Annotated in this window: 53 protein-coding genes, 2 pseudogenes and 1 riboswitch (2 of these 56 running past the window's edge); of the genes and pseudogenes, 31 read left to right on the top strand and 24 right to left on the bottom strand. The window is 73.9% G+C overall.

The window, feature by feature from the left end; translation table 11 throughout:
• The 10 genes from EIZ62_RS25655 to EIZ62_RS25615 form a co-directional block, all read left to right on the top strand.
• Positions 1-1,215 carry the 3' portion of an inorganic phosphate transporter gene (locus EIZ62_RS25655; RefSeq protein ID WP_156695039.1) on the top strand. Its footprint begins 54 nt before the window's first position, so the window shows 1,215 of its 1,269 coding nt (coding positions 55-1,269); its start codon lies beyond the left edge, outside the window; its stop codon occupies positions 1,213-1,215.
• A gap of 12 nt (positions 1,216-1,227) precedes the next feature.
• On the top strand, positions 1,228-1,449 hold the full coding sequence (locus EIZ62_RS25650; protein WP_156695038.1) for a hypothetical protein: 222 nt from the start codon (positions 1,228-1,230) through the stop codon (positions 1,447-1,449).
• A gap of 121 nt (positions 1,450-1,570) precedes the next feature.
• Positions 1,571-1,710: riboswitch (cobalamin riboswitch) on the top strand.
• A gap of 85 nt (positions 1,711-1,795) precedes the next feature.
• Positions 1,796-2,746, top strand: coding sequence for a cobalamin biosynthesis protein (locus tag EIZ62_RS25645; RefSeq protein WP_156695037.1), 951 nt, complete (start codon positions 1,796-1,798; stop codon positions 2,744-2,746).
• On the top strand, positions 2,743-4,254 hold the full coding sequence (locus EIZ62_RS25640) for a cobyric acid synthase (protein WP_156695036.1): 1,512 nt from the start codon (positions 2,743-2,745) through the stop codon (positions 4,252-4,254). The genes EIZ62_RS25645 and EIZ62_RS25640 overlap by 4 nt, the downstream gene beginning before the upstream one ends.
• A gap of 100 nt (positions 4,255-4,354) precedes the next feature.
• Positions 4,355-6,400 (top strand): putative cobaltochelatase, encoded by a 2,046-nt coding sequence (locus EIZ62_RS25635; RefSeq protein ID WP_156695035.1) that lies wholly within the window; start codon positions 4,355-4,357, stop codon positions 6,398-6,400.
• On the top strand, positions 6,400-7,008 hold the full coding sequence (gene cobO / locus EIZ62_RS25630; protein WP_156695034.1) for a cob(I)yrinic acid a,c-diamide adenosyltransferase: 609 nt from the start codon (positions 6,400-6,402) through the stop codon (positions 7,006-7,008). The genes EIZ62_RS25635 and cobO overlap by 1 nt, the downstream gene beginning before the upstream one ends.
• Positions 7,002-8,351 carry a cobyrinic acid a,c-diamide synthase CobB gene (locus tag EIZ62_RS25625; RefSeq protein WP_156695033.1) on the top strand — a complete coding sequence of 450 codons (1,350 nt, stop codon included), beginning with the start codon at positions 7,002-7,004 and terminating at the stop codon, positions 8,349-8,351. The genes cobO and EIZ62_RS25625 overlap by 7 nt, the downstream gene beginning before the upstream one ends.
• A 32-nt stretch (positions 8,352-8,383) precedes the next feature.
• A complete protein-coding gene (locus EIZ62_RS32570) occupies positions 8,384-8,767 on the top strand; it encodes a cobalamin biosynthesis protein (protein ID WP_425281846.1) in 384 nt (127 codons plus the stop codon).
• Positions 8,768-8,845: 78 nt separating this feature from the next.
• Positions 8,846-9,913, top strand: a complete 1,068-nt coding sequence (gene cobC / locus EIZ62_RS25620) for an Rv2231c family histidinol phosphate aminotransferase CobC (RefSeq protein ID WP_244375967.1) — start codon at positions 8,846-8,848, stop codon at positions 9,911-9,913.
• A gap of 196 nt (positions 9,914-10,109) precedes the next feature.
• Positions 10,110-10,577: a hypothetical protein gene (locus EIZ62_RS25615; protein WP_208828043.1), complete on the top strand. Its 468-nt coding sequence runs from the start codon at positions 10,110-10,112 to the stop codon at positions 10,575-10,577.
• Positions 10,578-10,617: 40 nt separating this feature from the next.
• Here the strand turns inward: EIZ62_RS25615 and EIZ62_RS25610 are convergent, their stop codons facing one another.
• A complete protein-coding gene (locus EIZ62_RS25610) occupies positions 10,618-11,562 on the bottom strand; it encodes an SCO1860 family LAETG-anchored protein (protein WP_156695032.1) in 945 nt (314 codons plus the stop codon).
• A gap of 337 nt (positions 11,563-11,899) precedes the next feature.
• Here EIZ62_RS25610 and EIZ62_RS25605 point away from each other — a divergent pair, with 337 nt between their 5' ends.
• Positions 11,900-14,014 carry a penicillin acylase family protein gene (locus tag EIZ62_RS25605; protein ID WP_156695031.1) on the top strand — a complete coding sequence of 705 codons (2,115 nt, stop codon included), beginning with the start codon at positions 11,900-11,902 and terminating at the stop codon, positions 14,012-14,014.
• Positions 14,001-14,567, top strand: a complete 567-nt coding sequence (locus EIZ62_RS25600; protein ID WP_156695030.1) for a GNAT family N-acetyltransferase — start codon at positions 14,001-14,003, stop codon at positions 14,565-14,567. Before EIZ62_RS25605 ends, EIZ62_RS25600 begins: the two co-directional genes overlap by 14 nt.
• 27 nt (positions 14,568-14,594) lie before the next feature.
• Here EIZ62_RS25600 and EIZ62_RS25595 read toward each other — a convergent pair whose 3' ends face one another.
• Complete coding sequence (locus tag EIZ62_RS25595; protein ID WP_156695029.1) at positions 14,595-15,680, bottom strand: amidohydrolase family protein; 1,086 nt, start codon at positions 15,678-15,680, stop codon at positions 14,595-14,597.
• Between the two features lie 76 nt (positions 15,681-15,756).
• Here EIZ62_RS25595 and EIZ62_RS25590 point away from each other — a divergent pair, with 76 nt between their 5' ends.
• Positions 15,757-16,860 (top strand): pyridoxal-phosphate-dependent aminotransferase family protein, encoded by a 1,104-nt coding sequence (locus EIZ62_RS25590; protein WP_156695028.1) that lies wholly within the window; start codon positions 15,757-15,759, stop codon positions 16,858-16,860.
• Positions 16,861-17,280: 420 nt separating this feature from the next.
• On the opposite strand, the gene EIZ62_RS25585 is transcribed toward EIZ62_RS25590, so the two are convergent.
• Positions 17,281-18,060 (bottom strand): NAD(P)H-dependent oxidoreductase, encoded by a 780-nt coding sequence (locus EIZ62_RS25585; RefSeq protein ID WP_156695027.1) that lies wholly within the window; start codon positions 18,058-18,060, stop codon positions 17,281-17,283.
• 138 nt (positions 18,061-18,198) lie between these two features.
• On the opposite strand from EIZ62_RS25585, the gene EIZ62_RS25580 reads away from it, so the two are divergent.
• On the top strand, positions 18,199-19,047 hold the full coding sequence (locus tag EIZ62_RS25580; RefSeq protein WP_156695026.1) for a helix-turn-helix transcriptional regulator: 849 nt from the start codon (positions 18,199-18,201) through the stop codon (positions 19,045-19,047).
• Between the two features lie 176 nt (positions 19,048-19,223).
• Here the strand turns inward: EIZ62_RS25580 and EIZ62_RS25575 are convergent, their stop codons facing one another.
• The gene (locus tag EIZ62_RS25575) at positions 19,224-20,321 is read right to left on the bottom strand and encodes a LysR family transcriptional regulator (protein ID WP_208828040.1); all 1,098 of its coding nucleotides are present in this window, start codon (positions 20,319-20,321) and stop codon (positions 19,224-19,226) included.
• 577 nt (positions 20,322-20,898) lie between these two features.
• Between EIZ62_RS25575 and ectA the strand changes: the two genes are divergently transcribed.
• From ectA to thpD, 4 genes are all read left to right on the top strand, one after another.
• Entirely contained in the window at positions 20,899-21,444 is a 546-nt protein-coding gene (gene ectA / locus EIZ62_RS25570) for a diaminobutyrate acetyltransferase (RefSeq protein WP_208828038.1), read from the top strand.
• Positions 21,445-21,596: 152 nt separating this feature from the next.
• Positions 21,597-22,865: a diaminobutyrate--2-oxoglutarate transaminase gene (gene ectB / locus EIZ62_RS25565; RefSeq protein ID WP_156695025.1), complete on the top strand. Its 1,269-nt coding sequence runs from the start codon at positions 21,597-21,599 to the stop codon at positions 22,863-22,865.
• Between the two features lie 32 nt (positions 22,866-22,897).
• A complete protein-coding gene (locus EIZ62_RS25560; protein WP_156695024.1) occupies positions 22,898-23,296 on the top strand; it encodes an ectoine synthase in 399 nt (132 codons plus the stop codon).
• Positions 23,297-23,299: 3 nt separating this feature from the next.
• The gene (gene thpD / locus EIZ62_RS25555; protein ID WP_156695023.1) at positions 23,300-24,196 is read left to right on the top strand and encodes an ectoine hydroxylase; all 897 of its coding nucleotides are present in this window, start codon (positions 23,300-23,302) and stop codon (positions 24,194-24,196) included.
• A 117-nt stretch (positions 24,197-24,313) separates the two neighbouring features.
• Here thpD and EIZ62_RS25550 read toward each other — a convergent pair.
• The 4 genes and pseudogenes from EIZ62_RS25550 to EIZ62_RS25535 all read right to left on the bottom strand — a co-directional run.
• Positions 24,314-24,535 (bottom strand): annotated as a pseudogene (locus tag EIZ62_RS25550) (alkene reductase); the annotation flags it as partial.
• Between the two features lie 84 nt (positions 24,536-24,619).
• The gene (locus EIZ62_RS25545) at positions 24,620-25,663 is read right to left on the bottom strand and encodes an aminotransferase class V-fold PLP-dependent enzyme (protein WP_156695022.1); all 1,044 of its coding nucleotides are present in this window, start codon (positions 25,661-25,663) and stop codon (positions 24,620-24,622) included.
• Between the two features lie 56 nt (positions 25,664-25,719).
• Positions 25,720-26,419 (bottom strand): annotated as a pseudogene (locus EIZ62_RS25540) (DsbA family oxidoreductase).
• Positions 26,420-26,510: 91 nt separating this feature from the next.
• On the bottom strand, positions 26,511-27,071 hold the full coding sequence (locus tag EIZ62_RS25535; RefSeq protein ID WP_156695021.1) for a dihydrofolate reductase family protein: 561 nt from the start codon (positions 27,069-27,071) through the stop codon (positions 26,511-26,513).
• Between the two features lie 135 nt (positions 27,072-27,206).
• Here EIZ62_RS25535 and EIZ62_RS25530 point away from each other — a divergent pair, with 135 nt between their 5' ends.
• The gene (locus EIZ62_RS25530) at positions 27,207-27,803 is read left to right on the top strand and encodes a hypothetical protein (protein WP_156695020.1); all 597 of its coding nucleotides are present in this window, start codon (positions 27,207-27,209) and stop codon (positions 27,801-27,803) included.
• Here EIZ62_RS25530 and EIZ62_RS25525 read toward each other — a convergent pair.
• The 3 genes from EIZ62_RS25525 to EIZ62_RS25515 form a co-directional block, all read right to left on the bottom strand.
• Positions 27,800-28,864 carry a class I SAM-dependent methyltransferase gene (locus EIZ62_RS25525; RefSeq protein WP_156695019.1) on the bottom strand — a complete coding sequence of 355 codons (1,065 nt, stop codon included), beginning with the start codon at positions 28,862-28,864 and terminating at the stop codon, positions 27,800-27,802. The two genes, EIZ62_RS25530 and EIZ62_RS25525, sit on opposite strands and share 4 nt — an antisense overlap.
• Positions 28,865-28,935: 71 nt before the next feature.
• A complete protein-coding gene (locus tag EIZ62_RS25520; protein WP_156695018.1) occupies positions 28,936-29,409 on the bottom strand; it encodes a GNAT family N-acetyltransferase in 474 nt (157 codons plus the stop codon).
• Positions 29,410-29,510: 101 nt separating this feature from the next.
• The gene (locus EIZ62_RS25515; RefSeq protein ID WP_156695017.1) at positions 29,511-31,055 is read right to left on the bottom strand and encodes an aldehyde dehydrogenase (NADP(+)); all 1,545 of its coding nucleotides are present in this window, start codon (positions 31,053-31,055) and stop codon (positions 29,511-29,513) included.
• A 300-nt stretch (positions 31,056-31,355) separates the two neighbouring features.
• Here EIZ62_RS25515 and EIZ62_RS25510 point away from each other — a divergent pair, with 300 nt between their 5' ends.
• The 5 genes from EIZ62_RS25510 to EIZ62_RS25490 all read left to right on the top strand — a co-directional run bounded on the left by EIZ62_RS25510 (position 31,356) and on the right by EIZ62_RS25490 (position 36,267).
• Positions 31,356-32,315: a hypothetical protein gene (locus EIZ62_RS25510; RefSeq protein WP_156695016.1), complete on the top strand. Its 960-nt coding sequence runs from the start codon at positions 31,356-31,358 to the stop codon at positions 32,313-32,315.
• Positions 32,312-33,571, top strand: coding sequence for a sensor histidine kinase (locus tag EIZ62_RS25505; RefSeq protein WP_156695015.1), 1,260 nt, complete (start codon positions 32,312-32,314; stop codon positions 33,569-33,571). The genes EIZ62_RS25510 and EIZ62_RS25505 overlap by 4 nt, the downstream gene beginning before the upstream one ends.
• 29 nt (positions 33,572-33,600) lie before the next feature.
• Positions 33,601-34,233, top strand: a complete 633-nt coding sequence (locus EIZ62_RS25500; RefSeq protein ID WP_244376288.1) for a response regulator — start codon at positions 33,601-33,603, stop codon at positions 34,231-34,233.
• 76 nt (positions 34,234-34,309) lie between these two features.
• A complete protein-coding gene (locus EIZ62_RS25495) occupies positions 34,310-35,758 on the top strand; it encodes a peptidoglycan D,D-transpeptidase FtsI family protein (protein WP_156695014.1) in 1,449 nt (482 codons plus the stop codon).
• Positions 35,759-35,880: 122 nt separating this feature from the next.
• A complete protein-coding gene (locus tag EIZ62_RS25490) occupies positions 35,881-36,267 on the top strand; it encodes a hypothetical protein (RefSeq protein WP_156696597.1) in 387 nt (128 codons plus the stop codon).
• A 135-nt stretch (positions 36,268-36,402) separates the two neighbouring features.
• Here EIZ62_RS25490 and EIZ62_RS25485 read toward each other — a convergent pair whose 3' ends face one another.
• Complete coding sequence (locus tag EIZ62_RS25485; protein ID WP_208828037.1) at positions 36,403-36,735, bottom strand: hypothetical protein; 333 nt, start codon at positions 36,733-36,735, stop codon at positions 36,403-36,405.
• A gap of 47 nt (positions 36,736-36,782) precedes the next feature.
• A complete protein-coding gene (locus EIZ62_RS25480; protein ID WP_167536427.1) occupies positions 36,783-38,477 on the bottom strand; it encodes a carboxylesterase/lipase family protein in 1,695 nt (564 codons plus the stop codon).
• Between the two features lie 117 nt (positions 38,478-38,594).
• On the opposite strand from EIZ62_RS25480, the gene EIZ62_RS25475 reads away from it, so the two are divergent.
• The 4 genes from EIZ62_RS25475 to EIZ62_RS25460 all read left to right on the top strand — a co-directional run bounded on the left by EIZ62_RS25475 (position 38,595) and on the right by EIZ62_RS25460 (position 42,111).
• Positions 38,595-39,557 carry a MerR family transcriptional regulator gene (locus EIZ62_RS25475; RefSeq protein WP_167536426.1) on the top strand — a complete coding sequence of 321 codons (963 nt, stop codon included), beginning with the start codon at positions 38,595-38,597 and terminating at the stop codon, positions 39,555-39,557.
• Between the two features lie 206 nt (positions 39,558-39,763).
• Positions 39,764-40,576 (top strand): NAD-dependent epimerase/dehydratase family protein, encoded by an 813-nt coding sequence (locus tag EIZ62_RS25470; RefSeq protein ID WP_156695011.1) that lies wholly within the window; start codon positions 39,764-39,766, stop codon positions 40,574-40,576.
• 45 nt (positions 40,577-40,621) lie between these two features.
• Entirely contained in the window at positions 40,622-40,852 is a 231-nt protein-coding gene (locus tag EIZ62_RS25465) for a hypothetical protein (protein WP_156695010.1), read from the top strand.
• Between the two features lie 35 nt (positions 40,853-40,887).
• Positions 40,888-42,111 carry a TerD family protein gene (locus EIZ62_RS25460; protein ID WP_156695009.1) on the top strand — a complete coding sequence of 408 codons (1,224 nt, stop codon included), beginning with the start codon at positions 40,888-40,890 and terminating at the stop codon, positions 42,109-42,111.
• A 5-nt stretch (positions 42,112-42,116) separates the two neighbouring features.
• Here EIZ62_RS25460 and EIZ62_RS25455 read toward each other — a convergent pair whose 3' ends face one another.
• Positions 42,117-45,182: a cytochrome P450 gene (locus EIZ62_RS25455; RefSeq protein WP_156695008.1), complete on the bottom strand. Its 3,066-nt coding sequence runs from the start codon at positions 45,180-45,182 to the stop codon at positions 42,117-42,119.
• A gap of 65 nt (positions 45,183-45,247) precedes the next feature.
• Here EIZ62_RS25455 and EIZ62_RS25450 point away from each other — a divergent pair, with 65 nt between their 5' ends.
• Positions 45,248-45,862, top strand: coding sequence for a PAS domain-containing protein (locus EIZ62_RS25450; RefSeq protein WP_156695007.1), 615 nt, complete (start codon positions 45,248-45,250; stop codon positions 45,860-45,862).
• Complete coding sequence (locus tag EIZ62_RS25445; protein WP_156695006.1) at positions 45,859-46,626, top strand: SDR family NAD(P)-dependent oxidoreductase; 768 nt, start codon at positions 45,859-45,861, stop codon at positions 46,624-46,626. Before EIZ62_RS25450 ends, EIZ62_RS25445 begins: the two co-directional genes overlap by 4 nt.
• A 375-nt stretch (positions 46,627-47,001) precedes the next feature.
• Here the strand turns inward: EIZ62_RS25445 and EIZ62_RS25440 are convergent, their stop codons facing one another.
• The gene (locus tag EIZ62_RS25440) at positions 47,002-48,462 is read right to left on the bottom strand and encodes a hypothetical protein (protein ID WP_156695005.1); all 1,461 of its coding nucleotides are present in this window, start codon (positions 48,460-48,462) and stop codon (positions 47,002-47,004) included.
• Positions 48,463-48,668: 206 nt separating this feature from the next.
• Between EIZ62_RS25440 and EIZ62_RS25435 the strand changes: the two genes are divergently transcribed.
• Positions 48,669-50,528, top strand: a complete 1,860-nt coding sequence (locus EIZ62_RS25435) for an endonuclease/exonuclease/phosphatase family protein (protein ID WP_156695004.1) — start codon at positions 48,669-48,671, stop codon at positions 50,526-50,528.
• A 4-nt stretch (positions 50,529-50,532) separates the two neighbouring features.
• On the opposite strand, the gene EIZ62_RS25430 is transcribed toward EIZ62_RS25435, so the two are convergent.
• From EIZ62_RS25430 to EIZ62_RS25390, 9 genes are all read right to left on the bottom strand, one after another.
• Positions 50,533-51,255 carry an antibiotic biosynthesis monooxygenase gene (locus EIZ62_RS25430; protein WP_156695003.1) on the bottom strand — a complete coding sequence of 241 codons (723 nt, stop codon included), beginning with the start codon at positions 51,253-51,255 and terminating at the stop codon, positions 50,533-50,535.
• Positions 51,256-51,376: 121 nt separating this feature from the next.
• Entirely contained in the window at positions 51,377-51,655 is a 279-nt protein-coding gene (locus tag EIZ62_RS25425) for a DUF4235 domain-containing protein (RefSeq protein ID WP_156695002.1), read from the bottom strand.
• 8 nt (positions 51,656-51,663) lie between these two features.
• Positions 51,664-51,921, bottom strand: a complete 258-nt coding sequence (locus EIZ62_RS25420; protein ID WP_156695001.1) for a DUF3618 domain-containing protein — start codon at positions 51,919-51,921, stop codon at positions 51,664-51,666.
• Entirely contained in the window at positions 51,918-52,307 is a 390-nt protein-coding gene (locus EIZ62_RS25415; protein WP_244375963.1) for a phage holin family protein, read from the bottom strand. The genes EIZ62_RS25420 and EIZ62_RS25415 overlap by 4 nt, the downstream gene beginning before the upstream one ends.
• 287 nt (positions 52,308-52,594) lie before the next feature.
• A complete protein-coding gene (locus tag EIZ62_RS25410; RefSeq protein WP_156695000.1) occupies positions 52,595-52,801 on the bottom strand; it encodes a hypothetical protein in 207 nt (68 codons plus the stop codon).
• A gap of 110 nt (positions 52,802-52,911) precedes the next feature.
• On the bottom strand, positions 52,912-53,895 hold the full coding sequence (gene dapD, locus EIZ62_RS25405; RefSeq protein ID WP_156694999.1) for a 2,3,4,5-tetrahydropyridine-2,6-dicarboxylate N-succinyltransferase: 984 nt from the start codon (positions 53,893-53,895) through the stop codon (positions 52,912-52,914).
• Between the two features lie 138 nt (positions 53,896-54,033).
• On the bottom strand, positions 54,034-55,038 hold the full coding sequence (locus EIZ62_RS25400) for a hypothetical protein (protein WP_156694998.1): 1,005 nt from the start codon (positions 55,036-55,038) through the stop codon (positions 54,034-54,036).
• Entirely contained in the window at positions 55,031-55,630 is a 600-nt protein-coding gene (locus EIZ62_RS25395; protein WP_156694997.1) for an RNA polymerase sigma factor, read from the bottom strand. The genes EIZ62_RS25400 and EIZ62_RS25395 overlap by 8 nt, the downstream gene beginning before the upstream one ends.
• Positions 55,631-55,691: 61 nt before the next feature.
• On the bottom strand, positions 55,692-55,876 hold the 3' portion of the coding sequence (locus EIZ62_RS25390; RefSeq protein ID WP_156694996.1) for a TetR/AcrR family transcriptional regulator. It continues 355 nt past the right edge of the window; the window shows 185 of its 540 coding nt (coding positions 356-540); the start codon falls outside the window, past its right edge — the gene reads right to left on this strand; it ends in the stop codon at positions 55,692-55,694.

The raw sequence follows: 55,876 nt of genomic DNA, 5'->3' as shown, positions 1-55,876 counted from the left end.
GATTTCACGAACGGTTTCCATGACACCGCCAACGCGATGGCGACCACCATCTCGACCGGCGCGATGAAGCCCAAGACGGCGGTGGCCATGTCCGCCGTGCTCAACCTGGTCGGCGCCTTCCTGTCCGTCGAGGTCGCCAAGACGATCTCCAGCGGACTCGTCACCGAGGACGGCATCACACCAGAAGTGATCTTCGCGGCGCTCGTCGGCGCGATCCTGTGGAACCTGCTGACGTGGCTGGTCGGCCTGCCGTCCAGCTCCTCCCACGCCCTGATGGGCGGCCTGGTCGGCGCCACCGTCGCCTCCGTCGGCATCGGCGGCGTCAACGGCGGCGTGGTCGTCACCAAGGTCCTGATCCCGGCCGTCGCGGCCCCGCTGGTCGCGGGCATCGCCGCGATGCTCGCCGCCCGCCTGACGTACAAGGCGGGCAAGCACGTCGACGAGAAGACCGGCCGCAAGGGTTACCGCGCCGGCCAGATCGCCTCGGCCGGTCTGGTCTCCCTCGCCCACGGCACCAACGACGCGCAGAAGACGATGGGCATCATCACCCTCGCCCTGGTCGCCGGAGGCGTCCTCGTGCCCGGCTCGAACCCGCCGGTCTGGGTGATCGTCTCCGCCGGTCTGGCCATCGCCCTCGGCACCTACCTCGGTGGCTGGCGCATCATCCGCACCATGGGCAAGGGCCTCACGGACCTCCAGCCGCAGCAGGGCTTCGCCGCCCAGACCAGCGCGGCGGCCGTCATCCTGGCCTCCTCCAACCTGGGCTTCTCGCTCTCCACCACGCACTCCTGCTCCGGCGCCGTGATGGGCGCGGGCCTCGGCCGCAAGGGCGGCGTGGTCCGCTGGTCGACGGCGACCCGGATGTTCGTCGCCTGGGGCCTGACCCTGCCGGCCGCCGGCCTGGTCGCCGCCGCCTCCGAGTACGTCACCAAGCAGGGTGACTGGGGCGTCGCCGCCGTCGCGGTCTTCCTGGTCGCCTCCTGCGCCGCGATCTGGTTCATCTCCCGCCGCCAGGTCGTCGACCACACCAACGTCAACGAGGTGGAGCAGGAGGAGCCCGCGGGCGTCGTGACCACCGCGATCGCGGCCGTCACCCCGCCGCCCCCGGCCGGTGCCGTCGCGGTCACCGCCGAGGAGCTCAAGGCCACCATCCCCGCCCCGGCGGGTGAGGCGAACTCGACGTCCCACGCCCCGGCTCCCGCCGCCACGGTGTAAGGAAAGAACAGCATGAAGATCGACTGGGCAGCTCTCGGCTCCGTCTTCGGGGTCAGCCTCCTGGCCACCGTCGCACTGGTGGGCCTGTTCACCCTCGGCATCGTCGGCCTCTCCAAGCAGGAGACCGCCTCCGCCGGCGGGGGCTCCGCCACCCTCGCCCGCACGGGTGCCTACGCCTGCTTCGCGCTCTGCGCGGCGGCCGTGGCGTACGGGATCTTCCTGATCGTCACCTGATCGGGTCTCCCCCGGCTCTCCCCCGGCGCCCCCGGAACGACATGTCGTTCCGGGGGCGCCGTCGTACGCCGGTGTGTGCCTCGGCACAACCTCCCGCCGCAGGTCAACAGCGAGTTGACGGGCGTTCGCGGGGCGTGGTGGACTGCCGGGGCCATTACGGCGGCAGGTGAGGAAGCCGGTGCGACTCCGGCGCGGTCCCGCCACTGTGAGTTCGCCCTGACGGGCGGATGAGTCAGGAACTCCCGTCGCCGGTCACGTCGAGCCAGGGCGCGGACCCTGAGTGAGGACATCACCATGCCCGGCTGCCTTCGCGCTGCCCCGGAAGCACCCAGCACATCGAGAACCCATGCGCGGTGACCGCGTCTTCGCGTACGGCGCCGCCGCCGGGCTGGCCGCCGATCTGCTGCTCGCCGACCCCCGCCGCGGGCACCCCGTCGCCGCGTTCGGGCGCGCCGCGGGCGCGGTGGAGGGCGTGTTGTGGCGCGACCACCGCGCGTGGGGCGCACTGCACTCCGTGGTGTGCGCCGGGGGCGCGGCCGGGGCGGCGGTGCTCGTCAGCCGGGCGGTACGCGACCGGGGCGCCGTTCCCGCCGCGCTCACCGCGGCCGCCGTGTGGGCCGTCGTCGGTGGTACGACGCTGGGGCGCGAGGCCCGCGCGATCGGGGGCGCACTGGCCGCCGGCGACCTGGAGGTGGCGCGCGAACGGCTGCCGCACCTGTGCGGGCGGGACCCGCAGTCCCTGGACGGCCCCGGCATCGCCCGCGCGGTCGTCGAGTCGGTCGCCGAGAACACCTCCGACGCCGTGGTCGGCGCCCTGGTGTGGGGCGCGGTCGGCGGCGTACCGGGCCTGGTGGCCTTCCGGGCGGTGAACACGCTCGACGCGATGGTGGGCCACAAGTCCCCGAGGTACCGCCGCTTCGGCTGGGCGTCGGCGCGCCTGGACGACGTGGCCGGCTGGCCGGGCGCCCGGCTGACGGCCGCCCTGGCCGCGGTCGCGGGCGGGAACCCGCGCGGCGCGGTCCGGGCCTGGCGGGCCGACGCGGACAAGCACCCGAGCCCGAACGCGGGCCCGGTGGAGGCGTCGTTCGCCGGCGCGCTGGGTGTACGGCTGGGCGGGACGCTGTCGTACGGCGGGCGCGTCGAGCACCGGCCGGTGCTCAACGCGGCGGGCCGGGCGGTGGAGGTGGCGGACATCGAGCGGGCGGTGCGGTTGTCGCGCCGGGTGAGCGCCCTGACCCTCGCGGTGTGCGCGGGCGGGCGGCTGGCGTTCGGGGCGATGAGGCGGAGGCGTACATGAAGCGGGGTGGGGGGCTGCTCGTCGCGGGCACCACGTCCGACGCGGGCAAGAGCGTCGTCACGGCCGGCATCTGCCGCTGGCTGGTGCGGCAGGGCGTGAAGGTCGCGCCGTTCAAGGGGCAGAACATGTCCCTGAACTCGTTCGTGACGCGCGAGGGCGCGGAGATCGGGCGGGCTCAGGCCATGCAGGCGCAGGCGGCGCGCGTGGAGCCGACCGCGCTGATGAACCCGGTGCTGCTCAAGCCGGGCAGCGACCGCTCCAGCCAGGTCGTGCTGATGGGCAAGCCGGTCGGCGAGCTGAGCGCCCGCGGCTACCACGGCGGCCGCCAGCAGGCGCTGCTCGGCACGGTCGTGGAGTGCCTGGAGGAGCTGCGGAGCACGTACGACGCCGTCATCTGCGAGGGCGCGGGCAGCCCGGCGGAGATCAACCTGCGGCGCACCGACATCGTCAACATGGGCATCGCGCGCGCCGCCCGCTTCCCGGTGGTCGTGGTGGGCGACATCGACCGGGGCGGCGTGTTCGCGCAGTTCTTCGGTACGACGGCGCTGCTGGCGCCGGAGGACCAGGAGCTGGTCGCGGGTTATCTGGTGAACAAGTTCCGGGGTGACGTGACGTTGCTGGAGCCGGGCCTGGACATGCTGCTGGACCTGACCGGCCGGCGGACCCTCGGTGTCCTGCCGTACGCGCACGGGCTCGGCATCGACGAGGAGGACGGGCTGCGGGTGTCGCTGCGCGGCGCGGTCCGCGAGTCGGTCGTCGCGCCGCCGGCCGGCGAGGACGTGCTGCGGGTCGCCGTCTGCGCCGTACCGCTGATGTCCAACTTCACGGACGTCGACGCGCTGGCCGCCGAACCGGGCGTGGTGGTCCGGTTCGTGGACCGGCCGGAGGAGCTGGCCGACGCGGACCTGGTGGTGGTGCCCGGGACGCGCGGGACGGTGAGGGCGCTGGCGTGGCTGCGCGAGCGGGGCCTCGCGGAGGCGATCGCGCGGCGGGCCGCCGAGGGGCGCCCGGTGCTCGGCATCTGCGGCGGCTTCCAGGCGCTGGGCGAGCACATCGACGACGAGGTGGAGTCCCGGGCCGGTGCGGTCGAGGGGCTCGGGCTGCTCCCGGTGCGGGTGCGGTTCGCGCCGGAGAAGACACTGGCGCGGCCGGTCGGCGAGGCTCTCGGCGAGCGGGTCGAGGGGTACGAGATCCACCACGGTGTCGCCGACGTGCGCGGCGGCGAGCCGTTCCTGGACGGGTGCCGCGTCGGGGCGGTGTGGGGCACGCACTGGCACGGCTCGCTGGAGAGCGACGGCTTCCGGCGGGCGTTCCTGGCGCAGGTGGCGCGGGCGGCGGGGAGACGGTTCGTGCCGGCGCCCGGGACGTCGTTCGGGGCGCTGCGCGAGGAGCAGCTGGACCGGCTGGGTGACCTGATCGAGGAGCACGCGGACACCGACGCGCTCTGGAAGCTCATCGAGCGGGGTGCCCCGGCCGGGCTGCCGTTCGTTCCGCCGGGGGCGCCATGACGACCCGGGCGGGTCGAACGGCGGCCCCCCGCATCGCGTACGTCCCGGCCGGCAACTCCTCCGCGTCCGGAGGGAAACCACTCGAGGGAGTGATCACAGCATGAGCACCCGATACCCGTTCACCGCCGTCGTCGGCATGGACGACCTGCGGCTGGCGCTGCTGCTCAACGCGGTCAGCCCGGCGGTCGGCGGTGTACTCGTCCGGGGCGAGAAGGGCACGGCGAAGAGCACGGCGGTGCGGGCCCTGGCGGACCTGCTGCCCGAGGTGTCCGTCGTCGCGGGCTGCCGCTTCAGCTGTGACCCCGCCGCGCCCGATCCCGGCTGCCCGGACGGCCCGCACGGGACCGGCGCCGCGTCGGCCCGGGCGGCCCGCATGGTCGAGCTGCCCGTGGGCGCGTCGGAGGACCGGCTCGTCGGGGCGCTGGACATCGAGCGGGCGCTCGCCGAGGGCGTGAAGGCGTTCGAGCCGGGCCTGCTCGCCGCCGCGCACCGCGGGATCCTGTACGTCGACGAGGTCAACCTCCTGCACGACCACCTGATCGACCTGCTGCTCGACGCGGCCGCCATGGGCGCCTCGTACGTGGAGCGGGAGGGCGTCTCCGTACGGCACGCCGCGCGGTTCCTGCTGGTCGGGACGATGAACCCGGAGGAGGGCGAGCTGCGGCCGCAGCTGCTGGACCGGTTCGGGCTGACGGTGGAGGTGGCCGCCTCGCGGGAGCCGGAGCAGCGGGTCGAGGTGGTGCGCCGCCGTCTCGCGTACGACGACGACCCGGCCGGTTTCGCGGCCCGGTGGGCCGGCGAGGAGGCCGCGCTGCGGGAGCGGATCGTGGCCGCGCGGGCGCTGCTGCCCTCGGTGGTGCTGGGTGACGCGGCGCTGCGGCAGATCGCGGCGACGTGCGCGGCGTTCGAGGTGGACGGCATGCGCGCCGACATCGTGATGGCGCGGACGGCGACGGCGCTGGCCGCGTGGGCGGGGCGTACCGACGTCACGTCCGGCGACGTGCGGCAGGCGGCGCTGCTGGCGCTGCCGCACCGGCGTCGGCGCAACCCCTTCGACGCGCCGGGGCTGGACGAGGACAAGCTGGACGAGACGCTGGAGGAGTTCGGCGACGACGACCCGGATCCCGACCCGGGCCCCGGGGGCGGTCCCGACGGCGGCGGTCCCGGCGGTGGTGGTGTGCCTCCGCAGGGCGGGGAGCCGGAGAACGGGACGGACCGGGAGAGGCCGGATGGGACGTCCGAGGAGACGCCCGCGGAGCCTCCCGCAGGGGCGCCCGCACCGGCGCCCGGCGCGGGCGGCGGTTCCGAGCAGGCGCCCGTGAAGGCTGCCGAGCCGTTCCGCACCAAGGTGCTGAGCGTGCCGGGTCTCGGCGAGGGCGCGTCGGGCCGGCGCTCCCGTGCCCGTACCGAGCACGGACGGACGACCGGGGCGCGGCGGCCGAAGGGGACGCTGACCAAGCTGCACCTGGCGGCGACCGTGCGGGCGGCCGCCCCGCACCAGCGGGCGCGCGGCCGGTCCGGCGCCGGGCTGGTCGTACGGCGGGACGATCTGCGGCAGGCGACGCGCGAGGGGCGCGAGGGGAACCTGGTGCTGTTCGCGGTGGACGCGTCCGGTTCCATGGCGGCCCGGCAGCGGATGGGCGCGGTCAAGGGCGCCGTGCTGTCGCTGCTGCTGGACGCCTACCAGCGGCGCGACAAGGTCGGACTGGTGACCTTCCGCGGCGCGTCGGCCGAGCTCGCGCTGCCGCCCACGTCGTCCGTCGACGCGGCCGCCGCACGGCTGGAGCAGCTGCCGACCGGCGGGCGCACCCCGCTCGCGGCCGGGTTGCTGAAGGCGCACGACGTGCTGCGCGTGGAGCGGTTGCGCGACCCGGCGCGCCGCCCGCTGCTGGTGGTCGTCACGGACGGCCGGGCGACCGGCGGGCCGGAGCCGGTGGCGCTGGCCGCGCGGGCGGCCGGCCTGCACGCGGCGGAGGGCACCGCGTCGGTGGTCGTGGACTGCGAGACGGGGCCGGTACGGCTGGGGATGGCGGCCGAACTGGCCCGCGCCCTCGGCGGCACCGCCGTCACGCTCGACGAGCTGCGGGCGGACGCCATCGCCGGCCTCGTGAGGGATGTCAGGGCAACTACCGGGAGGGCCGCTTAATGCCGCAGGGACAGCCGACCGTCGTACCGGACGACGGTCTCACCACCCGTCAGCGCCGCAACCGGGCGCTGGTCATGGTGCACACGGGTATCGGCAAGGGGAAGTCGACCGCCGCGTTCGGGATGGCGCTGCGCGCCTGGAACCAGGGCTGGCCGGTCGGGGTGTTCCAGTTCGTCAAGTCGGCGAAGTGGAAGGTCGGCGAGGAGAACGCGCTGAAAGCGCTCGGCGAGACCGGCAAGGGCGGGACCGTCACCTGGAACAAGATGGGTGAGGGCTGGTCCTGGATCCAACGCGATCCCAAGGACGGCGAGCAGTCGCACGAGGACAAGGCGCGCGAGGGCTGGGAGCAGGTCAAGCGGGACCTCGCCGAGGAGCGGTACAAGTTCTACGTCCTCGACGAGTTCGCCTACCTGCTGCACTGGGGCTGGATCGACACGGCCGAGGTCGTCGAGGTGCTGCGGAACCGGCCCGGTCAGCAGCACGTGGTGATCACCGGCCGCAACGCGCCCGCCGAGCTGTGCGAGTTCGCCGACCTGGTCACCGACATGTCGAAGGTCAAGCACCCCATGGACGCGGGTCAGAAGGGCCAGCGGGGCATCGAGTGGTAGCACGTCTCGTCATCGCCGCGCCCTCGTCGGGCGCGGGCAAGACCACGGTCGCCACCGGCCTGATGGCAGCGTTCGCCGGCCGTGGTCTCGCGGTGTCCCCGCACAAGGTGGGCCCCGACTACATCGACCCGGGCTACCACGCTCTCGCCACCGGCCGCCCGGGCCGCAACCTCGACGCCTTCATGTGCGGTACGGGCCTGGTCGCGCCGCTCTTCGCGCACGGTGCGCGCGGCTGCGACCTGGCGGTCGTGGAGGGCGTGATGGGGCTGTACGACGGTGCCGCCGACCAGGGCGAACTGGCGTCCACGGCGCAGGTGGCCAAGCTGCTGAAGGCGCCGGTGGTGCTGGTGGTGGACGCCTCCTCGCAGTCGCGGTCGGTGGCGGCGCTGGTGCACGGGTTCGCGTCGTGGGACCCGGAGGTGCGGATCGGCGGGGTGATCCTCAACAAGGTGGCCACCGACCGGCACGAGCACCTGCTGCGGGAGGCCCTCGGCGAGTCGGGTGTGCCGGTGCTGGGTGTGCTGCGCCGTGCCCCGGCGGTGGAGACCCCGTCGCGGCACCTGGGTCTTGTGCCGGTCGCGGAGCGGCAGGCCGCGGCGGTGGAGGCGGTCGCCGCGCAGGCGGAGCAGGTGCGGGCGGGGTGCGACCTGGAGGGTCTGCTGGCGCTGGCGCGGTCGGCGCCGCCGCTGCCGGACGCGCCCTGGGAGCCGTCGCTGGAGCCGGTCGCGGGCCGGCCGGTGGTGGCCGTCGCCGGCGGGGCCGCGTTCACCTTCTCGTACGCGGAGCACGCGGAGCTGCTGTCGGCCGCGGGCGCGGAGGTGGTGCCGTTCGATCCGCTGCGGGACGAGGAGTTGCCCGAGGGGACGGCCGGGCTGGTGATCGGCGGCGGGTTCCCGGAGGTGTACGGGGCGGAGCTGTCGGCGAACGCGCGGCTGCGGAAGGCCGTCGCGGAGCTGGCCGCGTCCGGTGCGCCCGTCGCCGCCGAGTGCGCCGGGCTGCTGTACCTGGCCCGGTCGCTGGACGGGCAGCCGATGTGCGGGGTGCTGGACGCGGAGGCGCGGATGTCGCGGCGGCTGACGCTGGGCTACCGGGACGCGGTGGCGATCGGCGACAGCCCGCTGGCGGCGGCCGGGACGCGGATGCGGGGGCACGAGTTCCACCGCACGGTGATCGAGCCGGGCGCGGGCGAGGTGCCCGCGTGGGGGCTGCGGCAACCGGAGCGCCGGGTGGAGGGCTTCGTACGGGGCGGGGTGCACGCGAGTTATGTGCACACGCACTGGGCGGGCGTACCGGAGACGGCACGGCGGTTCGTGGAGCACTGCGCGGGGCTTGGCGCGCCGTGACGGTGGTCGTGGGGGTCGGGGCGGGGCGGGGCGTGTCCGTCTCCGCCGTGCTGGGGCTGATCGAGGTGAGCCTGCGGGAGGCGGGGCTGGACCTGTCCTCGGTGGGTGAGCTGGCGACGGTCGACGGCAAGGCGGACGAGGCGGGGATCGTCGCGGCGGCGGCGCGGCTGGGCGTGCCGCTGCGGACGTATCCGGCGCGGGAGTTGGCGCTGGTCGCCGTCCCGCACCCGTCCGCCGAGGTCCTCGCGGTGGTGGGGACGCCGTCGGTGGCGGAGGCGGCGGCGCTGGCGGGCGGGGGCGAACTGCTCGTCGCGAAGCGCACGTCGGGGAAGGGGCGGGTGACATGCGCGGTGGCGCGCAGGCGGTTGTTGAATGTGGGTCTCGGGTACACCGGTGGGGAGACACCGGAGTGTTAGACCCTGGTCATGGAGCGCTTCCGGGGGACCTCGCGTCCCCCGTCCCCCACCCCCCACTTCACCCACACGCTGGCGGCCATGTATACGCACACCGACACTCATGATCTGCGGCACCACGGTGACGCGGAGGTCCGGGACGAGAAGCTGACCGATCTCGCGGTCAACGTACGGACGAACACCCCTCCGGACTGGCTCCGCGAGCGGATCGCGGCCTCGCTGACCGGGCTCGCGGCCTACCCGGACGGCCGGGCGGCGCGGGCGGCGGTCGCGGCGCGGCACGATCTGCCGGTGGAGCGGGTGCTGTTGACAGCCGGCGCGGCGGAGGCGTTCGTGCTGCTGGCGCGGGCGCTGCCGGTGCGGCGGCCGGTGGTGGTGCACCCGCAGTTCACGGAGCCGGAGGCGGCGCTGCGGGACGCGGGGCACGAGGTGCGGCGGGTACTGCTGCGCGAGGAGGACGGGTTCCGGCTGGATCCGGGGGCGGTGCCGGACGACGCCGACCTGGTGATGGTCGGCAACCCGACGAATCCGACGTCGGTGCTCCACCCGGCCGCGCTGCTGGCGCGGCTGGCCCGCCCGGGGCGGACGCTGGTGGTGGACGAGGCGTTCATCGACGCGGTGCCCGGGGAGCGGGAGGCACTGGCGGGCCGTACGGACGTACCGGGCCTGGTGGTGCTGCGCAGCCTCACCAAGACGTGGGGGCTGGCCGGGCTGCGGATCGGCTACCTGCTGGCCGAGCCGGAGACGGTGGCGGTGCTGGAGCGGGCGCAGCCGCTGTGGCCGGTGTCCTCGCCGGCGCTGGCGGCGGCCGAGGCGTGCATGTCGCGGGCGGCGCTGGCGGAGGCGGAGCACGCGGCGCACCGGACGGCGGTGGAGCGGGCGCATCTGCTGGCGGGGCTGGCGGAGTTCGACGAGGTGCGGGCGGTGACGGCCGCGGAGGGCCCGTTCGTGCTGGTCCGCATGGCGGGCGCGGACGCGGTACGGGAACGCCTGCGGTCGCTGGGGTTCGCGGCGCGGCGCGGCGACACCTTCCCGGGGCTCGGCCCGGAGTGGCTGCGACTCGCGGTCCGGGACCGGGCGACGACGAACCGATTCCTCCAGGCGCTGGACCAAGCACTGGTGATGGCGGGCCACGCGCGGAGCGGTTGAGGGAGGTGGGGGTCTGGTGCGGCGGGTGAACCGGCGGCCCTGCGGGTGAACCGGGCGCACCGGGCGCGGTGCGCCGCCGGGGCGTGCGCCGGGCGCGCCGGGCCGCCGGGGTGAACCTCGTGCGACCGGCTGCGGCGCGCTCGCGCGGGCCGCTACGTTCGCTTCCGTCGACGACGGCACGTGACGGGGAGGCGCTGTGGCGGACTACGGCCGCGACGAGGACGAGTGGGCCCGACTGGTGGACGCCGGGCGGGCGTTCCTCGTCGAGCGTGCCGCTCTGCGGACGCTGACGACGTACACCGAGCTCAACGCGACGCTGGTGCGCCGCACCGGCCTGCGCGGCTTCGACTTCACGCACGCCGAGGGGCGCGCCGCGATGGGGCACCTGCTCTTCCTGATCGTCCAGGACTACGCCGCGGACGAGGCCCGGATCGCGCCGGGGCGGCCGCGGGCGATGCTCTCGGCGCTGGTCTGCTACCTCAACGCCAACAACGCGGGGCCCGGCTTCTACGCGCTGGCGCAGGAGCGCGAGCTGCTGGGTCGCGGCGCGTCGGCGCTCGCCCGGGAGAAGTTCTGGCTCGACCAGCTCCAGGAGTTGTACGCGCGGCACGGGCGGCGCCGCGGTGTCGGCGCCGGGGCGGGGCGCGGGGCTCCGGTCGGTTAGGGCGCCCCGCCCGTCGGCCGGCGGGCGGGGCGTACCGGCGTCAGCCGCGTCCGCGGGCCGCGCGGGCGCGGCGGGTGAGGGCCAGGGCGCCGGCTCCGGCGGCGAGCAGGGCGAGGGAGCCGCCCGCCAGGTAGGTCGTCATCGAACTGCCGCCCGTCTCCGCGAGGTTGGTTTCGGTGGGCCGCCCGGCCGTCTGGGGCTGGGCGTCCGCGGGCCTGGCCTGGGCGGGTTCGGCGGGCGGGGCCGCGGCCTTCGGGGGCGCCGCGGGGGTCTCGCAGGTGGCTTCGGCGAGCGTGACCGTGCCGGTGACGTCCGCGACGTTCGCCTTGAGCGGGTTCACCGACACCGTGAGGGCGAGGGCGGTGGCAGCGGCGGAGCGGGTGGTGGTCCGCGTGCCCGACAGGTCGAGCGTGACCTCGCCGGCGCCGGGGACCTCGACTCTCGTGGGCCCGCCGGTCGTGAGCGTGACGCGCTTGCCGAGGACGGTGACGGTGCCGAGGACGTTCGCTTCGGCGACCGGCTGCCGGCCGGTCTCGCAGAGCGCGCGGGCGGTGACCTTCTCGACCTCGATCAGCGACAGCAGCGGGAGGCCGGGGACGTGGAGTTCGGCGTGGGCGAGTTCGGCGCGTCCTTCCGCGCGGCGCTGGGCGGTGGTCGCCTCTGCGGTGGCGACGTCCGCCTTCAGCACGCTGACCGGCCGGCCCTGTTCGACGCCGTCGAGGGTGACGGTGAGCGCGGTCCTGCGGGCGCTCGCGGGCGCCCGCACCTCGTTGAGCGTCGCCTTGAGCGGTACGTGCACGGTCTTGTCGAGCAGGGCGACGTCGAGGTCGGTGCGGAGCACGACCGCGCTCGCGCGCCCGTCTCCCCCGCCGGTGGCGTGCGCCGGAGGCGCGGCGAGCAGCGCGGGTCCGGCGGCGAGGGTCACGGCGGCCGCGGCGGTGAGGGTGCGGCGACGGGCGGACGGGCGCATGGTGTTGCTGTTCACGGTGGTGGAACCCCCACGGGAGACATGGCGTCGCCGGCCCCCCGGCTCACGGGAACAGATGAGCGGCGGCGACGTGGGACACCGGAATTTTTACGCACGGAGAGTGAACTGGCGGAAACCTGACGTGAGTTCACCCCAAAGGGGGGTTTCCGTTCCCATATTCGAATCTTTCAGCACGGGCGTTCGCCACATTCCCACCGGTCACGCGGTGGCATGAAAAGGTCTCAACGAGCAGCCGGGCCCTACCGTCACGGTGCGTCAACACGGTGGCGAATTGCTTCTCGACACACCCGTGTTTTAAGTTAGGGCAGCCTAACCTAAAGAGATCGGGACAAGTGTGAGCATCGAGGTCTACCGGGACACCTGGGGCATCCCGCATCTCCGCGCCGCCGACGCGCTGGAACTGAGTTACGCGCAGGGGCGCACCACCGCGCTGGACCGGGCCTGGCAGCTGGAGGTGGAACGGCACCGCGCCCAGGGCACGACGGCCGCCTTCCTGGGCGCCGAGGCCGTCGACTGGGACGTCTTCGCCCGCCGCGCCCGGCTCGCCGACACCGCCCGCCGCTGCTTCGACGCGCTGGACGAGCCGACCCGTAGCTGGGTGTGCGCGTACGTGGACGGGGTCAACGCCGGGCTCGCGGCCGGCGCCCGCCGCTCACCCGAGTTCTCCGCCACCGGGCTGGCCCCCGGGCGGTGGGAGCCCTGGACCCCGCTCGCCGTGTGGCTGTCGACGCACATCCTGTTCGCGGGCTTCCCCACCAAGCTGTGGCGCGACCACGTCGCCCGCCGGCTCGGCGAGGAGCACGCCGAGCTGTTCGCCACCGACGCCCCCGGCACCACCGGCAGCAACGGCTGGCTGGTGACCGGCGACCGCACCGCCACCGGGGCGGCGATCATCGCGGGCGACCCGCACCGGTTCATCGAGGCGCCCGGCGTGTACCAGCAGATCCGGCTGGCTTGCCCGGAGTTCGACGTCGTCGGTCTCGCCGTGCCCGGTGTCCCCGGCCTCGCCCACTTCGGGCACACCGGCTCCGTCGCCTGGGCGATCACCAACGCCATGGCCGACTACCAGGACCTGTACCGCGAGCGGCTGCGGCGCACCGACGACGGTGCGGTCGAGGCGCTCGGGCCGGACGGCTGGACGCCGGCCCGCGCCCACACCGAGACGATCGAGGTGAAGGGCGGCGAGCCGGTCGAGGTCGAGGTCGTCGAGACCGCGCGCGGACCGGTGGTCATCGACGGGCCCGACGACGTCATCAGCCTGCGCTACCCGCCCCGCGTCACCCGCGAACTCGGCTTCGCCACCCTCCCCGCGCTGCTGGCCGCCCGTACCGTCGCGGACGTGGACCGGGCGTTCGACCACTGGGTGGAGCCGGTCAACGTCCTCCAGGCCGCCGACACCGAGGGCGGCACCCTCCACCGGGTCGCCGGGCACGTCCCGCAGCGCGGCCGCGACAACCGGCTGCGCGTCGTCCCGGCGTGGGAGCCCGGTCACGAGTGGCACGGCGCCCACGACCCGATGCCCCGCGAACCGGTCGACGACGTCGCCGTGATGGCCAACGCGCGGGGCCTGGCGTCCCCGCTGGGCGTCGAGTTCGCGCCCCCGCACCGGGCGAACCGCATCGCCCAGCTCCTGACCGGCCGCAAGGGCTGGACCGCCCCCGACATGGCCGACGTCCACACGGACACCCACCTCGCGTCGGCCCGCCCGCTGCTCACGCTGCTCGCGGCCCTGCCCGACCTCGGCCTGGAGGCGCGCGAGGTGCGCGACCGGCTGCTGTGCTGGAACCGCCGCATGAGCGCCGACAGCACGGACGCGGCGCTGTTCGCGGCCGTACGCGGCGCGGTCGTACGCCGCCTCGCCCAGCACCCGGCGCTCGCCGTGCTCGCCGAACCGCCCGCGTACCCGGCCGTCTTCCGGCCCTGGCTCGCACTGGTCCCGCGCGTCGCGTACGCCCTGGAGACCCTGCTGACCGGCGGGCCGGTGCCGGAGGCCGACCGGCTGGCGGCGGTCCGCGGCGCCCTGGAGGAGGTGGCCGCCGCCCCGCCCACCGAGCCCTGGGGCACCACGCACCGCCTCGCCCCCTGGGCCGCCCTGCCCGACGGCGACGAGGACCGCGCGGAAGGGGACGGCGCGGACGCGGACGGCGGGCACGGGTACGGCGCGGGCGTCTGGCCGGGCCTGGACGGCGACCACGACTGCGTCCTGTCCACCTCCAGCGTCCCGGGCGTCACCGACCTCAGCCTCCGCGGCCCGGCCGCCCGTTACGTCTGGGACCTGGCCCGGCGCGAGGACAGCCTCTGGGTGGTGCCCCTCGGCGCCTCGGGCGTCCCCGGCGACCCGCACCGGCGCGACCAGCTGCCCCTGTGGCTGCGGGGCGGGCTCGCCCCCGTCATCACCGACTGGAACCAGCTCACCGAGGAGCCCGAGGACCACCATGACCACCACTGAGTGCGTGTACGAGCGATCCGTCGACGGCTTCGGGACGGTCCGCGTCGTCCGCGTCGACCCGGCCCGTGACGCGGAACTGCTGCACGGCTGGGTCAGCGAGGAGCGCGCCCGGTTCTGGGGCATGCGGGGGGCGGGCCCGGACGACGTACGGGAGATCTACGCGCACCTCGACTCGCTCACCACCCACCACGCGTTCCTGGCGTACCACGACGGCGAACCGGCCGCGCTGTTCCAGACCTACGAGCCGGCGGCCGACCGCGTCGGCGAGTGCTACGACGTGCGGGAGGGCGACATCGGCGTCCACCTGCTGATGGCGCCCGCCGACACCCCGGTGCCGGGGTTCTCGCGGCACATGGTGTCGGTGCTGGTGTCGTTCGCGCTGACCGGCCACGAGCGGGTCCTCGCCGAGCCGGACGCCGCCAACGCCAAGGCGATCGCGCTGCTGGAGCGCAGCGGCTTCGAGCGGGGGCCGGAGGTGGTCCTGCCGGAGATCGTGCTGCCGGAGGTGCACCTGCCCGAGAAGCGCGCCCTGCTGCTGTTCCACGGCCGGTGAGCCCCACCGCCGCGGGGGCCGTGTCCGTCAGCCGACGACACGGCCGTTGACGATCACCCTGCGCGGCGCCGCGAGCACGCGGACGTCGGCGCGCGGGTCCTCGTCGTAGACGACCAGGTCCGCCGGGGCGCCCTCCTCCAGGGCCGGGCGCCCCAGCCAGGCCCTCGCCCCCCAGGACGTGGCCGACAGGGCTTCGAGCGGCGGGATGCCGGCCGTGACGAGTTCGGCGACCTCGGCGGCGACCAGGCCGTGGGCCAGGGAGCCGCCCGCGTCGGTGCCGACGAACACGGGGACGCCCGCGTCGTACGCGGCGCGCACGGTGTCGTACCGGCGCTCGTGCAGCCGCCGCATGTGGTCGGCCCAGCGCGGGAACTTGGCCTCTCCCCCGGCGGCGAGCCGCGGGAAGGTGGCGATGTTGACGAGGGTCGGCACGATGGCGACACCGCGCTCGGCGAAGAGCGGGATGGTGTCCTCGGTCAGGCCCGTGGCGTGCTCGACGCAGTCGATCCCGGCCTCGACCAGGTCCCGCAGCGACTCCTCGGCGAAGCAGTGGGCGGTGACGCGCGCGCCCAGCCGGTGGGCCTCCGCGATGGCCGCCTCGACCTCGGCGCGGGGCCAGCAGGCGCCGAGGTCCCCGGTGCTCCGGTCCAGCCAGTCACCGACCAGCTTGACCCAGCCGTCGCCGCGCCGCGCCTCCCGGCCGACGTACTCGACCAGGTCGGCGGGCTCGATCTCGTGGGCGTAGTTGCGGATGTAGCGGCGGGTGCGGGCGATGTGCCGGCCGGCACGGATGATCTTCGGCAGGTCGTCGCGGTCGTCGATCCAGCGCGTGTCGGCCGGGGACCCGGCGTCCCGGATCAGCAGCGTGCCCGCGTCCCGGTCGGTGAGGGCCTGCTTCTCGCTGGTCTCCGCGTCCACCGCCCCGTGGGCGTCCAGTCCCACGTGGCAGTGCGCGTCGACCAGTCCGGGCAGCGCCCAGCCCGTCACCGTCCTGATGTCCCGTGCGGCGGCCGGGCGTTCGTAGGTGACGCGCCCGTCGACCACCCACAGCTCGTCCCGGACGTCCTCCGGGCCGGCCAGGACCCGCCCCGTCACATGCAGCACCACGCTCATGTCGAGCACTCTACGAGGGCACACGTACCCTCGGCCAAGCAGATCCTTACGTGAACGCGACCGAAGAGAGCCACCCGTGACGCACCCCCTCCTCGACCTGGCCCCGCTGACCGCCGACCGCTTCGCGGCGATCGAGCGCCGCGTGGCCGCGCTGCTGGACACCGAGCAGGACGTGGTCGTCACCCAGGGCGAGGCGTTGCTGCCGCTGGAGGGCTGCATCCGCAGCGGCGCCCGGCCCGGCTCGACCGCGCTGAACGTGGTCACCGGCCCGTACGGGCAGACCTTCGGCGACTGGCTGCGCGACTGCGGCGCCACGGTGGTGGACCTGAAGGTGCCCTTCCACACGGCGGTGACCGCGGACGCGATCGCGGAGGCGCTGGAGCGGCACCCGGCGATCGACTTCGTGTCCCTGGTGCACGCCGAGGCCGCGACCGGCAACACCAACCCGGTCGCGGAGATCGGCGAGGTGGTACGGGCGCACGGCGCGCTGTTCTACCTGGACGCGGTGGCGTCGATCGGCGCCGAGCCCGTCCTGCCGGACGCGTGGGGCGTCGACATGTGTGTCATCGGCGCGCAGAAGGCGATGGGCGGCCCGGCGGGCGTCTCGGCGGTGTCGGTCAGCACGCGCGCGTGGGAGCGGTTCGCGGCCAACCCGGCGGCACCGCGCCGCTCGTACCTGTCCCTGCTGGACTGGAAGGAGCGGTGGATCGACGGCGGCCGCAAGGCGCTGCTGCACGCCCCCGCGCAGCTGGAGATGCTGGCGCTGGAGGCGTGCCTGGAGCGCATCGAGGCGGAGGGCCTGGACGCGCTGATGGCCCGGCACGCGTCGGCCGCCGCGGCGACCCGGGCGGGCGCGCTCGCGCTCGGCGGCGCCCTGGAGCCGTACGTGTACGAGGCGAAGGACGCCGCCCCGGTGGCGACCACGCTGCGGACGACGGGCGGGGTGGACGCGTCGGCGCTGGTGCGCGAGGCGCTGGCGGCAGAGCCGTCGCTGCCGCTGGCCGCGGGCGGCGGCGCGCTCGCCAAGGAGATGGTCCGGGTCAACCACTACGGGCCGGACGCGGACCGGGGCGTCGTGGAGTCCTCACTGGCCGCGCTCGGCGCCGCCCTGGGCCGGCTGACCGGCACGCCGGTGGACGTGCCGGGCGCCCGCCGCGCGGTCACCGAGACGTGGGCGTAACGGCGCCTGACCGCGCGGGGCGGCCGTGAGGGCTTGGTGCACGCCCCGGGGGACGGCTCACGTGGGCGTGACGGCCGCCCCGGCGGGGGCGGCGGCGCCTGACGCGTAACGGCGCTCGGCGGCACGCGGTACGGGTGGCGGGCGCGTTCGTACCCGGTGGCTCTGTCCACGAGAACGGACAGCGACACACACCGCTTCCGGAGGCACCTCCACCGGCGGCTGTTCGACGTTCGCGCGAATGAGCAGCACGCTGTCCGCACCCGCCGGGCCCGCCCGTACGTGTGCTTGTGTCGCGGGACGGAATCCGTCACGCCGGTCACCGCACTGAAGGCGCGGGGGTGCACCGCCCCGAAGGGGGCGGTGCGGCCCCGGACTGCTCCCGGGTCCGCGCGTCGGCTCGTCCGGTTCCATCGCTGGCGGTCAGCCGCGCACGTGCAGCCCGAAACCCGTGCGCCCCGCGGGTTCCAGTCCTTCCTTCAGATTCAGTGAGGGGATCTCGTAGTCGCCGAAGTTCTGCCGCCGGAACGCGATCGGCTCGGTCGACTCCAGGGTGAGCAGGCGCTGCTCCCATGCCTTGGCGACGTCCGCGTAATCGTCGCCGGTCATCCGGTCCGCGCCGTACAGCACGAACGGCGGCAGCACCTCGATGCCCGGGTAGTAGAGGATGCCGTGCTGCATCGGGAACAGCAGATCGTCGATGGGGCCGTTGATCCCGCGAGCGCCGTAGTGCGACTCCGGGCCGCCGACGGTCACTGACAGCAGGGCCCTCCTGCCCGCGAGGGTGCCCTCGCCGAAGCGTTCGCCGTACTTGGTGTCGCTGTGCTCGCCCACGCCGTAAGCGAAGCGGTAGGTGAACACCCGGTCCACCCAGCCCTTGAGGATCGCGGGCATCGTGTACCACCACAGCGGGAACTGGAAGATGATCGTGTCGGCCCACAGCAGCTTCTCCTGCTCGTCGAGGACGTCCGCGGTGAGCGTCCCGGAGTCGAAGGCCCGGCCCGAGTCCAGGGCGACCTTCAGTGGACGTGAGGCCTCGGGGCCGTAGTCCGCGGCGTCGACGACCGCCTTCCAGTTCATCGCGTACAGATCGCTCACCCGCACCTCGTGCCCGGCGTTCAACAGCGTGGACACCGCGAGGTCCTTCAGCGAGCCGTTGAGCGACTTCGCCTCCGGGTGGGCGTAGACGATCAGCGTCTTCATGGGAACTCCTTCGGATCGGATGCCTCCGATCCTGGGCGCCGCGCCGCCCGGCGTTCAGGGGCTCCTCATCCGTCGGACCGGACTTCCTGGTAACGGCAGGACCACCCTCACGGGCACAGCCGAGGCCATACTGAGCACATGGATGATCTTGCGGGTTTCCTGCGGACGCGGCGTTCCCGGGTCGACCCGGCGGCCGCCGGCGTCCCCACCGACCGCCGCCGCCGGGTCGAAGGGCTGCGCCGCGAAGAGGTCGCGCACCTGTCCGGCGTCAGCGTCGACTACTACGTCCGCCTGGAGCAGGGCCGCGCGACCCAGCCGTCCGAGCAGGTCCTCGACGCCCTCGCCCGCGTCCTCGGCCTCGACGAGACCGAACGCGGGCACCTCCACCGGCTCGCGCGGCAGCGCCGCCACCGCGCGAAAGCACCGGGCGGGCGGGTCCGGCCGGAGCTGTTGCGGGTCCTCGGTCTGGTCGCCGACGCACCCGCGCTGATCACGAACCACCAGCTGGACGTGCTCGCCGGGAACCGTCTCGCCGGGCTCCTTTACGGCCGGCCGTTGCCGGGCCTGAACACAGCCCGGCACATCTTCCTCGAGGAAGCCGAGCGGGGCCTCTACGCGGACTGGGAGAAGTGCACTCTCGACGTGGTCGGGCACCTGCGCCTGGCCGCCGGCAAGTACCCCGAGGATCCCCGCCTGGCCTCACTCATCGGCGAGCTGGCGATGGGCAGTGAACGCTTCCGCCGCCTCTGGGCCCGCGCGGACGTGCGCGCCCGCACACATGGACGCAAGGCGTACCAGCACCCCCTGGTCGGACTGCTGGAACTGCACCAGGAGAACTTCGCGCTGCCGGATGAATCAGGCATCGAGCTACTGGTGCTGTCCGCGCCCCCCGGCAGCCCCGCCGAGGACGGACTGCGCCTGCTCGCCGGCCTGGGCGCTGACAACGGCGATACGCATCCCCCAGTGAACGCCCAGATCCGCGAGTAGCTCTACGCCCCCCACCGCCGGGCCGGCGCCGGCCCCCACCACACAGGAAGCCGGGGTGGTACCGGCCGCTGTCGTGTCCGCTGGACAGTTCGATTTCCATGTGCGGCGGGGTGCCTCCCGAAGTGCCGTACGTCCGCTGTCCGTTCTCGTGGACAAGGCCATACCCGACGGACGGCTCACGTGGGCGTGACGGCCGCCCCGGCGGGGGCGGCGCCCTCGCGGCCGGCGCCCATGGCGGCGACGGCGGCACCCGGGGTGACGCCGCCCCCGGACGCGACGACCGCCGACACGACCGTCCTCGCCACCGCCGCGTCCCTGGCCGTCACGGCGGGCTCGCGCACCGCGACGCGGCCGTCCACCGCTCGGCCGCCTACGGCGTTGTCGCCCGGGGCGTGGCCGCTGGCGGTGGCCAGGGCGTCGAGCAGGGCCTGTACGGGCGGGGTGAGGGGCCGCCCCGCCGGTACGGCCAGCGAGACCGGGACGGCGAGGCCCGGCAGGACGCGGAAGGTGATCCGGGCGGTCGGCGGCAGCGGGCCGACCGGGTAGAACACGGTCCACGACGGTTCGGGGTGGGCGGCCAGCTCGGCGAGCGTGTCCTGGAGGGTGGTGAACGGCGGGCCGGGCGTCCAGGCCGGGAGCGCTGAGGTCACCAGGTCGTGGAAGGCGGGGTTCGCGGCGCGCGGCGCGAGGCGCAGGGGCAGCCGCGCGAGCCGTTCGAGGCTCAGGGGCTCGTCGTCGGCGAGGCCGAGCGCGGCGGCGTGGGCCGCGGGGAGCGCGGCGATCAGGGGCTCGGTCCACAGCGGGTGCAGGGTCACGCCGTCGGCGCGCCGCACGGTGCGGACCAGGGCGGCGTCGAAGATCCCGGAGCGTACGGCCGCGAGGCGGGCCTCCTGGGGCGCCCTCTCCAGGCGCACCCGCAGTCCGGGGCGGCGGGCGGCCAGCGTGTCCAGGGTGCGGTAGACGCGGTCGGCGAAGGCCCGGGTGGTGCCGAGCCGTACGAGCCCCTCCGTTCCCGCGGTGATCCCGGCGGCGGTGTCCCGGACCCGGGCGGCGGCGGCGAGCGCGGCGCGGGCCTCGGGCAGCAGCCGCTCGCCGGCGGCGGTGAGCCGGACGTACCGGCTGGTGCGGTCGAACAGCCGCAGCCCCAGCTCGCGTTCGAAATCGGCGATCCGCCGGCTCACCGAGGCCTGGACGGTCTGCAGCCGCTCGGCGGCGCGGGCGAAGCCCAGCTCCTCCGCGACCGCGACGAAGTACTCCAGCTGACGCAGCTCCACTGCCCGCTCCCCCACCCATCGCCGTTGATGATGACCCTGCTCGTCAACCGCATCCCGGTCGCGGCTTCTTCCCGCCATGTACGTGATTCCGGCGCACACCCGGCGTCGAAACACAGGTACGGGCGACGAGGCCCGAATCACTCATCCGGTCGTGCCGCCGCCCCGCCGGGGGGCGCGGGACGGGGCGAACCGGGCGGGGCTCCCGGCCGTAAGGGAAAGAGATGACGTCCACAGATGACGTCCACTTCACAGGAATTGAGAATCGGCATTGATACTGGAATACCTACGGGTGTTTTATGGAGCGTAGCTCCCCGCACTCTTCTGCCCCGTTTTCCAGGACCTAAACACAAAGATTTCATAAGGGCGTCGCGGGCAATTCGGGCACCCGTCAAGCCGCTTAGCGGGATGTGACCGAATCCACATCGCGCCCGTTTTGCCAGTAAATATCCGGGCAAATAGCGGCGATCGGTGGGTCAGCCCCGCATGAGTTCGCGCCCGCGCGATAACACAGGTCAGGCCGTCACCCAACCCCTCACCCCGATGCAATTTCAGAAATTGCTGGGTAAGTTCAATCCGCATGACCGCCGCACAAGCCGACCTTGCAGGTGCCCGAAACGAATTCGACCGACAGGCCGCCCCGGCCATCGGTATCGACAGCCCGCGAGTGGAGGACGGAGCCGCGATATGGCGCATAGCCCGTGACTCCGAGGTCCTGGACCTCAACTCCTCGTACAGCTATTTGCTGTGGTGCCGCGACTTCGCCGCCACGTCCCTGGTGGCGCGCGGCGCCGACGGGGAGCCGATCGCGTTCGTCACGGGCTACATCAGGCCGCAGAGCCCGCAGACGCTCGTCGTCTGGCAGGTGGCCGTGGACCGGGCGCACCGTGGGCAGGGGCTCGCCGGTGTGCTGCTGGACGCGCTGACCGCGCGCGTCGCCGGATCGGGCGTCCACACCGTGGAGACCACGATCACGCCGGACAACACCGCGTCCGACCGGCTCTTCACCTCCTACGCGGAGCGCCGGGGCGCGTCCCTGGAGCGAGAGGTCCTCTTCGACGGAGGGCTGTTCCCCGAGGGGACGCACGAGCCCGAGGTGCTCTACCGCATCAGCCCGATCGTCTGAGCGCACCGTTCGCCCGAACACCCCGCTCGGGCGTCCGAACACCGATCGGCTGAGCGCGCCCCTTCGTCCGGGCGCACCCGCTCGCCGACCCGCACGCCCGACCCGCACGCCGACCGCACGTCCGAGACACCCCCACGAGGAGACGAACCGCCGTGACCATCACCCCGCCCGCCCTGAGCGTCTTCGAGACCGTGGAGTCGGAGGTGCGCAGCTACTGCCGCGGCTGGCCCGCCGTCTTCGACCGCGCGCAGGGCGCACGCCTCACGGACGAGGACGGCCACACCTACCTCGACTTCTTCGCCGGTGCCGGCTCACTCAACTACGGGCACAACAACCCCGTACTGAAACGCGCCCTGCTCGACTACCTCGAGCGCGACGGCATCACCCACGGCCTGGACATGGCGACGACCGCGAAACGCGCGTTCCTGGAGTCGTTCCAGAACGTGATCCTGCGGCCGCGCGACCTGCCGTACAAGGTCATGTTCCCCGGCCCGACGGGCACCAACGCCGTGGAGGCCGCGCTGAAGCTGGCCCGGAAGGTGAAGGGACGCGAGTCGATCGTGTCGTTCACCAACGCCTTCCACGGCATGTCGCTGGGCTCGCTGGCCGTGACCGGCAACGCGTTCAAGCGCGCCGGCGCCGGCATCCCGCTGGTGCACGGCACCCCGATGCCGTTCGACAACTACCTCGACGGCCAGGTCCCGGACTTCCTGTGGTTCGAGCGCCTCCTGGAGGACCAGGGTTCCGGGCTGAACAAGCCGGCCGCCGTGATCGTCGAGACCGTGCAGGGCGAGGGCGGCATCAACGTGGCCCGGCCCGAGTGGCTGCGCGCGCTGCGGGAACTGTGCGACCGGCAGGACATGCTGCTGATCGTCGACGACATCCAGATGGGCTGCGGCCGTACCGGTGCCTTCTTCTCCTTCGAGGAGGCGGGCATCACCCCCGACATCGTCACCCTGTCGAAGTCCATCAGCGGGTACGGCCTGCCGATGTCGCTGTGCCTGTTCATGCCGGAGCTCGACGTGTGGGGCCCGGGTGAGCACAACGGCACCTTCCGCGGCAACAACCCGGCCTTCGTCACCGCCACCGCCGCGCTGGACACCTACTGGGCGGACGGCCAGATGGAGAAGCAGACCATCGCGCGCGGCGAGCAGGTCGAGCAGGCGCTGCTCGCCATCTGCGACGAGAACTCCGCCTACGGCGCCCACTTCCGGGGCCGCGGCCTGGTCTGGGGCATGGAGTTCACCGACAAGTCCCGCGCCACGGCGGTCTGCGCCCGCGCCTTCGAGCTGGGGCTCCTCGTCGAGACCTCCGGCCCGCAGAGCGAGGTCGTCAAGCTGCTGCCGTCGCTGACCATCACGCCCGACGAGCTGGACGAGGGACTGCGGACGCTGGCCCGCGCGGTCCGCGAGACCGCCTGAGTCCCTCCGCTACGAAAGGAAGTTGCACCACCGTGATCGTCCGATCGTTCAAGGACATCGAGAACACCGACCGCCACGTCAAGGCCGCCTCCGGCACGTGGGAGTCCAAGCGCATCGTCCTCGCCAAGGAGAAGGTCGGCTTCTCCCTGCACGAGACCGTGCTGTACGCGGGGACCGAGACGTCCATGTGGTACGCCAACCACATCGAGGCCGTGCTCTGCGTGGAGGGCGAGGCCGAGCTGACCAACGACGAGACGGGCGAGACGCACTGGATCGAGCCGGGCACCATGTACCTGCTCGACGGCCACGAGCGCCACACCATGCGCCCGAAGACCGACTTCCGGTGCGTGTGCGTCTTCAACCCTCCTGTCACCGGGCGGGAGGACCACGACGAGAACGGTGTCTACCCGCTGCTCACGGAGGAGGGCTGAATCATGACCACGACCACCACCGCCACCCCCACGACCGCCGTGCGGGACCTGTACCCCACCCGAGGCGCCTCCGAGATCGTCACCCCGCGCCAGGACCCGGTCGTCTGGGGTCCCGCGACGTCGCCGGAGCTCCAGTCCTTCGAGCGTGACGGCTTCCTGGCAGTCGACCAGCTGATCACGCCGGACGAGGTCACCGTCTACCGCGACGAGCTGGAGCGGCTGGTCCGCGACCCGGCGGTCCGTGCCGACGAGCGCTCGATCATCGAGCCGCAGTCGCAGGACGTGCGGTCGGTCTTCGAGGTCCACCGGATCAGCGACGTCTTCGCGCGGCTGGTGCGCGACGAGCGCGTGGTGGGCCGGGCGCGCGAGATCCTCGGCTCGGACGTGTACGTCCACCAGTCGCGGATCAACGTGAAGCCGGGCTTCGGCGCCTCGGGCTTCTACTGGCACTCGGACTTCGAGACCTGGCACGCGGAGGACGGGCTTCCGCGGATGCGGACCGTGTCCGTGTCGATCGCGCTGACCGAGAACCTCGACACCAACGGCGGCCTGATGATCATGCCGGGGTCGCACCGGACGTTCCTGGGCTGCGCGGGCGAGACGCCGAAGGACAACTACAAGAAGTCCCTCCAGATGCAGGACGCGGGCACCCCGTCGGACGAGGCGCTGACGAAGTTCGCGGACGCGCACGGCATCCGGCTGTTCACCGGCAAGGCCGGCTCGGCGACCTGGTTCGACTGCAACGCCATGCACGGCTCCGGGGACAACATCACCCCGTATCCGCGCAGCAACGTGTTCATCGTGTTCAACAGCGTGGAGAACACGGCGGTGGAACCGTTCGCGGCCCCGGTCCGGCGGCCGGAGTTCATCGGGGCGCGGGACTTCACCCCGGTGGGGTGAGCCGGCGCACCACGGGCGCGGAGGGGCGGGACCGGATGCGGTCCCGCCCCTCGCGGCGTCCGGACGGCCGGTGAGCAGGGCGCCATGTCAGCCGGCCGCATGCCAGCCGGCCCCCTGTCAGCCGGTCAGGGCCGGGGGGCCGGTCAGCCCGGGGTAGTCCGTGTAGCCGCGGTGGTCGCCGCCGTAGAAGGTGGCGGTGTCCGGCGTGTTGTACGGGCCGCCGGCCTTGAGGCGGGCCGGCAGGTCAGGGTTGGCGAGGAACAGGGCGCCGAACGCCACGAGGTCGGCCGTGCGGCCCTCGATGAGGGTGAGGTCCCCGGCGCTGGTGGGGCCCGACGAACGCGCCGAGCTGGGACGGCTGCTGGGCAGGATCGAGGCCAACCTGTGCAAGGAGGCGCCGGGCTGCCCCGGGGCGCCGGACGGTCAGGACAGCACGTCGAGCGCCCGGTCCACGTCGGCGGCCGAGTTGTAGAGGTGGAAGGCGGCCCGGAGGTTGCCGGCGGGGGCGGAGACGACGACCCCCGCCGCCGCCAGCTCGGCCTGGCGCCCGCCCAGCCCCGGGACGGCGACCACGGCCGAGTCGCCGGGCACCGGCCGGTGGCCGAGCCGGACCAGGCCGTCCCGGAAGCGGGCGGCGAGCGCCGTGGCGTGGGCGTGCACGGCGTCCACGCCGATCTCGCCGAGCAGCGCCAGGGACCGCTCGGCGCCGTGGTACGCGAGGAAGCCGGGCGGCTCGTCGTAGCGGCGGGCGGTGCCGGCGAGCCGGACCGCCGGGCCGTACGGGTCGCCCAGGTCCTCGGCCGCGATCCAGCCCGCGTGGACGGGCACCAGCGACTCCTGGGCCTCCTCGGTGACGGTCAGGAACGAGGCGCCCCGCGGGCACATCAGGAACTTGAAGCCACCGGTCACGGTGTAGTCGTACGCCCCGGCGTCCAGCGGCAGCCACCCCGCCGACTGGGTGGCGTCCAGGAGCGTACGGGCTCCATGGGCGGCCGCCGCCCCCCGTACCGCCGCCATGTCGGCCACGCGGCCGTCCGCCGACTGTACGGACGAGAAGGCGACGAGCGCCGTCCCCGGCCGTACCGCGTCCGCCAGGTCGTCCAGCGGCACGAACCGCGTCTTCAGGTCGCCGCGCACCGCGAACGGCGTGATCAGCGAGCCGAAGTCGCCCTCGACGAAGAGGACTTCCGCCCCGGGCGGCAGCGAACTCGCCACCAGTCCCACGTGCACGGCCACCGAACTGCCCACGGCGACCCGGTCGGGCCCCACGCCCGCCAACCGGGCGAACCCGCCGCGGGCGCGGTCCACGACCGCGAAACTCCCCGACCCGCCCGTCGTCCCCGCGGCCAGTCCCTCCGCCAGCGCGGTCACCGCGGCGACCGTGCGGCGGGGCAGCAGCCCGCACTTGGAGGTGTTCAGGTACGTCGTGCGGGGCGCGAACTCGTCGCCGCCGAGAGGGGTTTCCATGCCCCCACCCTCTGTCGCGGACCGCGCCCGGTCAATCGGGTACCGCCGCCCGTACCTCAGACCTCGCAGGTCCCGTCCGTGTCACAGGCCGCCGCCCCGGCGCCGGCCGGCTGGACCTCCCGGCCCTCCCAGGCCTGCTCCAGCGCCCGGGTGAAGACCTCGGCGGGCTGCCCGCCGGACACGCCGTAGCGCCGGTCGAGGACGAAGAACGGCACGCCCGTGGCGCCCAGCTCCGCAGCCTCGCGCTCGTCGGCCCGTACGTCCTCGGCGTAGGCGGTCCCGTCGGCCAGGACGCGCCGCACCTCGTCCTCCGGGAGCCCCGCCCCGGCACCCAGGTCGGCCAGGACGCCGGGGTCGAAGACGGACCGCTCCTCGGCGAAGTTCGCCCGGTAGGCGAGGTCGAGCAGGGCGTCCTGGCGGCCGTGGACCTTGGCGAGGTGCAGCAGCCGGTGGATGGCGAAGGTGCTCCCGTGGTCCCGCCCCTCGGTGCGGTACTCCAGGCCCTCGGCGCGTGCGGTCGCGGCCACGTGCCTCCTCCATGGCCCGGGCCTCCTCGCGGGTACGCCCGTACTTCTCCGCCAGCATGTCGATCACCGGCGCGGTGTCGCCCTCGGCCCGCCCCGGGTCGAGCTCGAAGGACCGGTGCACCACCTCGACCCCGTCCCGGTGGGCGAAGGCGGCGAGCCCCTTCTCGAAGCGGGCCTTCCCGATGTAGCACCACGGGCAGGCGATGTCGCTCCAGATCTCGACGCGCATGTCTCTGTTCTCTCCGGCTCATGAGGGGGGCAGGTGCGGAGGCGTCCTCCGCTCCCGCTCCCAACCGGCCCGGGCGCCGGTTCATTCCCGGTCAGGCCCGCTCGTAGCGGAGCAGGACGACGCCGTTGCCGAAGGTGCGCGTCCCGGCGGGCCGCAGGGTGGTCCAGGTGTCCTCCTCGTGGAACATGCGCCTGCCCCGGCCGAGGAGGACGGGGTGGACGTAGACGCGGTACTCGTCGATCAGGTCGTACCGCCGGAACGCCGCAGCCAGGTCGGCGCCGCCCACCACCAGGCCGTCCGGGTGCCGCTCCTTGAGCGCAGCGACGCCCTCGGGGTCGACCCGCCGCAGGACGGTGGTGTTCCAGCCGGCCTCCTGGAGCGTGCCGGAGTAGACGTACTTGGGCTTGTCGCGCCAGATCCGGGCGAACTCGGCCACGGTCGGGGAGGCGTCCGGGTCGGCGTCGGCGGTCGGCCAGAAGTCCGCCATCAGCTCGTAGGTGACGCGGCCGTGGACGAAGGCGCCGAGCGCGCCGAGTTCCTCGTTGAAGTGGCGGTGCAGCTCCTCGTCGACCGTGTGCCAGTCGATCTCGCGGTTCGGGCCCTCCATGAAGCCGTCCACGGACACCGACATGGACATAATGATCTTTCCCATCGCGCTCCCTCACGTCCTTCGCGGCCGTCGCGTCTTCGCGTCCCTGACGTCTGAGTACGGGTACTCACGACGATCGCCGCTCCGGGGCCCGATAATCGTCCGGCCCGCCGTGCCGTACCCCCGAGGGAGTGACCCGTGAGACGTCTGCTGCTGCCCGTCGCCGCTGTGGGGCTGCTCCTGCTGACCGGATGCGGTACGGAACGGGTGTCGGCGGGGTCCTCCGCCGGTGCCTCCTCCGCCGGTGCGTCCTCCGCCGGTTCGCCCTCCCCGGACCGCTCGGCGCAGCGCGAGGCCGCGCTCGCCGAGCACGCCGAGCGCTTCCCGGGCGTCGGGGAGCGGTGTGCGGACGCCCGGCCGAGCCCCTCCGCCCCTTCCGCCGTGGCCACGGAGCCGTACGACCCGGAACGGGCCAAGTACGCCGAGAACAACGCGTTCAAGCAGGAGCTGCCGATGCGCCCGGACGCCGAGTGCCGGGGACGCGCCCACGCCGGCCGGATCGCCGAGGGCCTCGCGGGAGTGCGCGACGGTCAGGGACTGCGGGCCGCGCTGGAACGGCTCGGCTACCCGGCGGACCACGTCGAGGTGTACGGCACGGGGGCGGACGTCCGCTTCAGCGTGATGGTCCCCGGCGTCGGCCCGTGCGTCTCCGGCCTCCTCGGCCCGCCCACGAGCGCCGAGGCCCACGGCCCGTACATGGAGGGCGGTTGCGTGAAGCCACGCGGCGGTCACTAGAGCTTGGCGACGTAGTACACGTTCAGCGGGTCGCCCTCGACCGACCGGACCTCGACGTCGGTGAAGCCCGCCTCGCCGAGCATCCGGCGGGCGGTCTGCTCGCCCCAGACGGTGCCGAGGCCCGCGCCGCCGGTGCTCAGCGAGGTGGTCATGCAGTAGAAGACCGAGACGCCGAAGAGGGTGGGCCCGAAGGGGTGGCCGATGTTGTCCTCCAGGTTGCTGGAGGCGGCGATGTCGCCCATCAGGAAGACCCCGCCGTCGCGAAGCGCGCCCGCGACGGCGTCGAGGGTCTCCTGGGGGCGGGCCAGGTCGTGGATGACGTCGAACGCGGTGACGACGTCGTACCGCCCCGGGATCTGCGTGGAGTCGCCCACGACGTAGCGGAGGTTGTCCAGGGAGCGCCGCTCGGCCTCGTGGCGGGCGAACGCGATGGCGTCCTCCGACTGGTCCAGGCCGTGGAAGCGGCTGCGCGGGAACGCCTCGGCCAGGACGAGCGGGGCGTGACCCCGGCCGGTGCCCACGTCCAGCACGTCGACGCCCTCGCGCAGCCGCTCGGCGAGGCCCGGGGCGAGCGGGACGATGGTGTCGACGAGCGCCGCGTCGTACACCCGGGCCGTCTCCTGGGCCTGGAGCTCCTGGAAGCGCGGGTACGCCGTGTACGGGACGCCGCCGCCGTCCCGGAAGGCCGCGACGACGCGCTGCTCGACCTCGCCCATCAGGGCGATGTAGGGCATCATCCCGGCGAGGTTGTCGGGGCCGCCGGCCGTGGTGAGCGAGGCGGCGTGCTCGGGGGGCAGCCGGTAGGTGGCGTCGGCCGGGTCGTACTCGAGGATGCCGCCCACGACCATGCCGCCGAGCCACTCGCGCACGTACCGTTCGTCGAGGTGCGCCGCGCGGGCGATGCCGGTGCTCGTGGCGGGCGGCAGGGCTCTCATGGTGTCGAACAGGCCGGTCTGGTGCCCGACGCTGACGAGGAGGGCCAGCGCGCCCTTGTTGAGGATGTCGACCATGTGGCCGGCGAACGCCTCCTGGCGGGACCGGTCGGGCTCCGGGGTGGTCATGGCGCCTCCTCGGCGATACGGTCCGGTTCGCCCCCGTCCGTCACTTTACGCCGTGTTCGGCCCCTCGCCCGTCAGGGCGCCGTGAGGGCGAGCCGCAGCACCAGGTGGTTGCCGGACCGCGGTGCGACCGGGTCCGGGAGCCAGCCGTGACGGGTGTAGAAGGCGTGGGCGCGCTCGTTGTGCTCGAAGACCTCCAGGCGGGCGGTGGTGACGCCCGCGGCACGCCAGGCGGCGACGCAGGCGGCGTGCAGCCGGGTGCCCGTGCCCCGGCGCCAGTGCGCGGGGGCGACGTGCAGCTGGGTGAGGCTCATCGTGCCGTCGACCGGCCGGAAGGCGGCGACGCCCACGAGCTCGCCGTCCGCCTCGGCGCACAGCACGGCGTTGCCGCGGTCGACGGCCGCCGCCCAGCCCTGGCGGCTGCGGGCCAGTTCGGCGGGGCCCTCGAAGTCCGCGTCGGGGAGGTGGCCGCGGTAGTAGGTGGCGCGGGCCTCCTGGTGGAGGGCGGCGATGGCGTCGAGGTCCTGGAGGGTGGCGTGGCGGATCATGCCGGGGAGGACGACCGGCGCCCGGGGGCCGGTTGCGGGGCGGGGCGTGGTCAGCGGGTGCGGCGGGGCGCCCGGCCCGGGAGCCGGGCGCCCGTGCGGGTTCAGGCGTCCCGGTCCGGGAGTTCCATCCGTCCGTCGACGCGGCGGGGCAGGCCGAGCGGGTTGTCGTCGCGCAGTTCGGGCGGGAGCAGTGCCTCGGGGGTGGACTGGTAGGCGACGGGGCGCAGCCAGCGTTCGACGGCGGTGCCGCCGACGGAGGTGGAGGTGGAGGTGGTGGCCGGGTAGGGGCCGCCGTGGTGCTGGGCGGGGGCGACGGCGACGCCGGTCGGCCAGCCGTTGACGAGGACGCGGCCGGCGAGCGGGGTGAGCCGGGCCAGGAGTTCGGCGCCGCGGCCCTCCCCGGCGGCTTCGGCGGCGGAGAGGTGGACGGTGGCGGTGAGGTTGCCGGGCAGCCGGGACAGGACGGCGGTGGCCTCGTCGTCGCCGTCGTACCGGGCGACGACGGTGACAGGGCCGAAGCACTCCTCCAGCAGCAGGTCGTGCGGGCCTCCGGTGGCCAGCCGGGCGGCCGGGACGGTGAGGAAGCCGGGGCTGACGGTGTGTTCGTCGCCGGCGCCGGGGGCGACGGGGGCGTCGACGTCCGGGAGCGCGGCGCGTGCGGCGGCGCCCGCGACGAAGGCGTCCCGCATGCGGTGGTCGAGGAGCACGCCCTCGCCCGCGCGCTTGACCTCGTCGGCGAGGGCGGCCAGCAGTGCGTCGCCGTCCGCGCCCGTGGGTGCCAGCACCAGGCCTGGCTTGACGCAGAACTGGCCGACGCCGAGCGTCATCGACCCGGCGAGCCCGGCCCCGATCGCCGCGGCTCGTTCGGCGGCGGCCGCCGCGGTGACCACGACCGGGTTGAGGGAGCCGAGTTCGCCGTGGAAGGGGATGGGGACGGGCCGGGCGGCGGCCGCGTCGAAGAGCGCCCGCCCGCCGCGTACCGAGCCGGTGAACCCGGCCGCGGCGACCAGCGGGTGCCCGACCAGGGCGACGCCCGCGTCGAAGCCGTGGACGAGGCCGACGACGGCCCGCGGGACGCCGGTCCGCTCGGCGGCCAGGTGGAGGACGCCCGCGACGAGTTCGGAGGTGTGCGGGTGGTCGGGGTGGGCCTTGACGACGACGGGGCAGCCGGCGGCGAGCGCGCTGGCGGTGTCTCCGCCGGGCACCGAGAAGGCGAACGGGAAGTTGGAGGCCGCGTAGACGGCGACGACGCCGAGCGGGACCTTGAGGCGGCGGAGGTCCGGGACGGGCGGGGTGGCGGTGTCGTCGGGGTGGTCGATGACCACGCCGAGGAAGTCGCCCTCGTCGACGATGCCGGCGAAGGACCGCAACTGGTAGCAGGTGCGGGCCAGTTCGCCGGTGAGGCGGGTGGTGCCGAGGGCGGTCTCGGCGTCGGCCGCCGCCACCAGCCGGTCCTTCGCCGCGTCGAGCAGGCCGGCCGCGGTGCGCAGGAACGCGGCGCGCACCACACGGTCGGCGAGTGCGCCGCGGGCGGTGTGCGCCGCGCGTACGGCGTGGTCGACGTCCGCGGCCGTGGCCTCCACGGCGACCTGTTCCCGCCGCTTCCCGGTCCGGGGGTCGACGCTCCAGACTTGCGCTGCTGCCACCACGACGTCCTTCCGGGCCGGGGGTCGCGCGTTCGGTGCTCCGAACGGCGTTCCTGACGATGAGTAAAATTTTATTGAGCGGCGCACCGTGTTCACAAGGGCCCGGTTGGGGTGCGGGAGGAACACGGCCTCGCGGAGCGTCACGTCCTCCCCGTGCGTCTCGTCCTTCACGGCCGGGCGTCTCCTGCGTCACGGCCGTACGTCTCGTCCTCCACGGCAGGGCGTCTCCGCCGCGCGGCGGAGACGGTTCAGCATCCGGCAGGACGCGCCCGGGCGGGCCCCGGCGGGAGCGTGGGAGCCATGACGACGACCTCACCCGCGCCCGCCCCGGCGACGCTCCGGCCCGGCTCCGCCCGCCGGGTGCTGCGCGCCCTCGCCATCGCCTCCTGCGTCCCCTACGTAAGCCTCAAGCTCGCCTGGATCTCCGGCAGCCGCGTCGGCATCCCCGAGGGCAGCATCCTGCTGGACGACCCCGGCCTGATGGCCGCGCTGAACCTGGTGACCGTGGCCATGGACGCGGCGGTCGTCGTCCTGGCCCTGCTGTTCACCCAGCGGTGGGGCCTGGCCGTGCGGGCCTGGCTGCTCGTCCTCCCCATGTGGGTGGCGACCGGGCTGCTGGCCCCGATCATGGTGGGCTACCCGGTGCAGCTGGCGGTGGCCGGACCCCCGGCCCCCGCCGAACCCTTCCTCGACACGTGGGTCTTCGCGGTCGTCTACGGCGGGTTCATCGTCCAGGGCCTCACCCTGGGAACCCTGTTCGCGCTGTACGCGCGGGACCGCTGGAGCCGGGTGTGGCGCGGCCGGGTGGGCGACCTGTCCCCCTCGCCGGCCCCGCCCGCCGTCCGGGTGGCCGCCGTGGCGGCGTCGGCGCTCCTGGCGGCTCCGGCGGTGGTGCACGCGCTGTGGCTGTCCGGCTCCACCGTGGGGCTGCCCGACGGGCGGACGGCCGCGACCGGCGACCTCTCCGCCCTGGAGGGCGTCCGCCTGCTGTTCCTCGCCGCCGCCGCGGCGGGGGTGCCGGCGCTGGTGCTGCGGCTGGGCCGCGCCCTGCCGGTGAAGGCGCCGCTCGCACTCGCCTGGACCGGGTCGGCCGGGGTGTGCGCGTGGGGCGGCTGGCTGCTGCTCGCCGGACTGCTGCCGCAGGCCGATCCCGCCGACGAGCCCACGGCCCTGATGACGCTGACCTACGCTGGGGAAATGATCACGGGGTTGGTGCTCGGCGCCTGCGTGGCCGTCGTCCTGCGGCGGCGCGCGGCGTGAGGGCTCTGGGCGGGGCGCTGCTGGGGCGGCGCGCGCGGCTGCGCTGGGTGCACCTGATCCTGGGGGGCGCGCTGTTGATGCCGTACTGGCTGCTGGGCACGCTGGTCGTGGCGCCGTTCCGGAACGGTGACGGCCTGTTCGCGGGCGACCTGGTGGTGCAGTTCGGGGCGTACGGGGTGGCGTTGCCGCTCGCCGCCGTGTCGGCGCTGTTCCCGCTGGCCCGGCCCATGTCGGTGGCGGTGGCGCGGACGCTGTGCGGGGTTCCGGCGGAACGGTTCGCCGACGGGCCGGCCCGGTCGTGGGCGGCGAGGGTGCGGACGGCCGGGTGGTTCACGCTGCACACCGGGGTGGGCGGACTGGTCGCGGGGATGTCGCTGGCGGTGCCGCCGTTCGCGGTGACGCTGATGGCGCTGCCCTTCTCGGCCGCGCTGCGGCGGTCGGCGGCCGCCGGGTTCTGGTCGCTGGACCAGCGGTGGCTGGTGTACGGCGGGGTGCCCGCGGGGCTCGCGACGCTGGCCGCGCTCGCGGCGGTGGCCGCCGGAGCCGGTGCCCTGCTCGCCCAGCAGGCTCCGCCGCTGCTGGGGCCGACGCCCGCGGACCGGCTGGTCGCGGCGGAACGGCGCGCCGCCGACCTGGCCGTGCGCAACCGCCTCGCCCGGGAGCTGCACGACTCGGTGGGGCACGCGCTGAGCGCCGTCACGCTCCAGGCGGGCGCCGCCCGCACGGTGCTCGACAGCGATCCGGAGTTCGTACGGGAGGCACTGACCGCGATCGAGGAGACCACGCGCCGCACCGTCGGCGAACTGGACGCCGTGCTGGGCCTGCTGCGCCAGGGCGAGGACGACGGGGAACTGCCGGGGCGGCCGGGCCTGGAGGCGCTGGAGGCACTGCTGGCGGCGGCGGGGCGGCCGGTGTCGCTGACCGTCCGGGGCGGCGACCCGGCCCGCGTACCGGAGGCGGTGTCCCGCGAGGCGTACCGCATCGTCCAGGAGGGCCTGACCAACGCGGCCCGGCACGCGGGGGACGAGCCGGTGTCGCTGACCATCGAGCGGGACGAGGAGACGTTGGAGATCGTCATGGAGAACCCCCTGCCCGCCCGGCCGCCGGTGGCCCGGCCCGGCGGCGGCCGCGGCCTGCGGGGCGTCGGCGAACGGGCCCGGCTACTGGGCGGTACCGCCGGGGCCCGCCCGGTGGACGGCGTGTGGCGGCTGGAGGCCCGGCTGCCGGCCGGGGCGCGCGGGGAGGGCGTCCGGTGATCCGGATCGTGCTGGCGGACGACGAGCGGATGGTGCGTACCGCCCTGCGGGTCATCCTGGACGCCGAGCCGGACCTGGAGGTGGCCGGCGAGGCGTCGACCGGCGCGGAGGCGGTGTCCGTGGCGCGCGAGCTGCGGCCGGACGTGGTGCTGATGGACGTGCGGATGCCGGAGCTCGACGGGATCCGCGCCACCGAGCGGATCCTGGCCCGGGCACCGGACCCCGCGCCGCGGATCGTGGTGGTCACCACGTTCGAGAACGACGCCTACGTGTACGAGGCGCTGCGCGCCGGGGCGGCCGGGTTCCTGCTGAAGCGGGCGGCGCCGGAGGACCTGGTGGCCGCGGTCCGGCTGGTCACCCGGAGCGATTCGCTGCTGTACCCGTCGGCGCTGCGGGGCCTGGCGGCCGAGTACGCGCGGCGGCGCCCGCCGGCCGCCCCGCCCTGGGTGGCGCGGCTGACCGAGCGGGAGGGCGAGGTGCTGCGGCTGATGGCGACGGGCCTGACCAACGCGGAGATCGCCCGGCGGCTGGGGGTCGGCCCGGCCACGGCGAAGACGCACGTGGCGGCGGTGCTGGCGAAGACGGGCGCCCGGGACCGCACGCAGGCGGTGATCGCGGCGTACGAGTCGGGCTTCATCACCCCGGCGGACCCCCGAGGATGAACGTTTCCTGAGAATCGTCGTGGATGGGCGGTGTCCCGGAACCCTCCCCTCCTCCCGGTTCGTCCTTGTGTGCGGGATGAACAAGACGATCAGAAGAGCCGCCGCCTTCTCCCTGCTGCTGGTGCTCGCCCTGCTCCTCCGGGCGACCTGGGTGCAGGCGTACGAGGCCAAGGCGCTCGCGGACGACAAGCACAACCGGCGGAATATCATGGAGCAGTACGCCCAGCCGCTCGGGGACATCGTCGTGGCCGGCTCGCCGGTCACCGGCTCGAAGGAGACGAAGGGCGGGGACCTCAGCCACAAGCGCACCTACAAGAACGGCGAGCTGTACGCGGCCGTGACCGGCTACAGCTCGCAGGCGTACGGGTCGAACCAGCTGGAGGGCGTCTACGCCGACGTCCTGGACGGGACGGACAGCCGGCTGAAGAACCCGCTCGACGCGCTCACCGGCAAGCAGACCGAGCCGGGTGACGTCCTCACGACGATCGACCCGGCGGTGCAGAAGGCCGGGTTCGAGGCGCTGGGCGACGTCAAGGGCGCGGCCGTCGCCCTCGACCCGAAGACGGGCCGCGTCCTCGGCATGGTCAGCACTCCGTCGTACGACCCGTCGGCGATCGCCGGGATGACGGACGGCGACGCCTGGAGGAAGCTCACCGAGGACGAGGACAAGCCGCTGGTGAACCGGGCGATCCGGCAGCCGGTCGCGCCGGGCTCCACCTTCAAGCTGGTCGTCGCGGCGGCGGCGCTGGAGGACGGGCTGTACGGGTCGGTCGACGAGCGGACGGAGAGCCCGAACCCGTACCGGATGAAGGGCACCGTCACCGACCTGGTGAACGAGAACCCGTCCGCGCCCTGCGAGGACGCCTCGATCCGGGTCGCGCTCCAGTACTCCTGCAACAACGTCTTCGGGAAGATGGCCGTCGACCTGGGGCAGGACAAGGTCCGCGCGATGGCGGAGAAGTTCGGCTTCAACGACGAGGAGCAGGACGTGCCGGTGCGCGCCTACCCGAGCGTCTACCCGTCCGGGATGGACGACGCGCAGACGGCGCTGTCGGGCATCGGCCAGTTCGACGTGACGGCCACACCGCTCCAGATGGCCATGGTGTCGTCCGCCATCGCCAACGACGGGATGCTGGCGGCGCCGCACATGGTGTCGAAGGTCGTGGACGCGGACGGCGACACCCTGGACACGTACGGGGACGGGGAGTCCCGGCGGATCGTGTCGTCGTCCACCGCCGAGCAGTTGCGCAGCGCGATGGTCACGGTCGTCGAGGACGGCACCGGCTCCAACGCCAAGGTCGACGGAGCCGAGGTGGGCGGCAAGACGGGCACCGCGCAGCGCGGCGTGGAGAACAGCGAGAAGCCGTACGCCTGGTTCACCTCCTACGCCAAGGACGCCGAGACCGGCCAGGAGGTGGCGGTCGCGGTGCTGATCGAGGACTCCCACGCGCAGCGGGCCGAGGTCAGCGGCAACGGGCTGGCGGCTCCGGTGGCGCAGAAGATGATGGCGGCGGCCCTGAAGTAGCCCCCGCGCGCGGACGGCCGGCGGCCGCACGGTATGCAGGTCCTTCGTACCCCTGTGCGTAGGGAGGACCCACCGTGCGACCGCTGTCCCGTCACCGCCCCCGTTCCCCGTCCGGCTGGACCATGGCGGTCTTCGGACTGCTCGCCACCGCGCTGGGCGTCGTGGGCCTGGTCTCCCCCGGCACGCTGCTGACGGTCATGGGCTTCACGCCCCTGCCGGACGCCCGGCGCGCGGACGGGGACCACACCCTGATGTTCCTGACCGCCTCGTCGATGGCCGCGGTGAACATGGGCGTGTACTACGTGCTGGCGGCGCTGGCCGACTGGAAGGCCTTCTTCCGCTGGACCGTTCCCTTCCGGCTCCTGACCTGCACCGTGTTCCTCCTCGCGGTCGCCACCGGCCGCGCCCCGGCCGGGTTCGCCGGCGTGGCCCTGTGGGAGGGCCTGGGCGCGGTGGTGACGGCGGTGGCCCTGCGGTACGAGCGGAGGGCGGGGCACCGGACGGCCTAGGTCGTGTCCGTAAAGTCTCGCCTGGCCCGTGACGCCCTGCACGCACTGTCGCCGCGTTGTCGTCGGTCGCCATGGCCCCGCCCTCCGGGCGGACGCCGATACTTTCCGGACACTCCCTAGGGCAGGGTGCCGGGGTCAGTCCTCCGCGGCCTCCCCGTGCAGGAACGCCGGCGGGGAACGGTCCCACCCCGGCGCTTCCAGCGCATTCAGCCCGGACACCTCCAGGATCGTCCGCAGTTCCGGGAACTGCTCGGCGACCGCGGTGAACGCGGGGGCGTCCGCACCGTGGTGGTGCCGGTTCAGCGCCGAACGGAAGGTGAGGCAGTGGGTCCGCAGCTCGCGCAGCCCCGCGCCGCCCGCGAGGGAGGCGTCGACGTCGTCGCGCAGCATGGCGAACTCCTCGCGGAGCCAGCGGTGTACATCGATCAACTGGTTGCCGAACGCCGTCAGGCGTCCGTGGGATGTCACCAAGGATCGCGTTTTCCGCAGGGTGCCCACCCGAGGCCGCGGGCGGCTCACCGGGACAGGCGGTCCCAGAACGAGCACCCGTGTGCGGCATACGCGTCGACGGGGTGGACCCCGCCCGGTCCCGGAGCCAGCGACTGCACCGATGCCGCGTGAGGCGACGAAGCGCGAAGGGCGGGCCAGAACGGTGCGTCGGTGGTGTTCGGGTTACCGGTGCGCGCGAAGTCCGTCCAGTAGCCGACCATCAGGTCCGACAGGGCGCGCTGGCCGTCGTTGAGCGGGCGTTCGGTGGGGAACGAGGTGAACAGGTACGGCATCTCGAAGCCGTGCGCCGCCCCGTAGGTGAATCCCGGGTTCGCCGGCAGCCCGGCGAGGACGGGAGCGTCCGGATCGTTGAACTCGTAGCCGTAGACGGGCAGGCCGGGCGCGTGTGCCGCGACGGTCCGGCCGGCTGCCAGCGTGGTGCACGTGAAGGATCGATCGGTCAGCACCGCCGCCCAGGCCAGCGCGGGAGAGGGATGGTCTGCTGCCGGATACCGCGCCTCGACGGCTGGTGCCGCAGCCCCGAAGGCTTCCGCCAGGCGGGCTCGGTAGTCGCCCTCCGTACGGATCGGGAAGGCTGCGAGCGACAGGCCGACGAACATCCGCATCTCATCGTGGTTGCTGCCCAGGATGACCGGGATGCGGTGGAAGCGTCCCGACGCCAACGCCCGGGCGGGTGCTACGGGAAGCAGCCCGTTGCCGAAGGCAGGGCGGTTGAAGGACTGCATCAGCTGCGCGGTGGCGAGACGATCCGTGCCCTGCCCGCGCAGGCACGCCAGAACTTCGTCCCTGCCACCCTCGGTGCAGCCCAGTTGCCGGGCAGCCTCCGCACCGGCCGTCTGGACATCGGCCTGTGAGGCGAACGGCTCGTAGGCCGGTGTTCCGGGGCCGAGCGCGCCGCGCGGGAACGACGTGAGGCAGGAACCGCTCTGGAGGACGGCCCGTTGGAAGAGTCCTGCGGCCGGCGGCGAGGTGAGGTGGGCACAGATGCTGAGGGCGCCTGCCGACTCACCGAACAGCGTGACACTGCCCGGATCGCCGCCGAAACGCGCGGCGTTCGCCCGCACCCAGCGGAGGGCGGCCTGCTGGTCCGCCAGGCCGAACGGCGGGGCGGCGCCCAACCCGGAGTGGCCGAAGTAGCCGAAAATCCCCAACCGGTAATTGACCGTGACGACGATGGCGTCACCCTGAACCGCCAGCCGTTCAGCGCTGTAGTCACTGCCGGAACCGCCCAGGAACGCACCGCCGTGCATCCACACCAGCACAGGCCGCTTCTTCGCTGCCGGCTTCGCCGCCGGCACCGTGACGTTGAGGTAGAGGCAGTCCTCCGAGCCGGTGACCGCGCCCCCACCCGGTGCCGGCATCTGCACACAGCGTTCAGCCGGCCTCGTGGCGTCACGCACACCCTGCCACGCGGCGGCGGGAACGGGGGCACGCCAGCGCCGCGGTCCGGTCGGCGGCGCGGCGTAGGGAATGCCGTCGAAGGCGGTGTACGAGTCGTGGGACACGCCGCGCACCAGGCCTTGCTCCGTCCGTACGACCGTACGGCCTTGCCTCGTTGAGTCAGGGGACGCGGGGTTTGCGGCGCCGGCCGCGGGTACGGCGGTGGCCGGCAGCAACGCCACCGCACACAACAAGGGGAGGAGCACCACGCGGAGTCTGGCTCTTCCGTAGGGACGCGGTGCTGTCGTGGTCGGGGGCATATGTACCACCGTTCTTGTGTAGGGGGACGGGACGCGGTGGCGCGTGAGACCGGTGCGGACCGACCCGTCGGCGATCAATACGCTAGGACCTCCCGCGCACTGGAGGTTCAAGGGGCTGTGACGCAAGACACGTGGAGCATCGGTGAACTCGCGGCCGGAACGGGTGTTCCCGTCAAGACGCTCCGCTACTACTCCGACAGCGGTCTGCTGCCGGTGGCCGCTCGTAGTACCGGTGGTCATCGGCGCTACGGCACCGAGGCGTGGGAGCGGATCCGGCTCATCAGGCGCCTGCGGGCGCTGGACACCCCGATCGCGACGATCACGCAGGTGGTCACGGGGGAGTGCACGCTCGGCGAGCTGGTGGCGACCGAACTCGAAGCGGTGCAGGAACGTCTGACCGAACTGCGGTGGCGCGAGGCCACGCTCAGATCACTGGACGACTGCCCGGGCGAGGAACGGCTCCGGCGCCTGGAGATACTCTCCCGCGTTCAGCGGCTCCCGGAGGCGCACCGCACGCTCACCGATCACTGGTACCGCGAGCTGTCCGCGACCATGCCCAAGCCTCGCCTCGACATCATGGTCGCCATGCTGGCCCCCGCGCCGCCGCAGGACCCCGTCCCCGCCACAGCTCTCGCCTACGCCGAGCTCCACCTGCTCGTCTCCACGCCCGGTTTCACCCGCTGGACCCAGGACCACGACGAAGAGATGAGGGACGGCCCCGCCTTCTACGCGGAGATCGACGAAGCCGCCGCGCTGACGGCCGCCGCTCTGGGCCAAGGCTTGCCGCCGGGCGCCGGCGACGCCGTGGACGCGTTCGTGTCCGCCCACGCCCGGGCCCGGCGGGAGTCGGACACCCCCGCTTTCCGCGCGCACCTGCACGGGCTGGTGTCGCGGTCATCGGGCTTCGACCCCCGATTGGTGAAGTACTGGGCCCTGGTCGGCACGGCCACGGCCGGCCGTGTCCTGAACATGACCGTGGCACACCGATGGCTCACCGACGGACTGTCGATGTCGATCGCCGCACAGGGCTTCCAGCAGTCTCCTGGGCCGCGCCCCAAGGGCCGCGGGGACGGGATGTAGGGCAGACAGCCGCTCCGGTCGGCGGCCCTGGTCCGCGGGCCGGGGCATGGCGAACGGATCGACACGGGTTCCGCGGGACTGCAACGCGCGGATCGGTGTTCGACGGAAAACGGCAACCCACGGACGAAAGCGGCCCACCGCCGCCACACTTGACGGCGTCCCCCACCGCCCCGGCCGCCCCCACCGCCCAGCGAGGAGACCCGCCCATGCCCGCTCCCCGGACCGTCCTGCTCACCGGAGCCGCCGGCGGCGTCGGCACCCTGATGCGGGGGCTGCTGCCCGCGTACGGGTACGAGCTGCGCCTCCTCGACGCCGTCCCCATCGCGAGCGAACCAGACGCGATCACCGCCTCGCTCGCCGACGAGGAGGCGCTGCGCGAGGCGGTACGGGGCGTCGACGCGATCGTCCACCTTGCGGGCATCTCGCTGGAGGCGCCCTTCCAGGAGATCCTGCGCACCAACGTCGAGGGCACGTACCACCTGTACGAGGCGGCCCGGGCGGAGGGCGTGCGGCGGATCCTGTTCGCGTCCAGCAACCACGCCGTCGGCTTCACCCCGCGCCCCCGCGCCGACGGCCCGCTCATACCGGTCGGCACGCCCCACCGCCCCGACACGTTCTACGGCCTGTCCAAGTGCTTCGGCGAGGACCTGGCCCAGCTCTACTGGGACCGGCACGGCGTGGAGACGGTCTCCGTGCGGATCGGCGCCTGCGAGATGGAGCCCACCACGGTGCGGATGCTCTCGGTCTGGCTGAGCCCCGGCGACTGCGCCCGCCTCGTCGACGCGGCCCTCACCGCCGAGGACGTCCGGCACACCGTGGTGTACGGCTCCTCCGCCAACACCCGCCTGTGGTGGGACCTCTCGACGGCCCGGGGACTCGGCTACGAACCGCGGGACGACTCCGAGCAGTACGCCGCGAAGCTGATCGCCGAACTCGGTGAACCGGACGACGCCGACCCCGCCCACGCGCACCTCGGCGGCCCCTTCTGTACGGACCACCCGCCCCGGTGGCCGTGCTGAAAAACCGGATGACGGACCGGGCGGCCGGCCGGGAGGATGCCGCCCATGCCCAGACCCCACGGTTTCACCTATGAGCGCCTCGCCGACGGCACCGTCGAGATCACCCACCAGGGCCGCCCCGCCGGCACCCTGCGCGGCGCCCGCGCGGAGAAGTTCCTCGACCAGGCGCGGTCCGGCGACGCCCAGCTGGTCATGGCGCGCTGGACCGGCGCGTACAAGCACGGCAACGAGCGGACCGCCCGCGACCACCCCCGTAACCGGAGTGGCCGAAGGTAAGGGAACGGCAAAGGGACCTCGCTCGTTACCCCGGCATGACAGCTATGACCCCCGGCTCGAACATCCCGCTTCCCGTCACGCGCGTGGCGGTGGACGTCGCCGCGCCCGTGCGGCTCGACGTATCGGGCCTGCTGCTCACCGCCGACGGCAAGGTGCGCTCCGACGACGACTTCATCTTCTACAACCAGCCGTCCGGCCCCGGCGTGACCTACCGGTCGGGCGGCGGCACGGCGCCCGACGCCATCATCGTGGACACGGCAGCCGTGCCGCCGGGCATCGAGAAGATCGTCGTCACCGCGAGCCCGGACGCCGCGGGGCAGACGTTCCAGGGCATCGAGCCCACCGCCACCATCCGCAACGCCGACGACGGCAGCGCGCTCGCCACCTTCACCCCGCCGCGGCTGGGCACCGAGACCGCGCTGGTCGTCGTCGAGGTCTACCTCCGCAACGGCGCCTGGAAGGCCCGCGCGGTCGGACAGGGGTACGCCAACGGGCTGGCCGGCATCGCCACCGACTTCGGCGTCTCGGTCGACGAGGAGCCCGCGCAGGCCGCGCCCGCCCCCGCCCCCGCGCAGGCGCCGACGCCCCCGTCCGCCCCCGTGACGCCCGCGCCGGTGACACCGCCCGCCCAGGCCGCGCCGGCCGCTCCCCCGGCGCCGCCCGCGCCCGCCCCCGGAGCCGGGAAGATCAACCTCGACAAGGGCCGGGTCAACCTCCAGAAGAACCAGACCGTCTCCCTCGTCAAGGGCGGTCGTCCGCTGCTCTCCCAGGTCAAGATGGGCCTCGGCTGGGAGCCCGCGTTCCGCGGCAAGGACATCGACCTGGACGCCTCCGTCATCGCGTACGGCCCGCAGCGCAACCATCTGGACAGCTGCTACTTCGGCAAGCTGACCATCCTGGGCGGCGCGGTCAAGCACTCCGGCGACAACCTCACGGGCGAGGGCGCGGGCGACGACGAGGTGATCATGGTCGACCTCGGCCGGCTGCCCGCCGACGCCACCGGCCTGGTGTTCACGGTCAACTCCTTCTCCGGCCAGAAGTTCACCGAGGTCGCCAAGGCGTACTGCCGGCTGATGGACGCGGCGACCGGCGAGGAGCTGGTGCGCTTCGACCTGACCTCGGCCGAGCCGCAGACAGGCGTCATGATGGCCAAGCTCATCAAGCAGTTCTCCGGTGAGTGGGAGATGACCGCCATGGGCGAGTTCGTGAAGTCGAGGACCGTGCGCGGCATGGTCAAGCCGGCCGCGCAGGCCCTCTGACCCGGTCACCCGCCGTAGACGTCCTCCACATAGCGCCCGTCGGTGACGAGGCGGTCCAGCCAGGTGCGGGCCGCCTCGTCGTCCGCGCCCGGCGTGTGCCGCACGTACAGCGCGCGAAACGCGTCCCGGACGCCGGGAGCCATCCGGGAGGCGTCCCCGCACACGTACACCCGGGCGCCCCGCCGGAGCAGCGGCCACAGCTCGGCCGCGTCGGCCTCGATCCGGTGCTGGACGAACCGGGCACCGTCCACCGGGGCCTCGCTGAACGCGGGGCGTACGGACACGACGCCCTCGGCCTGCGCCGCCGCGAGCTCGTCGCCGTGCAGGTAGTCGGCATCCGGGGCGTCGCACCCGAAGTAGAGCAGCGCCGGGGCCGGGGCGGGCGTCCCGGCGGCGGCGAGGGCCCGCCGGTCGGCGACCACGCCCCGGAAGGGGGCGAGTCCGGTTCCGGCGGCGACCAGGATCAGCGGCGTGTCGCCGTGGCTGACGCGGAACGCCTCCCGGCACGGGCGCACCCCGGCGAGGACGGTGTCGCCGGGCCGGACCGACGCCAGGTGCGCGGAGCCGGTCCCGGGGGCCGCCGCCGACACCATCAGGTCGGCGTGGCCGGGGTCCACGGCCGGTGACGACGACACCGAGTACGTCCGCGGCCGCATCGGCTCCAGCAGTTCCAGCAGCACCGGCCAGGTGAGCGCCTCGCGCAGCGCGGGGTGGGCCTCGACCAGGTCCGGCAGGGTGGCCGTGCCCGGCGGGACCGCGCGCAGGGCGGCCTGCTCGGGCGGGCAGGGGTTGAGCGCGGCGAGCCGGGCGAGCGCCTCGGCACCGGGCCGGTGCCCCAGGTCCACGTGGTGGGTGAGGAGTTCGCGCACGGTGACGGGCCGGTCGACCGCCAGGGCGGCGAGCCCGGGGCCGGCGGCCGGGACGATGCTCAGTACGGTGTCCGGATCGGCGCCCAGGAGCCGGGCCGTGCGCTCGACGAGGGCGGACGGGTTCGCGGGCAGGACCGACAGGTGGTCGGCGGTGCGGTAGGTGACGCCCTCGGGCAGCGCGACGCGGACGAACCGCTTCACGCGCGCGTACGCCGGCTCCGTCAGGCTGCGGCTCGCGGTCACCGTCATGGGAACCAGGTCGTGCCGTCGCGCCAGGGCGTCCAAGGGGCCGCCCGTCAGCTCGGTGACGGTGTACGCGGGCCCGCCGGCCTCCCCCGCCAAGGCAGGGTCGCCGTACCGGTCCAGCAGTTCCCGCAGCAGGGTGCCGGTGAACGCGCGCACCGCACCGCCCAGGTCGCCGGACGCGTCCGCCTCCCCGCGCGCCACGAGGCGGTCACCGCCCAGCTCGGCGAGCCGGGTGTCGACGCGGCCGGGCACGCGCTGGTAGGTGGCGGCCCAGTTGCGGTCGCCGACGCCCAGCACCGCGTACGGGACCCCGTCCACGGCGCCCGCCCCGGCCTTCTCCAGCCACTCGGTGAACCCGGCGGCGTCGTCCGTGGGGCGGCCGTTGTAGGAGGCGGCGACGACCACGACCGGCCGCCCGGCGGGCAGGCCGCCCGCGTACGCGTCCAGCGGGGCGACCTCCGCCGCGCAGCCGATGCCCTCGGTGGCGGCCGCCAGGTCCGCGGCGAAGCCCCGGCACGTGCCGTAGTTGCTCCCGTGCAGCACCAGCACCCCGGTGCCGTCCAGGACCCGCGAAGGCCCGCCCGCAGCACTCTCCTCCACCGCCTCCGGCTCCGCACGGCGCGCGAACCGCTCCGTACGCGGCGAGATCTCCAGCGTGAAGCCGTCGGGCTTGAGGGTGAGCGTCTCCTTCACCCGCAGCCCGTAGCGGTCGTGGTCGGCGAACCGGTACCGGTGCACGAGCATGGCGAGCAGCATCGTCGCCTCGTGCAGGGCGAACTGCCGCCCGATGCAGGCACGTTCGCCGGTGCCGAAGGGCTTGTAGGCGTGGACCGGGCGGGCCGCCTCCGCCTCGGGGTCGAACCGGGAGGGGTCGAACAGCTCGGGGTTGTCGCCCCAGACGGCCGCGTCGCGGTGGAGCATCGGTACGACGACGGTGGCCGCGTCGCCGGCGCGCATCGGGATCCGGCCACCGAGCACGGTGTCCACGCGCGCGTGGCGGCTGAACGCGGCGGCCGTCGGCCACAGCCGCAGTGCCTCGTTCAGCACCTGACGCGTCCGGCGCAACAGGCCGACCTCCTCGAACGTCGGCTCCGGGCCGTCCGTGTCGCCCCACAGCGCGTCCACCTCCCGCTGCACGGCGCGCAGTTCACCAGGATGCTTGACCAGGTGGTACAGGGCGAACGCCAGCGCTCCGGAGGTGGTCTCGTGGCCCGCGATGAGGAAGGTGATGACCTGGTTGCGGATGTTGGCGTGATCCAGGTCGGAGCCCAGCATCAGCCCCATCAGGTCGTCCTGCCCGGTCTCCCCGGACGCCGTCCGCGCGGTGATGACGTCGTCCACGACGGAGGCCAGATAGGCCGCGTCCTCACCGAAGGCCGCGTCCTCGGCGTCGTGGTCGTCCCCCGCCCGCCGCCCCAGGCGGTGCATGGACCACTCCAGGCAGCGGACCATCGCCTGGACGAAGGGGTGCGGCTCGTCGCGCGCGAAGGACGCGAAGTCGTAGCCGAACCCGGCCAGTCCGATGGTGTCGAGGGTCATCCGCGTCATGTCCTCCGGCACGTCGACGGGCGTCTCGGCCGCGTCCCAGGACCGGATCAGGCGCCGCGCCACCCGCAGCATGACCGGGTGGTACGTACGCATCGACCCGAGCGCGAAGGCCGGCATCAGCACGTCGTGCGCCCTGGCCCAGTTGGGCTCGTCGTTGTACGCGGTGAACAGCCCGTCCTCGGCGAACGCGCGGACGTTCTCCAGCGCCGGGCCGACGTGCTTGGCGAAGCGTTCCTCGTCGCACAGTTCGGCGACCAGGTCCGGGTCGGCGACGAAGAGAACGTCCCGTCCGTGCAGCCGGCGCCGGATCACGGGGCCGTGCTCCCGGAGGAGGTCCATGACCTGCTGAAGGGGGGTGGACGTGGTCGACGCGATCTCGACGACGGGTACGGGGGTGTCGTTCCTCATGCCCCACACCCTCACCCCCGGCACCCGCCCGCCCCGACGGGTCTTCTACATGATTCTGTAGTGCCATGCACGACGTCCTCTGGCGCAACCGGGCGCTCCTGATCTTCGACCGGATGCCGGTGCCGGTCGCGGTGTGCCAGACGGACGGCGAAGTGCTGCTGGCCAACCCGGCCATGGCGGCGGAGTGGGGCACGACGCCCGGCCGGCTGCCGGGGCGCAACGTCCTGGAGCTGTTCCACCCCCGCTCGGCGGACCAGGTCCACCGCATCGAGGAGGCCGTCCGGCGGGGTCACCGGTCCCGCTATCCGATGCGGGTCGACTGGACGGGCCCGGACGGGCGGGAGCGGTACGGGGAGCTGACCGCGGACACGGTCAGCGACTCGGCGGACGCCCCGCTGTGCCTCCTGGTGGTGCTGAAGGTCCTGGGCGACCGCGCACGGCGCCCCGCGGCCGAGGTGTCCGGGACGGAGAGGCGCATCCTCGCCCTCGCCGCCTCCGGCGCGACGACCGAGCGCATCGCCCGCGCGGTCGACCTCACCGTGGACGGCGTCAACTACCACCTCACCCGCCTCTCCCGCCGCTGGGGCGTCCCGGGCCGTACGGCTCTGGTCGCCCGCGCGTACGTGCTGGGCGTACTGGACCCCGACAGCTGGCCCCCCACCGAAAGGCGTTCCCCGTGAACCTTCCCCCCACCGGCCGTCGCGTCCTCGTCAGCGGCGCCTCCCGGGGCCTCGGGCGCGCCGTGGCCCGGGCCTTCGCCGCGAACGGCGACCGGGTCGCGGTGCACTACGGCACCCGCGCCGACGACGCCCGCACCACGCTCGACTCCCTCTCCGGAACGGGCCACACCCTGGTGTCCGGCGACCTCGCCGACCCCGGGGAGGCCGCCCGCGTCGCCGACACCGCCGCCGCCGCGCTGGGCGGCCTGGACGTCCTGGTCAACAACGCGGCGGTGAACACCCGCCACCCGCTGCCCGAGACGCCGTACGACGCGTGGGTGGCGGCGTGGCAGCAGCACGTCTCGGTCAACCTGCTCGCCACCGCGCACCTGAGCCACCTGGCCGCGCGCCGCATGATCGACCAGGGCACCGGCGGACGGATCGTCAACATCGGCTCCCGCGGCGCCTTCCGCGGCGAACCGGACCACCCCGCCTACGGCGCCACCAAGGCGGCCGTCCACGCCCTCGGCCAGTCGCTGGCGGTCTCCCTCGCCCCGTACGGCATCGCCGTCGCCTCGGTCGCGCCGGGGTTCTTCACCACGGAACGCGTCGCGGACCGCCTGACCGGCGCGGAGGGCGAGGCGATCCGCGCCCAGAGCCCGTTCGGCCGGGTCGCCGACCCGGAGGAGATCGCCGCGGCGGTCCTCTGGCTCGCGTCCCCCGCAGCGGAGTGGTCCTCCGGCACGATCCTCGACCTCAACGGCGCGTCCCACCTCCGCACCTGACCCACCGCCCCGCACCCGGCGACGCACCGGGGCGGGGCCGTGCAGGGTCGCCCCCGCAGGGGACCGGCGGCGCTACCGGGGCTCCCATCCTCGTAACCCGAGGCCGCCGGCCCCGAGGAGGCGAGCCCGGAGGGGCCACGCCCCCCACCCACCGTGCGTATCCGCACCGCCCACCGGGCGAACCGGGAACAGGCACCGCCCCTGGGCGAACCGGGACGAGGCACCGCCCCGGTCCGTTGTGCCCACCCGTCCCGCCCCAGCGGGACGACTGCCCACAACGGGGGGCGAGGGTGGCCCAGCGGGGCGAGCCCACAACGAGACGGGCGGGGTGGTCGCCCGCCACGGGCGCGCCGGGGTGACGGGGGCCGGCCCCCGTCAGGCGTCGGAACGCGAGCGGGCCTTGAACGCCGCCTTGCGTGCTTCCTTCGCCGCGCCCTTGTCGCGGTGCAGGCGGCCCATCGCCTCGAGGACCTCGGGGGTCGCCGGGTGGTCGACCCGCCAGGCCGCTTCGAAGAAGCCGGTGTGCTGGCTGGTCAGGCCCTCGACGAGTTCCTGGAGTTCCTCGGAGTCGCCCCCGGCCACCGCGTGCAGCTGCGCGGCGATCGTGTCGATGGCGAGCCAGAAGATCATCGTCTCCGGCGGAGCCGGGACGTCCGCGGCGCCGCGTTCGGCGAGCCAGACGCGGGCGAGGCCGCCGAGTTCGGGGTCGTCGAGGACGTCCCGTACGGCGGGTTCGGCGTCGGCGCCGACGAGCGACAGCGCCTGCTGGCAGTGGAGCCGGCGCAGGGGTGAGCCGGCGTCGGAACCCTTCGCCGCGGCGAGCAGTTCGCGCGCCGCGGGGAGCGCCTCGCGGCGGTCGAGCCAGGCGTGGGTCTCGGCGCGCGCGGGGCCGGCCGGGTAGTGGGCCACTCCGTCGAGCAGGGTGTCGGCGCCCTTGTCGGCGAGGTCGCCGACGGCGGGCGCGTCCACGCCGGCCTCCAGCATGCGGGCGCGGACGCCGTACAGCCCGAGGGGGGTGAGTTTGACGAGTCCGTACCGGGAGACGTCCTCGTCGTCGCCCAGGGGCGTGGGCTCTTCGCCCTCTTCGGCCATGAGGGCCTCGTCGACGGGCTGGTATTCGACGAGGCCGATGGGTTCGAGGACCTGGAACTGGTCGTCCAGCCGCATCATGGCGTCGGAGACCTGTTCCAGGACGTCGTCGGTCGGTTCGCCCATGTCGTCGGGGACGATCATCGACGCGGCGAGCGCCGGCAGGGGTACGGGGGCGTCGCCGGAGCCGCCTTCGGTGACGGTGAGGAGGTAGAGGTTGCCGAGGACGCCGTCGAGGAAGTCGGCTTCGGCCTGCGGGTCCCAGTCGAGGGAGTCGAGGTCGAGTTCTCCGTCGTCGCCGAGGTGGTCGGCGAGGTCGTCGATGAGGGGGGCGGTCGCGTCGGCGTACGCGGTCTCCAGGGCGTCGAGCCACAGGGCGAGGACGTCCTGGGGGGTGCCGCCGGTGACGAGCGCGAGCTGGTCGCCGGCCTCGACGGTGCCCTCTTCGGCGCCGTTCTCGTCGTCCTGGGGGTCCTCGACGGCGACGAGTCCGGTGTCGACGGCGACGCGCCAGGCCTCGCTGGCGTAGGCGGCGCCGTCGTCGTCGGGGGCGAGCCCGAGCGCTTCGGCGGCGGCGGGCAGTTGTTCGTCGACGAGTTCGCCGCCCGCGCCGACCCGGGTCCCGGGTCCCGCCCAGCGGGCGAGCCGCACGGCCCTGGCGAGCAGCGGGGCGGCGAGCGCGTCGCGCGCCAGCTCCGCGTCCGAGGGCAGCCGCACCGGCGGCAGGGTGGGGCGTTCCGACGACATCAGCGGTTTCTCCTCGGGACGTGCGCGGGGTCGGGCGGCCCCCAGCGTAGACGTATTCGGGGCCCTGCCTGGCAGTTCATGTACCGGTCAAGTCCCGTACACCGACGGGCCTCCCGCCGAACCCTTGACAAGTACAGGTTCAAGCCAAGAGATTGACGCGCGTAGAGCTACCGCTCAGTACCCTCCACCACCTTCGGAGCATCGTGATGCCTTCCTCCCTTCCGAGATCCGCGCCGCGCACCGCACCGCGCACCGCCGCCGTTTCGGCCGTGGTCGCCGCCGCTCTCGCCGCCGGCCTGGTCGCCACCGGGTCGGCGACCGCCGCGGACACCGCCGACGCGACACGCATCCACGACATCCAGGGCACCACCCGGATATCCCCGCTGGTCGGGCAGCAGGTCAGCGGTGTGACCGGCGTCGTCACCGGCGTACGGGCGTACGGCTCGCGCGGCTTCTGGTTCCAGGACACGCAGGCCGACGCGAACCCGGCCACCAGCGAGGGCGTCTTCGTCTACACGGGCTCCGTCCCGACGGTCGCCGTCGGTGACGCGGTCACCGTCTCCGGCACGGTCACCGAGTACGTCCCGGGGGGTGCGTCGTCCGGGAACCAGTCGCTGACGCAGATCACCAAGCCCACGGTCACCGTCATCTCCTCGGGCAACCCGGTCCCGGCGCCGGTCACCGTCTCGGCCCGTTCCGTGCCGTCCGCGTACGCCCCGGCGGGCGACCCGGCGGCCGGCGGGTCCGTCAACGGGCTGACCCTGCGGCCCGGCCGGTACGCCCTGGACTACTACGAGTCCCTGGAGGGCACCAACGTCCGCGTCGGCTCCTCCCGGGTCGTCGGCGCGACCGACCCGTACCACGAGCTGTGGGTGACGGTGAAGCCGCACGAGAACGACAACCGGCGCGGCGGCACGGTCTACGGCTCGTACACCGCGCAGAACACCGGGCGCCTCCAGATCCAGTCGCTCGCCCCGGTCTCCGAGCAGCCCTTCCCGAAGGCGAACGTCGGCGACTGGCTGACCGGGACGACCGAGGGCCCGCTGGACTTCAACCAGTTCGGCGGCTACACGCTCACCGCCCGCACCCTCGGCACGGTCGCCGACCGCGGCCTGGAGCGGGAGCGGACCAGGAAGCAGCACCGCGGCGAGCTGGCGGTGGCGACGTACAACGTCGAGAACCTCGACCCCTCGGACCCCCAGGAGAAGTTCGACGCGCTGGCGAAGGCGGTCGTCGAGAACCTGGCCTCGCCGGACGTCCTCGCCCTGGAGGAGATCCAGGACAACAACGGCGCCAAGAACGACGGTACCGTCGCCGCCGACCAGACGCTGAAGAAGTTCACGGACGCGATCGTCGCGGCCGGCGGCCCGGCGTACCAGTGGCGCAGCATCGACCCGGAGAACAACAAGGACGGCGGTGAGCCGGGCGGCAACATCCGCCAGGCGTTCCTGTTCAACCCGGCGCGGGTGTCCTTCACGGACCGCGCGGGCGGCGACGCCGCGACGGCGACCGGTGTGGTCCGCGAGAAGGGCCGGGCGGCCCTGACCCACTCCCCCGGCCGGATCGACCCGGCGAACACGGCCTGGGAGAACAGCCGCAAGCCGCTGGCGGGCGAGTTCACCTTCCGGGGCGAGACGGTGTTCGTCATCGCCAACCACTTCGGCTCGAAGGGCGGCGACGAGTCGCTGGTCTCGCACCACCAGCCGCCGAACCGTTCCTCCGAGGCCAAGCGGCTCCAGCAGGCGCAGGCGGTCAACGCCTTCGTCAAGGACGTCCTGGAGGTCCAGCGCGGCGCCGACGTCGTCGTGCTCGGCGACATCAACGACTTCGAGTTCTCGGGGACGACGAAGGCCCTGACGGCCGACGGCGCCCTCCGCGCGGCGATCACCTCGCTGCCCCGCAGCGAGCGCTACTCGTACGTCTACCAGGGCAACAGCCAGGTGCTGGACCAGATCCTGACCAGCCCGTCGATCCGCCGCTTCGCGTACGACAGCGTGCACATCAACGCCGAGTTCGCCGAGCAGAACAGCGATCACGACCCGCAGGTCCTGCGCTTCCGGCCGTAGTCGCTCAGTGCGCGCCCGCGCCCGCGCCGAGGCTCAGCGCGGGCGCGTACCGCTTCACCCCGCCCCCGACGACGCCGGGGAAGGTCAGTACCTTCCGCCACTGCGGGGTGTCGGAGCCGACCCCGTCGCCGGGCGCGGCGAGTGCCTCGACGTGCGCCCCGGCGCTCTCCCACTCGGCGTAGTTGAGCACCCGGGTGCCGTCGAGGCCGAGATGGAAGTGGGCCGACATGCCGCCGGGGTGGGGGGCCGGGTCACCGGCGAGCGCGTCGAACACGCCGTCCACCCAAGCGCGTTGGCGATCGGGGTCCGGCCCGTCGAACTCGACGTCGACGATCACGACGCAGCCGGGTACGCGGTGGTCGTCCGGGTCCGGCGGGGCGCTGCGGTAGAGCGCGTACGAGTGGAGCGCGACGCGCTCGATGCCGGGGACGGCGGCGTCGATCTCGGCGTTCCGCTCGTCCCGGTGGGACCGGAAGAACTCCTCGTACGCCTCCTCGCTGGTCCACTGCGAGTAGTGCAGGAGCGTGTCCCCGTCCTCGCCGATGTGGACGGTGTACGACCGCAGCCCCACGTCCGGCCAGTCCCGGCGGCGCCAGGCCGCGGCGATGGCGTCGACGGCGGCCCGCTGCCGCTCCGGCGTACCGACGCGCCAGGTGCTCACCTTGACGACGCCGGTGCCGGGGCGCCGCAGGTCCGGACGGGCGTGGGGCTCGCTGACCACGGTCATGTCGTGTTCCTCCCGCTGAGGGCCGCGCCCGGTGCGGGCGCGGCTGCACGACCATGGTGGGAAATGAAGTGCGGTTGAGGTCAATGCCGGACGCGGGACGCGGGCGGCCCGGCCGGGACCGTCAGCCCGGCCAGGTGCCGGTGAGGCGCCGTACGCCCACCGCGCCGGAGCGGTCGACCGCCGCCTTGACCACCGCGAAGATGGCGCCCTGGATGGCCGCGGCCAGGAGGATCTCCTTCCACTCCCGTTCCTCGTCCATGGCGTCCGGGGCGTCACCGTCACCGACCGCCGCCCACGCCTTGGCGAACAGCGTGCTCGCCACGGCGCCGCCCGCCATGCCGAGCAGGATGCCCACCGGCCGGTAGAGGAGCTTCTGCTTGCGCTTCTTCTGCTTCGCCATTGCGGCGCTCACCCCCACTTTCCGCTGCGCCGCAGCTGCCACAGCACGACACCCGCCACCACGGCCGCGGCGACCGCCGCGAGGAGGGGCCGGGTGTTCTCACGGACCTGTTCCGGTGTCTTGTCGTGCACGAGGTGGGCGGCGCGCGCCTTCACATCGGTCTTGGCCATGAGCTGGTCGATGGTCTCGCCCAGTTCCTGCCGCTTGCGTGCCGCCTGGAGGCGGAGTTCGTCAGGCCCGGGGCTGTGGTGCGTGTCCCGTGTCATCGGTGGACCCTCTCCTTGAGCTCGTGGACGTCCGATCGCACGCCGTCGATCGCCCGCTCCGGTTTGGGCGGCACCGCCCGTTTCAGCTGCGCGCGGCCCATGACCGCGAGCGCACCGGCGACGGCCAGGAACAGCGCGGTCGCGATCAGCACCGCGAGCCATACGTCGAGGACGATGGCCAGGGCGGCGGCCACGGTGGCCCACACCCCGATCAGCCCGACGTAGCCGACGGCGGCCGCGGCACCGAGCATGCCGCCGCCCTTGCCGGCGCGTTTCCCCTTCTGCATCATCTCGGCCTGTGCCGTGCGCATCTCGGTCTTCACCAGGTCGGAGAGCTGTTCCGACGCCTGCTTCACCAGCTCGCCGACCGAGGGTTCTCCGGCCACGCGAATCGCCTCCCATCTCGTACGGGAAGGTCCGGGTACCCCGCCGGGCCTTCTCGCAACCAGCCGATGCTCCAGCAACGCTCACCCGTGCGAACGGGCAGGAACAGGCAGCCCAGCGCCGTGCCGGGCCGCACCCTCCGATCATGACCCTCACCCGCTCGTCCCGCCCGCCCGGGCGGCCCGCCCGAGCGGCCCGCCCGAGCGGCCCGCCGGCGGGTCCGCGAACGCCGCAGCCCGCCGACCGGGAGGTGGTCGACGGGCTGCGGGCCGCGTACGGGGAGCTGGTCTCAGGACCCGACGACGCGGTTGTGACCGAGGATGGCGACGTGCTCCAGCACGTCCTCCATGGGGTCGTCGATCTGGCCGATGGACAGCAGCGACACGCGGTGGCCGTTGTCCGAGCCGCTGTGCGCCTCATCGGCGTGGGCGGTTCCCGGGGAGAGGGCGGCCGCCAGGGCCAGCGCGCCCGGCAGGATCAGCCTTGCGATCTTCATATGAACCGTCCCTCGCGCCGCCGAATCGTGTGACCGTTGCGACCTGCTTATCCACCCGAGTGGCGGAAAGGTCACGCACGATCACACGAATCGGTGCACCACCGCACGGGTCAGTTGTGGCTGTGCAGGATGTCGTTGAGGCCGCCCCACACCGCGTTGTTCGGGCGGGCCTCGACGGTGCCGGTGACCGAGTTGCGGCGGAAGAGGATGTTCGACGCGCCGGACAGCTCGCGGGCCTTCACGATCTGGCCGTCGGGCATCGTGACGCGGGTGCCGGCGGTGATGTAGAGGCCGGCCTCGACGACGCACTCGTCACCGAGGGCGATCCCGACGCCCGCCTCGGCGCCGATCAGGCAGCGCTCGCCGACGGAGATGATGACGTTGCCGCCGCCGGAGAGGGTGCCCATCGTGGAGGCGCCGCCACCGATGTCGGAGCCGTCGCCGATGACGACGCCCGCGGAGATGCGGCCCTCGACCATCGACGTGCCGAGCGTGCCGGCGTTGAAGTTGACGAAGCCCTCGTGCATGACGGTCGTCCCGGCGGCGAGGTGCGCGCCGAGCCGGACGCGGTCGGCGTCGGCGATCCGGACGCCCTTGGGCGCGACGTAGTCGGTCATGCGGGGGAACTTGTCGACGCTGGTGACCTGCAGGTGCAGGCCCTCGGCGCGGGCGTTCAGCCGGACCTTCTCCAGGTCGTCGACGGCGACCGGGCCGAGGGACGTCCAGGCGACGTTGGCGAGCAGCCCGAAGATCCCGTCGAGGCTCTGGCCGTGCGGCTTGACCAGCCGGTGGCTGAGCAGGTGCAGGCGCAGGTACGCGTCGTGGGCGTCGAGCGGCTTGTCGTCGAGCGAGGAGACGACCGTGCGCACGGCGACGACCTCGACGCCGCGGCGGGCGTCGACGCCGATGGCCTTGGCGGCGCCGTCACCGAGGAGGTTCACGGCCTGGTCGGCGGTCAGCCGCTCCGTCCCGGCGGGGCCGGGCTCGGCGACGAGCTCGGGGGCCGGGAACCAGGTGTCGAGGACGGTGCCGTCACCGGCGATGGTGGCGAGGCCGGCGGCGACGGCGCCGGTGGTGCGAGGTGCAGAAGTCATGCCTGAAACCTAACCGGCGCGCCACCACCCGGGCGAACCGGTCTCACCTCCCGGTCGCCCGCCCGCGCCCCGCCCGGCCGCCCGCCCCGGACCCCCGTCCCGGGGCGGGCGACCGGCCCGTCCGTCAGGGGCCGGGCGTCAGGGGCGCTGGTCGGGTTTGCCGACGACCTCGGTGGCGGTGCGCAGGCCGGTGGCGAGGACGGTGCCCTTGGCCACGAAGGGCCCGCCGGACTTCTTGCCGCCGACCCAGTACCCCATCCCGGCCACCAGCTGGAAGCCGCGGAATTCGCGGGTCTCCGGGTCGATCAGGACGCGGAAGGTGTTCCGCTCGTACGCGTAGTCGCGGTGGTTGCCCTCCACCCAGAGTGCCGTGAGCTTCCGGTCGCTCCCCGGCGCGTCGGTGGAGACCGACCGCGCTCCCTCCAGGTCCCCGGCGGTCCGCAGCAGTACCTTCCTCTTGTCCTCGGGCACGGTGGTCGCGGTTCCCAGGATTTCCGCGATCTCCTCGAAGTCGCGCTGGGCCCGGGTCATGCGCCACGCGCTGGACACACTGCTCGGGATGGAGCGCTTCCGGATCAGTACGAGGGCGGCCCCGGGATCGTCCGGCAGGTCCTCGACCAGGGCGTCCGCCTGCCGGTGGGTGAGGGTGTCACTGCCGGCCCCGTTGTCCCTGGCGCCCGTCGGGGTCTGCGCGGGAGGCGTGGCGTCGAAGCCGGGCCGCTCCTCCCGGCCGTCGTAGCGCTCCCACGCCTCCTCGGGAGGCTCCGCGCGCTGCTCCAGCGAGCAGGGCTGGTCGCCCTGCTGGTGGCGGAGGTCGAAGGCGAGCCACTCCATGCCCGGGCGGCCGCTGCGCACGGTGTCGCACCGGGGCCCGTACCACTGGGTCTTGCGGTAGACCCACTGGTCCGGCTTGGGCTTGACCGCGGGCGGCGGGGGTTCCGGGCTGCCCGGCAGCAGTGTGACGAGCACCGCCACCGCCGTGACCGCGGCCGCCGCACCCGCCGTCGCGAGCAACCACCCCGCCCGCAGGCGCCGGGGCCGGGCCGCCTCGTCGAGGAGGCGCTGGCGGCCGGGGGTGAGGCGGGCGTGGTCGGGGGCAGGGGCGTCCGCGCGGAAGTCCTGGAGCGTGCGCATCTCATCCATGGCTGGCCTCCGGAGCGAAGTCGCGTACGAGGGTGGGGTCGCAGTCGCCCAGCGCGGCCCGCACCTTCTTGCGGGCCCGGTTGAGGCGGGAGCGGACGGTGCCGACGGGGATGGAGAGCGCCTCGGCGACCTCCTGGTACGTCAGGTCCGCCCAGGCGACCAGCAGCAGCACGTGCCGGTCGCCGCCCGACAGGGACGCGAGCGCGCCGGCGAGCGGGCGGTGCGCGGCCTGGGCGGTGACGCGGTCGTCGGCGTGGTCGACCCAGGACTCGGCGACCGGGTCGCGTCCGGTGCGGGCGAGCGCGTTGAGCGCGCGGATCTCGGCGCGGCGCTGCTTGCCGATCAGGTTGGCGGCGATGCCGTACAGCCAGGGCCGTGCGTTGGCGCGGGTGAGGTCGTAGCGGGATCGGGCCCGGAACGCGGCGAGGAACGTGTCGGCGGTGATGTCGTCGGCGGCCGCGTCACCGAGCCGCCGGGCGGCGTACCGGTGGATGTCGGCGGCGTGCCGGTTGTACAGCTCGGCGAAGTCCTCGGGGCGGTCCAGGGACGCGGCGATGACGGTGGCGTCGTCCTTGCCCGGTGGGCCGGTCACGGGGGCTCCGTCTCTGGCGGGTGTGGTCACGTCCCTTGTTGCCCGCAGGCCCGGGAAGGGTTCACGCGAGCAGGCGCCCCAGCATCTCGGCGGCGTACGCCTCGTCGTAGACCGTGTCCGTGAGCAGGACCTGGAGGCAGATCCCGTCGATCAGGGCGACCAGCGCGCGGGCGGTGGCCGGGTCGGTGCGGCCCGCGAGGGCGGCGGCCACGCCGTCCGCCCACTCGGCGGCCACGGGCCGCAGCG

It is taken from the genome of Streptomyces ficellus (genome assembly GCF_009739905.1).
GTDB lineage: Bacteria > Actinomycetota > Actinomycetes > Streptomycetales > Streptomycetaceae > Streptomyces > Streptomyces ficellus_A.
This window is presented reverse-complemented; position numbering and strand designations above follow the sequence as displayed.

Coding starts and splice junctions, on each gene's coding strand:
- EIZ62_RS25650 (WP_156695038.1), top strand. CDS start 1,228: ATGAAGATCGACTGGGCAGCTCTCGGCTCCGTCTTCGGGGTCAGCCTC.
- EIZ62_RS25645 (WP_156695037.1), top strand. CDS start 1,796: ATGCGCGGTGACCGCGTCTTCGCGTACGGCGCCGCCGCCGGGCTGGCC.
- EIZ62_RS25640 (WP_156695036.1), top strand. CDS start 2,743: ATGAAGCGGGGTGGGGGGCTGCTCGTCGCGGGCACCACGTCCGACGCG.
- EIZ62_RS25635 (WP_156695035.1), top strand. CDS start 4,355: ATGAGCACCCGATACCCGTTCACCGCCGTCGTCGGCATGGACGACCTG.
- cobO (WP_156695034.1), top strand. CDS start 6,400: ATGCCGCAGGGACAGCCGACCGTCGTACCGGACGACGGTCTCACCACC.
- cobC (WP_244375967.1), top strand. CDS start 8,846: ATGTATACGCACACCGACACTCATGATCTGCGGCACCACGGTGACGCG.
- EIZ62_RS25600 (WP_156695030.1), top strand. CDS start 14,001: ATGACCACCACTGAGTGCGTGTACGAGCGATCCGTCGACGGCTTCGGG.
- EIZ62_RS25595 (WP_156695029.1), bottom strand. CDS start 15,680: ATGAGCGTGGTGCTGCATGTGACGGGGCGGGTCCTGGCCGGCCCGGAG.
- EIZ62_RS25585 (WP_156695027.1), bottom strand. CDS start 18,060: ATGAAGACGCTGATCGTCTACGCCCACCCGGAGGCGAAGTCGCTCAAC.
- EIZ62_RS25580 (WP_156695026.1), top strand. CDS start 18,199: ATGGATGATCTTGCGGGTTTCCTGCGGACGCGGCGTTCCCGGGTCGAC.
- ectA (WP_208828038.1), top strand. CDS start 20,899: ATGACCGCCGCACAAGCCGACCTTGCAGGTGCCCGAAACGAATTCGAC.
- thpD (WP_156695023.1), top strand. CDS start 23,300: ATGACCACGACCACCACCGCCACCCCCACGACCGCCGTGCGGGACCTG.
- EIZ62_RS25545 (WP_156695022.1), bottom strand. CDS start 25,663: ATGGAAACCCCTCTCGGCGGCGACGAGTTCGCGCCCCGCACGACGTAC.
- EIZ62_RS25535 (WP_156695021.1), bottom strand. CDS start 27,071: ATGGGAAAGATCATTATGTCCATGTCGGTGTCCGTGGACGGCTTCATG.
- EIZ62_RS25525 (WP_156695019.1), bottom strand. CDS start 28,864: ATGACCACCCCGGAGCCCGACCGGTCCCGCCAGGAGGCGTTCGCCGGC.
- EIZ62_RS25520 (WP_156695018.1), bottom strand. CDS start 29,409: ATGATCCGCCACGCCACCCTCCAGGACCTCGACGCCATCGCCGCCCTC.
- EIZ62_RS25510 (WP_156695016.1), top strand. CDS start 31,356: ATGACGACGACCTCACCCGCGCCCGCCCCGGCGACGCTCCGGCCCGGC.
- EIZ62_RS25500 (WP_244376288.1), top strand. CDS start 33,601: ATGGTGCGTACCGCCCTGCGGGTCATCCTGGACGCCGAGCCGGACCTG.
- EIZ62_RS25495 (WP_156695014.1), top strand. CDS start 34,310: ATGAACAAGACGATCAGAAGAGCCGCCGCCTTCTCCCTGCTGCTGGTG.
- EIZ62_RS25490 (WP_156696597.1), top strand. CDS start 35,881: ATGGCGGTCTTCGGACTGCTCGCCACCGCGCTGGGCGTCGTGGGCCTG.
- EIZ62_RS25480 (WP_167536427.1), bottom strand. CDS start 38,477: ATGCCCCCGACCACGACAGCACCGCGTCCCTACGGAAGAGCCAGACTC.
- EIZ62_RS25470 (WP_156695011.1), top strand. CDS start 39,764: ATGCCCGCTCCCCGGACCGTCCTGCTCACCGGAGCCGCCGGCGGCGTC.
- EIZ62_RS25465 (WP_156695010.1), top strand. CDS start 40,622: ATGCCCAGACCCCACGGTTTCACCTATGAGCGCCTCGCCGACGGCACC.
- EIZ62_RS25460 (WP_156695009.1), top strand. CDS start 40,888: ATGACAGCTATGACCCCCGGCTCGAACATCCCGCTTCCCGTCACGCGC.
- EIZ62_RS25455 (WP_156695008.1), bottom strand. CDS start 45,182: ATGAGGAACGACACCCCCGTACCCGTCGTCGAGATCGCGTCGACCACG.
- EIZ62_RS25450 (WP_156695007.1), top strand. CDS start 45,248: ATGCACGACGTCCTCTGGCGCAACCGGGCGCTCCTGATCTTCGACCGG.
- EIZ62_RS25440 (WP_156695005.1), bottom strand. CDS start 48,462: ATGTCGTCGGAACGCCCCACCCTGCCGCCGGTGCGGCTGCCCTCGGAC.
- EIZ62_RS25435 (WP_156695004.1), top strand. CDS start 48,669: ATGCCTTCCTCCCTTCCGAGATCCGCGCCGCGCACCGCACCGCGCACC.
- EIZ62_RS25430 (WP_156695003.1), bottom strand. CDS start 51,255: ATGACCGTGGTCAGCGAGCCCCACGCCCGTCCGGACCTGCGGCGCCCC.
- EIZ62_RS25425 (WP_156695002.1), bottom strand. CDS start 51,655: ATGGCGAAGCAGAAGAAGCGCAAGCAGAAGCTCCTCTACCGGCCGGTG.
- EIZ62_RS25420 (WP_156695001.1), bottom strand. CDS start 51,921: ATGACACGGGACACGCACCACAGCCCCGGGCCTGACGAACTCCGCCTC.
- EIZ62_RS25410 (WP_156695000.1), bottom strand. CDS start 52,801: ATGAAGATCGCAAGGCTGATCCTGCCGGGCGCGCTGGCCCTGGCGGCC.
- dapD (WP_156694999.1), bottom strand. CDS start 53,895: ATGACTTCTGCACCTCGCACCACCGGCGCCGTCGCCGCCGGCCTCGCC.
- EIZ62_RS25400 (WP_156694998.1), bottom strand. CDS start 55,038: ATGGATGAGATGCGCACGCTCCAGGACTTCCGCGCGGACGCCCCTGCC.